Here is a 52,265-nt window from a genome sequence, read left to right as displayed (position 1 = left end):
GAGGCCGGCAGCGTCGATCCTGGCCTCGACCAGCTGCGTCAGCGAGTCCTCGTGGACCCTGATCGTCACAACGCCGAGGATTGCCCCGAGCCCGCCGTCGTCAGCGAGGAAGTCCATGCCTTTGGCGGTGATCACCGCGGCCAGTGGAGGATTGCCGCGCCCCTTCGCACCGTAGTACGTGGCGGCGATGAGCCCGTGCTCCTCCAGATAGGCCACGTTCGCAATGACGTGGTGAGGATTGTCCTGGTCGCTGTAGAGGAAGTCGGCGTTCACTTCCTGCGGGTAGTCCTCCGCGAGGCGGTCGAGCACGCGGCGCTGCACGTCCCTGTCGATCTTCATGCCTGATTCCCTCGGGTGGTAGTTAGCCCATCCTAACGCCGTGGGCGGACTGATCGGCCGCAGATAGTCGGGAATCCGCTTGGGCCGGCTCAGCACACTGACGCAACACCCAGTGAAGGAGCCACCCCATGCCCGCACCCGATCTCAAGCCACAGGTCCCCGGCGAGCCGCTGACCGATGCCGCGGCCGATCCCCAGGCCGCCAAGCGCGCCGAGCTGGAGGCAATTGCCGCCCTCAACGCCCCCGAGGTCATCGACGGCCTGGCCACCATGACCGGCGAAGAGCTGGCCCTCCTGCGCGAGATCGAAGCCGGCGGCAAGGGCCGCGTCACCGTGCTGGGCGCGATCGATGCGGCCCTCGCACCGCCCAAGGCCGCTGCCGGCCGCGATCAAGCCCACGCCGATGTGTCGCCCGAGCTGTCGGTGGTCGTGGCCGGCGCGCTGTTCGACTTCCTCGGCTTCCTGACCTCCCGCGACCAGGTGATCACCGCCGGCGCCAGCGAGGACCCTTCGGCAGTGAAAGAAGCAGTCGAGGAATGGGCGGCGGCCCGTGGGCTGCAACTGGACGAGCCGGCCGTGGCGGACTGGCAGGAGCGCGGCACGGAGCTGACCAGCCTGCAGGTGGGCGACCAGGCTGCAGGTGCTGCAGGTGCTGCAGGTGTGCGCAGCGGCGCAGGCGACCCGCAGCCGCGTCGCGCCGTGCTGACCGACCAGGGCTGGGTTGTGCCGGCGCCGGAGGCGAAGGGCTGACATGTGCTCGAACCGCCAAAGCGGCGTGGGCCGCGTGATGGCCGGGGCTGCCGGCGCGAAGCGTGCGCTCGATGCCGGGGAGAGCCGTGAGTCTGTGCTCACCGCCTTCCGCACTCCGGGCGTAGCCAAGGGCGCGACCGTCGCCCCGAACCCCGGCAAGCGCCTCCTGGCATCGGGTGGGCGCCGGCCACTGCTCAGCACTGGAGGCTGAACATGTGCAGCACCCGCCAAGTCCTTTCCCCGTCTGGCTCGCTGTTCAACAAGAACCGCAAGTACGTCGACCCGCTGGGCATCACCAAGACCGCCGTTGGCGACCCGACCGGCCGTATCCGCAAGGAGACGGCAAAGGTCGAGGCCGAGAAGGCCGCCGAGGCGAAGGCCAAGGCCGACGTAGCGAACCAGTACCCCAACGCCCTGGCCGCTGCTGCTGACGCGGCGAACGAAACCACCGCCTCCTCCCTCAACGCCCGCCTGAAGCGCCGCAGCGCGTTTGCGGTGAGCCTGTTGGGGCAGGGCGGCACGCAGTCGCTGCTTGCCAGCGGCGGAAGGAGCTGAGCATGTGCGGATCGAAGAAGGCCCCCAAGGTGGTCGAGCGCGACCTGGTGGCAGAGCAGCGGGTGGCCGAGGCCAATGCCGCATCGGAAGCGAACATGGCGCTGGCATCCCGCCGCCGCCGCCGGCGCGAGAGCAGTCTGCTGACCCTGGGAGCTGATGGCCTGATCGGCGGGGGCTCGACGCCCAGCCTGCTGGCCCAGGCCCAGGGCCGCGCCACCCTCGGGGGTGCTTGATGGCGACCGGTGCCGACGTATGCAAGCGCATGACCGAGCTGAAGGCCCAGCGGCAGCCGCACGAGAACGTGTGGCGCGACTGCTACGACTACACCTTCCCACTGCGGTCCGATGGTTTCGACGGCAACACCGTTGACGCGCAGCAGGCCCAAGCGCGGAAGGCGCGCATCTTCGACGGCACCGGGACGGACGGCTCGCGCACGCTGGCCTCGGCGATCATGTCCGGCCTCACCCCGGCCAACTCCCGGTGGTTCGAGCTGGACATCGAGGACGAGACCCCGGAGGAGAAGCGGTTCTTCGACGAAGCGGCCGAGACCCTGTGGATGAACATCCACCAGTCCAATTTCGACGCCGAGGCCTACGAGGGCTGCATTGACGCCGTGGCTGCGGGCTGGTTCGTCCTCTACATCGACGAGGACCGCGAGCGTGGAGGCTTCACGTTCGAGCAGTGGGCGATCTCTGGCTGCTACCTGACCAGCACCCGGCGCGACGGGCTGATCGACACCTGCTATCGCGAGCACACCATGTCGGCGTCGGCCGCGGTGGCCACGTTCGGCCACGACAACCTGAGCGAGCAGACCCGCAAGCTCGCCAAGGACAAGCCGGACGAGCGTGTGGCCTTCATCCACGCCATCGAGCCCCGGCAGACGTACGCCGTCGGCGCGCGCATGGCCAAGAACCTGCCGTTCGCATCGGTTGTGGTGGAGGCCAAGACCAAGCACTTGGTCCGCGAGTCGGGCTATCACGAGTTCCCGGTTGTCGCGCCGCGCTGGATGCGGATCCAGAACAGCTGCTACGGCGTGGGCCCGGTGTTCGATGCTCTCCCCGACATCCGCACCCTCAACGAGCTGAAGGGCATGCAGCTGGCCGCCGCTGACCTGGCCGTGGCCGGCATGTGGATCGCCGAGGACGACGGCGTGCTCAACCCGCGCACGGTGAAGATCGGCCCGCGCAAGATCATCGTGGCCAACTCGGTCGAATCCATGAAGCCGCTGTCCACCGGCAGCGACTTCAACATGGCCGAGTACTTGGTCAGCAACCTGCAATCGGCAATCCGCAAGATCCTGATGGCCGACCAGCTGCAGCCGCAGGACGGCCCGGCCATGACGGCCACCGAGGTCCACGTGCGGGTGGAGCTGATCCGCCAGCTGCTGGGGCCGATCTACGGCCGCCTGCAGGCCGAATACCTGCGGCCGCTGGTCGAGCGCTGCTTCGGCATCGCCTACCGAGCAGGAGTGCTGGGCGCGGCACCGGAATCCCTGTCGAACCGCGACTACTCGGTGAAGTACGTCTCTCCGATGGCGCGCGCGCAGCGCCTGGAAGAGGTGACGGCGATCGAGCGCCTGTACGCGTCTGCCGCCGGCATCGCGAAGGCCCGCGGCGACAACACCCCGCTCGACCGGCTGAACGATGCCGTGGCGATGGAGATCACCGCCGAGGGGCTGGGCGTGCCGAGCCGGGTGCTGCTCACGCCCGAGGAGTTCGAGGCAAAGCAGCAGGCGCAGGCCCAAGCCGCCCAGGCCGCGAAAGAGCAGCAGATGAGCGAGCAGGTCATGTCGACTGCCGCTGACGCGCAGATCCAGCGAGCGACCGCCGCATGACCGCCGCGAACAAGCCGACCCCCGAGATGTACGCCCGCGTCTTCGAGAACCACGCCGAGGGCGCCTTGATCCTGGAAGACCTGGCGCGCCGGTTCCACCGGCCTGCCGTGCTGGACGGCGAGAACGCCGCCCTCAAGACATACCACCGCGAGGGCGCCCGCTCCGTGGTGGATTTCATCGTCACCCAATGCAACCGAGCCAATGGAGTAATTGCTGATGAGCCAGACGAACACAAATGAAGGGGACCAGGGCGCCGCTGCCGGTGCAAGTGCTGATGCCGCCGCGGCCGCAGCTGCTGCCGGTGCGCAGGGCCAAGGTGCCGCGTCGCTACTGCAGGGGGCAGCAGGAGCGAATGCCAACGACTGGATCCCGGAAAAGTTCCGCACCGTCAAAGAAGGCGGCACCGAGCTCGACGTCGAAGCGTCGGCCCGCAAGCTCGCCAGCAGCTACGCCGAGCTCGAGAAGATCCGCCCGGTCGGCACGCTGCCCAAGACAGCCGGCGAGTACGTGATCGAGGGCCTGCCGGACGGCGTGAGCGTCGACGAGGTGAAGGGCGACCCGTTGTTCAAGGGGATCATCGACCGCGCCCACTCCAAGGGCATCCCCCAGGAGCACGTGAATTTCTTCCTCGGCGAGTACTTCGGCTTTGCGCCGGAGCTGCTGGCCGGCAATGCCCGCATGTCGCAGGAAGAAGCCCGCGGCGAGCTGGCCAAGGTGTGGACCGACGACCAGGCCATGCAGAAGAACCTCGGCCAGGCCGCGCGCGCCGCCAAAGCCTTCGCCGCCGAGGGCGATGCCGCCGGCAGCTACAGCCGCCTGATGGACAAGTTCGGCGACGACCCCGACTTCCTGCGCTTCGCGGCCGCGGTGGGCGCCGAGCTGCAGGAGGACCAGCCGATCAATGGCAATGCCGTCGCCGAGCAGGACTGGGATGGCCGCATCGCCGCCATCAAGGCCGATCCGGCCTACATGGATGGCAAGCACCCGCAGCACAACCAGAAGGTGCAGGAGCTGTCTGCCCTGTACCAGAAGCGCTACGGCACGCAGCAGCAGCGCCTCGGCGCTGGCGCCACTCGATAACAGGAGCCGGTCATGGCCTACCCCGACGTCCACCCGGAAATCATCAGTGAAGAGCGGCTAGCGAGCGGCCTTTGGGTGGAGAGGTCGCGCTCTGGCAGGGTGCTGAGCGGCTACCGCGTCTACCACCGGATCAACCTGGCTTATGGGCACTTTGACGGTGCTTCAAAGATCGTCACAGAGGACACCCCGAAGGAGCGGTGGCTTGCGCAACGGTCGGCAAGACGCCAAGCCTTCCGCAAGGCCGCCCCACTCCTGCGGCCGTCCGCGTAGCACACCCGTCTAAACCTAGAAGCCCCGCCCACCGCGGGGCTTTTTCTTTGCGCGAAATAGTCGGGAAACCGACCTCACACAGCGCCAACACTCGCAGGCATCTGGCCCGAGGTGGCACTCGGATAACCAGCCCAGCCCGCGCACCGATGCCACGCGAACCGCACGGCCCCGCCAGGGACAACCGAGCAGGCACGAACACCCCTTCACCCCTTCGGAGTTTCTATGAGCCAGTACATCACCGAAGCGTTCGTGCAGCAGTTCGCCGACAACTTCAAGCACGTCGCCCAGCAGACCGAATCCCGCTTCCAGAGCGCCGTGACCCTCGAGCCCGGCATCGTGGGCATGTCCAAGTCGGTCAACCGCCTCGGCCAGCGCAAGGCCCAGCGCCGCCTGGTTCGCCACGGCGATACCCCGATCAACGACCAGCCGCATTCCACCCGCTTCATCGACCTGTTCGACTGGGAAGACGGCGACATGATCGACGACCTGGATAAGGTCCGCATGCTCGTGGACCCGACCAGCGATTACGTCAAGGCGATGGTCAACGTCATGAACCGCACCAAGGACGAGGTGGTCATCGGCGCCCTGGGCGGCAACTCGCGCAGCGCCACCGGCAACGTCGCTCTGCCGGCATCGCAGAAAATCGCGGTTGGCGGCACCGGCCTGACCAAGGCCAAGATCATCCAGGCCAAGACGATGTTCCGCCAGAAGGAGGCGGATGCCATCGGCGGCGAAGAGCTGTACATGGCCTACAGCGCGCAGGCGGCCGGCGAGATTCTGTCGGACGCGACGCTGACCTCGGCCGACTTCATGGCGAGCAAGTTCCTGGAATCGGGCGACGTGGTGGGCAAGTGGCTGGGCTTCACCTGGATCCCGTCCGAGATGCTGCCCAAGGTCGGGAACACCCGCTTCCTGTACGCCTGGGCGAAGTCCGGCGTGGCGCTGGGCATCGGCAAGGACACCACCACCCGCGTGGGCGAAGACCCGGGCAAGGGCTTCAACGTCCGCGTGTACGCCAAGCAGGCCATCGGTGCCACCCGCATCGAGGAAGAGAAGGTCGTCGAAATCGCGGTCCAGGAAGCCTGACCGCTCGGGGCGGTGATCTCGGTCGCCGCCCTTCACCCCATTCCAGTACGAGGAACACACCATGGCCGTAGTCAACAAGGGGAGCGCGGCGATCACCGCTCGCGACTCCGCAGCCGCCCCCGGCGTCTCCCAGCTCGCCTCCACGAAGGTGGCCACCGGGCGCGTCAAGGAATCCATCGGCGTCATCGCGGTGGCCAACGGCGACAGCATCGCCAGCGTCCTGCGCTTCTTCACCATCAACTCGGGCTGGCGCGTCAGCTCGGTGGTCCTGGCCTGCACCGCGATCACCGGCGGCGCAGCTGACATCGGGCTGTATGACCTGCCGACCCGCAACGCCGGCGCGGTGGTCGATGCCGACTTCTTCGGCTCCGCGGTCGACTTGGCCGCCGCGCAGGAGATCACCAACGTCCTGCGGGAGTCGGGCCTGATCACCGTCGAGAAGCTGGAGTGGCCGGTGTGGCGCCTGCTGGGCCTGGCCACCGATCCGGGCGTGCAGTACGACGTCTGCGCCACGCTCACCGCCGGCGCCACCGCTGCCGGGTTCGTCGCGCTGAAGGGCCACTTCGTCGACGGGAACTGATCCCAACCGGATCGGATGCAGTACACGCCGGGGGCCACGCGCCCCCGGTGCTACATGAGGACCAGCGCGATGATTGAGACCGCAAACGAAGTCAGTATCTGCTCCAACGCGCTGCTGTCTCTCGGGGCCAAACCGATCGCCAGCTTCGACGAGGCCAGCTACGAGCCCAACTTGGACCGAGCAAAGCTTTGCGCCGGGATCTACCCCGGCCTGAAGAAGTCGATTCTCCGCGGCCATCCATGGAACTGCGCAATCAAGCGCGTCCAGCTCTCCCCCGACGCCTCCGCGCCGCCATTCGGATTCCGCAGCCGCTTCCTCCTGCCGGGCGACTGGCTGCGCACGCTGGCGGTCGGTGACGAGCGCAACGGGCAGCGGGTGACCTACCGGTCCGAAGGCCGCTACCTGCTGAGCGACGAGGTGGTGTTCCCTCTGGTCTACATCGCAGACGTGCCCGAGAGCGAGTGGGATTCGCTGCTGGTGGACGTCATGACCGCGGCGATGGCCGTGCGCCTGGCGTACCCCATCACGACCTCGGGCAGCATGGTCGAACTGAAGACGGCCGAGCTGCGCAACCTCATGGACAAGGCCCGGGCAGTAGACGGGCAGGATGATCCGCCGGAGACCCTGGGCGACTTCCCGCTGCTGACGGCGCGCGCGGGCGGCTACAGGGGGAACTGGTAATGCGCGCAGCGATCATGAAGACGAACTTCACCGCTGGAGAGCTGAGCCCGAGGCTCTACGGCCGCTCGGACATCGACCGGTACAACAACGGCGCCAAGGTGCTGCTCAACGTGTTCGTGCTGGTCCAGGGCGGCGTCATCGGGCGCTATGGGCTGCGCTTCACCCAGCCGGCGAAGCACGGCGACAAGCACGCCGTGCTGATCCCCTACGTGTTCAACCGCGATCAGGCGTACATGCTGGAGGTGGGCGACGCCTACATCCGTGTCTACCTGCAGAACGGCGCCCAGGTGCAGACCGAGGCGACCCCGGGGGTGTTCGCTCCCTACGAGATCCAGAGCGACTACGCCGAGGCGGACCTGGACGCGATCGACTACGTGCAGAGCGGGGACACGATGTTCCTGTTCCACGTCAACTACCCCACGCGCCGCCTGCGCCGGTTCGGCAACGCCGCCTGGGTGTTGGAGGATGTGCCGTGGGTGAACCTGCCATACGCCGAGGTTGGCACCAGGCCGGCCGCCTCGCTCACGCTGGACAGCCTTGCGCTTGGGCCGGGCAGGACGTTGACGGCTAGCGCCGCTGCGTTCATGGCGTCGGACGTGGGCCGCGAGATCGAGACCGAGGGCGGCTTGGCGCTCATCACCGCATTCACCAGCGCCACGGTCGTCACAGCCGACGTGCTCACTCCGTTCCCCGGCCTGGTCATCGCTGACGGCGACTGGCTGATCACTGGCAGCCCCTACGCGACCCTGACGCCGACCTGGCCCGCCGGCAGCGGCACCGACCTGCCGGCCGTGGGCGCAGCCATCACGCTGACGCTGGGGGCTGCTGGCTGGCGCGATGAGGACGTGGGCAAGTGGGTCGATATCAACGCCGGCCTGATCCAGATCACTGCGGTGTCGTCGGCGACCGTGGCCACCGGCGAACTGCGACGCGTCATGTCCGCGCTGGTCGCTTCGCCTGCACTGGCTTGGACCTTGATGGGTAGCGCCTGGGGCGGCCGGAACGGCTATCCCCGGACCGGCACGTTCTTCGAGCAGCGCCTCTGGTGCGCCGGCTCGCGCATGTTCCCGCAGACCGTGTGGGGCTCACGGATCGGCGAGTACCTCGACTTCGAGCTGGGCGCCGAATCTGACGACGCTATGTCGCTCTCGGCCGCCAGTGAGCAGCAGCACACGATCACGCACCTGACCGGCTTGGGCGCGCTGGTCACGCTGAGCAACGGGGGCGAGACCACGATCCGTGGCACCGATGATTCTGCGATCGCGCCCAACTCCAAGAACAAGATCAAGCCGCAATCGAACTTCGGCTGCAGCCTCGTGTCGCCCGAGCGCATCGGCGGCGAGCTGCTGTTCGTGCAGCGCGGCGGGCGGAAGATTCGCGCGCTCTCCGCCGACAAGATCGACTCCGACCAGTTCGGCGCGCCGGACATGACGGTGCTTGCCGAGCACATTACCCGCGCCGGCGTGGCCGGGCTGGCCTACCAGGCAGAGCCGGACCCGCTCCTGTTCACGCTGATGGCAGACGGTGAGCTGGCGGTGCTCACCTTCGACCGGGACCAAGACGTGATCGGCTGGACGCGGCAGTCCACGCAGGGCCGCTTCGACGCCCTGGCCACGCTGCCCACTGAAGACGGCGACCAGGTGTGGGCCATCGTGATTCGTGAAGTGAACGGGCAGCAGGTCCGCTACGTCGAACGCTTCGATCCTTCGCTTCACACCGACAGCGCCATTACCGGAGTCGACCCGGCCGGCACCGCCGTGTGGGGCGGCCTGGCCCACCTGGAAGGCATGGCGGTGAAGGTGAAGGCGGACGGCGTCGAGCTGGGGGATCGCATCGTCAGCGGCGGCGAGATCACGCTGGAGCGCCCGGCCAAGACGGTCGAGATCGGCCTCCAGTACGTGTCTCGGGTCGAGATGCTGCGCCCGGAGGTGCAAACCCAGGAGGGCACATCTCAGGGCGGCAGCGTCCGAATCTCGGAGGTCAAGTGCCGGTTCCTGGAGACGATCGGGGCGACGGTCAACGGGCAACTCATCTTCGGCCGGCCCCTGGGCCTTGGCGTGCTGGACAAGCCGCCTCAGCCCTTCACCGGCGACGTGCCGGTCGAGACGTTGGGCTGGGGGCGTGGCGACTTCCACGTCGTCGTCGAGCAGAAGCAGCCATATCCATTCCACCTGCAGGCCGTAATTTCAACCACCACGGTGAACGCCAAATGATCCGCTCCGCCACGCACGCCGACATCGGCGATCTTCTGGTCCTCTCCGAAGCGATGCACGCCGAGTCGCGCTATGTCGCTTACCCGTTTTCCCCGTCGAAGATGGCCGGCCTGTTCCGCGCGCTCATTGATGGCCAGGGGTGTGTGTTCGTCGCGGAGGCAGACGGCCAGCTGGTCGGAATGGCCGCCGGCTACTGCGAGGAATTCTGGTTCGCCGACGCCAAGGTGGCCGGCGAGTACGGCATCTACGTGACCAAGCAGCACCGCGGATCGCGCTTGGGCGTTCAGCTCCTGCGCGAGTACGTCAGCTGGTGCAAGGCCGTGGGTGCAGACCTGATCCAGGCGGGCATCACCACCGGCGTGACGCATGAGCGCACGTCGCAGGTCTACCAGGGCATCGGGTTCACCCCGACCGGCACTGTCTTCGAATACACGGGAGAGTAAGCATGGGCGCAGCCGCCATCCCAATCATCCAATGGGGCACCGCGCTACTGGCCGCCGGCGCCGCCGTGCAGCAGGGCAAGGAGGCCCAGGACTACAACGAGTACCTGGCCAAGCAGAGCGAGGCCGACGCCCGCACCGCAAAGAGTGCGGCGGAAGTCGAAGCGATGCGGATCCGCAAGCAGCGCGACAAGGTGCGCGCCGATGCGATCGCCACCATCGCGCAGTCCGGTGTGGACGTGAACAGCGATACCGCCCTGCGGATCGATGAACAGATCACGCGCGACTCGGAGGAGGACGCTTTCCTGGCTCTGGCGGGCGGCACCGACCGGGTGAACCGGCTGGGCGCGGAGGCAGACGGCTACCGGATCTCGGGCAAGCAGGCGCGCACGGCGGGCTACGTGAAGGCCGGCACCTCGCTTCTTGGAGCCGCATCCAACAACGGCCGGGGCTGGAAGCGCACCGGCACCGCAGGAGGCGCCTGATATGGCCAAGATCCCGCAGGGCAACTTTGGCCAGGGCGCAGGCCAGGCGCCGGTGGTGCAGACGCGCGTCAGCGGCGCCGGCCGCGATGCGGTGGCGCAGGCCGTCGGCGAGTTCGCTGACACCGGATCGCGCATCGCGAACCACGCCCAGGTGTTGCAGGAGCAGGAGGCCCGCCGGCAGAAGATCGAGGATGAGGCGCTCGCCCGCGCCAAAGCGGCCAACGCTCAGCTCGACTACGAGATCGAGGTGCAGGACCGCACGCTCGCCACGCAGGATGCTGTGGTCACCGGAGGGCTCAACTATGAGCAGGCCCGGGAGCAGTACGCGACCGAAATTGGCAAGATCAAGGCGCCCGAGGTGCAGGGCCTGGCACCAGACATGCAGCTCGCCTACGAGCGGGGCATCCAGCGCACCCAGCGATCGGGCGAACTCAAGATCAACTCGGCGGTGCAGAAGGCGCAGCGCGCCGACCTGCAGACCCAGTACACCGCGGCGATGGACAAGCTCGGGAAAATCGTGGGCATGCCAGGCGCCGACATCGACGGGGTGATTCAGCGGGCTGAATCCTTGGCCCCGCTCGCCAAGTCTGCAGGGCTCACCGACGTGCAGATCAGCAAGGCAGCGCAGGACTTTCGAGATCGGAGCTGGACCTCGCAGGCGACCCAGCGCGCTATCCAGTCGCGCGAGGACCCGGATGGCCTGGCCAAGCTCGAGCACGACCTCGCCGACCCGGCAGGCTTCTACGCCGACAAGCTGGATCCAGAGAAGCGCAACGCGCTGTGGGCTCAGGTATCCAACCGCCAGCAGACCCTGCTCGACAAGGCTGAGCGCGCACAGGACCGCCTCGACGCGAAGGGCAACCGCGTGCTCGACCAGATCGACAAGCAGATCGCCAGCGGCGTGCCGGCGAAGCCAGACCAGTGGACGTCGTGGTCGGATGCGGTGAAGGGCACCTCGGCGGAGGCAGAGTTCAGCGAGCGCGTCGCGCAGGAGCAGGTGGTGCAGAAGGTGCTGCGCATGTCGCCAGACCAGCAGCAGACCTACATTCAGGCCGCAGAGGCGTCGCTATTGTCCGACGGCGGCAGCGTGACGCAGAAGGCGAACCTCGATCGGCTGAAGACGGCCGTCACCAGCAACCTGAAGCAGATGCAGGACGCGCCGCTTCTGTTCAACGCCGCGCGCGAGGGCGGCGAGGTGGAGCCGCTGAAGCTGGAGGCACTGGCTTCGCCGGCTGATGCGTGGGAGCTGGGTGCGCAGCTGAGCGACCGGCAAGCCACGATCGATGGCATGCGCAAGCGCTACGGCACGCAGGTGTCCCAGCGGCTACTTCTGCCGCAGGAAGCCCAGGTGTTGACCGACACCCTGAAGAACTCAACCTCGACGCAACAGGTGTCGATGCTGGGCCAGCTGCGCACGGCGGTCATGGACGACAAGGTCTTCAACCGCGTGATGCAGCAGATCGCGCCCGATGAGCCGGTGGTGGCATACGCCGGCATGCTGGCCACCAAGGAGCGCGCCCGCATCACCCTCGCGAAGAACACGTTCAGCGCCAACGTCACCGCTGGCGCGAGGGAGGTCTCAGCGACCATGCTCGAGGGCAACCGCTTGCTGCAGGGGAAGGGAGACAGCAAGTTCCCGCTGCCGCCCGAGAAGAACTTCCGGGAGCAGTTCACCGCGGAAATCGGCGGCGCGGCCAGTGCGTTGTTTGCCGGCCGGCCCGGTGCTGCTGAAGTCGCCATGCAGGCGGTCCGCGCCTACTACACGGGCAAGTCTGCAGCCGATGGCGATCAGTCTGGAGAGGTCGATTCCGCACGCATGAAGCAGGCCATTCGCGCCACCTTGGGCGAAATCTCCGACGTCAACGGGCGCGGCGAGGTGCTGGCGCCGTGGGGAATGTCGGAGGACGAATTCGAGGACCGCGCTGAGGCCGCCTTCGTCACCGCCGCGCGCGCGGCCAAGCTGCCGGATTCCACGGTGAACAACTTCCGCGCGTTCGGCCTGCGTCAAGCGGGGGAGAACACGTTCTACGTCGTCAGCGGGATGAGCTACCTCTACGGCGAGAACGGACAGCCGGTGATCCTCAATATCTATCCCGGGAGCGCGCCGTGAGCATTTTCGATATCGACGAGCAGGGGCGGAAGTCGCTCGACGAGCAGGTCGCGCTGAATCCGCTGGACCTGTCCAAGGTCTCCACGGGCATGTTCTCCGGGTTCGGCGCCGCGTTGGGCACGGGAATAATGCAGGGCGGCTCGCGCACCGCCACCACCGTGGCTCTGGCCGGCTCACCTGTCCCCGGCGCGCGCGACGACTACCTCAACTCCTTCCGCACCCCGGAGACGCAGCAGCTGGTTAAGTCCCTAGGCATCAAGCCGGATACCAGCGCGCCATCGACGGCAGGGCAGGACTGGTACTTCCAGAACGTCGTGGAGGACTTGGGCCAAGCTGCAACCGACTATTGGGCCCCGGACCCGGCGCAGATCGGATCGGCGGGCAGAATCGCCAATGGGCTGGCCCAGATCGTTCTCCCGTTGGCGGCCGCCGGCGGAAATCCGGCACTGCTGGCCGGCAACGAGGGGCTGGAAACTCCCGCCGCGCTGGTGAAGCAGGGCGTAGACGCACGCACGGCAACCGGGTTCGGCGTCGTTTCGGCGGGCGCAACGATGCTGGGCTTCAAGGTGCCGGCCAGTTTCGGCACCACACTGCTGCAGCGCTTGGGCACCGGTGCTGCTGCGAACCTCGCCGTCGGAGTGGCCACCAGCGCTGCGCAGTCAGGCGCCCTCAAGGCAGGCGGCTACGACAAGCAGGCGGAAGCCTACAGCCCGATGAACGCCGAGGCGCGAGCCGTGGACGCGCTGACCGGCCTGGTGTTCGGCGGCATTGCTCACGCGCAGGCGCCCAAGGTGACCGCTGCGCAGCGCGATGCCGTCCTGACCGCGGCGAACGCCAAGCACGTCCAGGTGGACACCGCCCCGGGCCTGCCGGTCGATGAGGCTTCCAACGGCGCGCACCAGGCTGCGCTGGCGTCGGCCATCGGCTCCATTCTGCGCGGCGAGCCGGTGAGCATCGCCGAGTCCATCAACGCGGCCGAGTTCCTGCCGGTACAGCGCCAGGGCATGTCTACCGACCCGCTGGCCACCTACACGCTGCCGCCGGTCGAGTACGGGGCCTATCGCCGCGCGTTGGAGTCCGGCGGCGACCCGAACGCGACCAACGGTCGCAGCACGGCGACCGGTATTGACCAGTTCACTGCCGGCACCTGGCGGCGCATCGTGGCGCAGACCCGCCCAGCCTGGGCAGAGGGATTGAACGACAACCAGATCCTGGCCGCCCGACGCGATCCCACGAAGTCGGGGCAGATGGCGGAGGCGCTGGACGACCAGAACACAGCTGCGCTGGAATCGGCCGGCTTGGAGCCCACGGCCCACAACCTGTATGCCGCCCACCATTTCGGGAGCGAGGGCGGCGTCAAGTTCGCCCGGGCCGCCGATGACACGCCGATGTCGCGCATTCTGTCGCGCGGCCAGTTGGAAGCGAACCCGTACCTCAAGGGCAAGACCAAGGGCGAGGCGATCGCCAACTGGGACGCGCGGGCCAAGCGCGCCGGCGTCGGCATTCCTGAGCCTGTCCGTGCTGATGTGCCGGCCGAGACTGCCGCCGTGGCCCAGGTGCCGGTCCAGATCCCAGCTGCGATGACCGGGACCGACGCTGCCCAGGTCATCGAGCAGCGCCTGTCCACGCTGGACGAGCTGGCCACCACCGGCCGCCTGCAGCCCGAGGAGGTGACCGCGCTGCGCGCAGAGGACCAGAGCTTGGTCGAGCTGATCCGCCGGCAGGAGCAGCTTGCCCGCGACAACATCCTGCCGGCCGATCCCCGCGAGCGGCTGGCCCCCTCCGACCTGGAGCAGCTGAGCGCTCGTCGCGTGGAGATCCGGCAGGCCATTGAGCAGTCCAATGCCGCAACCGGTTACGCGACCGTCGCGCGCCAACTGCGCACCAGGCTGGAGAAAATCGACCAGGACTCAGACCTGATCGGGTTGGCGGAGCGCATTACTGGCCGCACGCCGCGCGCGGAGGCCCCCACGCGCCCCGTACTCCCTGACGCCCGCCCGACCCCCGACGTGGGTATTGCAGCGGTCCCTCGTGGCCGCCCGGGCCCGTCTGCGCGTGCAGCAGCGGCTCTCGACGAGGCGCAGCCGCGGGCGACCCCTGATGTCGCTATGGAGCAGGGCGAGTCCGCCCCTGCGCCGCTTGGGGGCGTAGAGCCCCGGCCGACGCAATCCATGGCTGCGGGTGGCGACATTCCCGATGTCACCCAGCAGGCCGCCCTTGAGGCCGTGGCCGCATCGCCTGACATGCAAATCACGATGGACGACGGCACGGTCATGACCGCAGCTGAAGCCCTGGCCGCCGTTGATGCCGACATCTCACAGGCTCAATCGGACTCCCGCGGCTTTGCTGCCGCTGTTGCTTGCTCGCTGAGGTTTGCCTGATGCGCCCCGAATGCATTACCGCCGTCACCAAAGCTATCGGCCGCGCCTTGAACGCCGCCGAGATCAAGGGTATCGAGGATCGAATCAGCCGCCACATGCGGCAGAACGCGATAAAGGACCCCAACGGGGCCCTGAGCATGTCGCCGGAGCAGCGATTGAACGAAGCCGCCACCAGCGCCGCAAAGGAGCTGGTGTACGAGGCGCAGAAGAAGAAGCAGCGGGTTGCGCAGACGATCCTCGCCCATGACCGAATCCAGCGTCACCTGGAGCAGTTCCCCGATATGTTCGACGGCCTGGACCGGATGATTGCGTTCCATGCCGACGGGAAGGCGAACACCCTCTCGGTAGAGTCGCGCGCACGGGCGATCGAGCGCGACGCCCTGCGCCAGATGCTCGATACGCTGGAGGCCACCAATCCCAAGTTCTTCGGGCTGCTGGAGAATCCGGAGGGCGTGCAGATGTTGGTCAAGGAGCTGCACGGCCAGAAGACGGGGGACGTGGATGCCGCCCAGGGCGCGAAGGTGTTCCACGAAATCGCGGCCAGGCTGCGGGAACGGTTCAACCGCTCCGGCGGCGATGTCGGCCAGCTCGACGACTGGGGCATGCCCCACCACCATTCCCAAGCGCAGGTGGCCAAGGCCGGCCGGCAGCAGTGGGCGACCGACGTGCTGCCGCTGCTGGACCGCAAGCGGTACGTCAACGAGGACGGCACCCGCATGACTGACGCCGAGGTGGGCGACTTCCTCGGGCACGCATGGGCATCGATCGCCACCGGCGGGGTGAACAAGCTGGAGCCGGGGCGGGGCGGTATGGGTAGCGGGATGCGGGCCAACCGCGGCAACGAATCGCGGCAGGTGCATTTCAAGGACGGCGAGGCATACATCCAGTACCAGCAGAAGTACGGCGAGCGCTCGCTCTACGAGGTGCTGACCGGGCACATCGCCGGGGTGTCCAAGGACATCGCGCTCGTCGAGACCTTCGGGCCGAACCCTGACCTCGCGTACTCGCTATTCCGCGACAGGGCAGTCAAGGAGCAGACGCTCGCCGACCCCACGAAGGTTGGCCGGCTGCAGAAGCGCGCGATCAGCTCGGAGAACCTCTACAACTACGTCGCCGGGCGAACCCAGCCGGTGGCATCGGCGCGCCTGGCTGAGACCTTCGACACGCTGCGAAGTTGGATGACGGCATCTCGTCTCGGCTCTGCTGTTATCACCTCGTTCTCCGACGACGCCACGATGTATCTGTCGGCACACGTCAACAAGCTGCCAGCGATGCGCTTGTTCGCCAACGAGCTGGCCGCGCTCAACCCAGCGAACCGCATGGAGAAGCGCATGGCGATGCGGGCAGGGCTGGCGATGAACACTCTGCTGTCGTCGCTCAATCGGTTCGGCGCCGATACGTTCACCTCCGACGCGCCGGGCTTCCTGTCTGCCCTGTCCAACACCAGCACCAAGCTGGCAGGAGCGACCCTGCGCGCCAGTGGGCTCAACGCGCTGACCGAGGCGAGGAAGCGCGCCTACGGCGTCACCTTCATGCATGCCCTGGGCGCGGTGACCAAGGAACACAAGGCGCTGTCGGCGTTGGATGCAGCAGACCACCGCATCCTGCTCTCCAAGGGGATCACCGAGACTGACTTCACGGTGTGGAAGCGGGCGAGCCTGGAGGACTGGGGCGGCGGCAACGATGCAATGCTGACCCCGGATGCCATCTATCGCATCCCGGATGCCAAGCTGGCCGACCTGGGCAACCCGCAGAAGCTGCGCGAGGACGCCGCTACGCGTTTGCTGGGCGTGGTGCTGGAGGAAACCGACGTGGCGGTGATCGAGCCAGGCGCGAAGGAGCGGGCGATGATGATGTCCGGCCTGCAGCGTGGCACTTGGAAAGGCGAACTGACGCGCTCGTTCTTCCTGTTCAAGTCGTTCCCGATCGCCATGATGACGCGGCACATCCAGCGCGGCTGGTCCATGCCCACCGGGACTGGTCGCGCGGCGTACATCGCCAGCCTGATTGCGTCGACGACGGTCATGGGCGCGGTGTCGCTGCAGATCAATGAGATGCTCAGCGGCCGAGATCCTCGAGACATCACTGATCCCCGCTTCGGCGTGGCAGCCATGCTGAAGGGTGGCTCGCTCGGCCTTTACGGTGACTTCCTGTTCTCCGAGTCGTCACGGTATGGGCAGTCGCCTTTCGCCGCGGCCTTGGGCCCAGTGGCCGGCCTGGCCGAGGACGTCCTGAAGCTGACGCAGGGCAACCTGATGGAAGCGGCCGAGGGCAAGGACACTCACGCTGGCGCCGAAGCCGTGCGGTTCGTCAAGAGCAACACTCCTGGCGCGAACCTCTGGTACTCCAAGGCAGCGCTCGACCACCTGCTTTTCCACCAACTGCAGGAGTATTTCTCGCCTGGCTACCTGCGCAAGATGCGCCGACGCAGCGAGAAGGAGTTCGGCCAGAAATACTGGTGGGAGCCGGGCGAGGTCGTCCCCGATCGCGCCCCTGACATGGCCGCGATGGCCGGGGAGACTGCATGAGGCCCGATCAGAAAAAGCGCCTGGCCGAGGTGAGCGAGAAGTTGGCCGAGGTCGCGATCAACGATGCCGACCCGGCCAATTGGACCGGCGACGGAAAGCTGCTATCCCAGATGACGAAGGAGGAGCGCGGCGACGCCGCGTGGTGTCGGAAGACGGCCGTGCAGTCCGTGGCGCTGCTTGGCCGCCTGCAGCAGCTCCTGCGGGACGACACTGCCGGGAAGGGTGGCAATGACCCCGATCCAGAGGACGACATCCGCCGGGCGGAACAGGAAGCGGCGAAGATGCTCAAGCGGGTGGGGGCCAAGTCGCATGGCGCTGCCTGATCGCCTGCGGGTCCCGCCAAAGATCAGCTTCCTGGCGTTCTTCCACATGTGGGCCGAGTGCAGGCGCTGGGAGGTCCCAGACCTCCACATCCGCGCGTGTGTTTTCCTGCAAGAAGCCTGGATCAGCGATTCGACGCTGCTGCTGCTGATGCTCCCGCGAGGTCACGCGAAGTCGACCATCCTGGAAGTGTTCAATGCATGGATCTACTACTGCTGGGGCCTGACCCGGATCCTGCACCAGTCCGAGTCCGACGGCACCGCCCTGAAGACCAGTCGCGGCACCCAGAACGTGTTGAGGAACCACCCGCTCACCACGAAGCTGCTGCCGGCAAGTGTCGGCACCATCGAGCAGTGGTGGATCGCTGGTGCAGCCCTCAACGACGCGCGTAACGCCAGCATGTACGCCCGGGGCATCTTGTCCAACACCACCAGCTCGCGCGCCGATTTCATCCAGAACGACGACATCGAGGTGCCCGGCAACATCGGCACTCCCGAGGCGCGGGAGAAGCTGCGCTTCCGTCTGGGGGAGCAGATCCACATTGCTGTCCCGGGCGCTCCGAAACTCTACATCGGCACCCCGCACACCCACGACTCGATCTATGAGGACGTGAAGCGGCAGGGAGCAATGGCAATGGTGGTCCGCATGTTCGCCCAAGAGCACCGAATCGAAAAGGCCGAGCGCGGTCGTTACCCCATCGGGTTTGTTCCCGAGTACGTGTTCATGGGGATCGGCGAAACGGCGCGCCTGCTGCGCGAGGGGCTGGACTACCAGCTCGAGGGCACGGTGCTGCTGCTCGACAATCCGGCAGGGGCGCTGATCGACTGCTACGCCGGCGCAGCCTGGCCCGAGCGGTTCGACGCCGAGGAAATGCAGATGCGCCGCCAGCAGACGCGGACCATCGGCGAGTGGGATTCGCAGTATCAGCTGCACGCCAAGCCCGTCACACAGGTCCGCCTGGACCCGGCACGCATCGTCCCCTATGACGTGATGCCTACGGTCCGAAAAGCCAACGGCGCGGCGGCGATGTTCCTGGGCCCGGTCCAGATCGCCGGTGCGGCCGTGCGCTGGGACCCAGCCGGGGGCAAGCTGCGCTCGGACGTGTCGGCGGTGGCCGTCGTGCTGCAGGACCTGGTGGGCCGGCGTTACCTCCACCGGATCGCCGCACTCACCGGCGACGTTGCCGATTTCTCCCCGGACGGGAAAACCATCGTGGGCGGCCAGGTGTTTCAGCTGTGCGACCTGGTAGAGGAGCTGAACCTGCCGCGCATCGTCATCGAGACCAACGGCATCGGCACCTTCGCGCCTGCAGTGCTCAAGGCCGCGCTCAAGCAGCGGCGGCTGCAGTGCGGCGTCGCTGAGGAGATGGCCGTCCAGAACAAGAACCGTCGCATCCTAGAGGCGTGGGAGCCGCTGTTGATGGCCAACGGCCAGCTGTGGGCGCACGTGGACGTGCTGAAGGGGCCGCTGTGGGATCAGATGCGCGATTGGAAGCCGGCCGTCCAGAACCAGGCCGACGACCTCCTGGACGCTGGAGCGGGCGCCCTGACCGACACGCCTGAACGGATCACAAAAATAGTCGGGAACCCGCACATCACGGCCCGCGACGATTGGCGCACCAGCGCAGGGGACATTGAAGCCACCTTCGAGCGCTGAACGCCCCCGTTCGGAGTTTCGATGAAAGAGCAGATCACCAAGGACCTGGCCGAGTCGGCCGCCAAGATCGCGCCGGCGGCAGGCGTCACGGTGGGGACGTACACGCCGGGCTACACGCTCAGCGACGTGGCCGTCATCTGCACCATCCTCTTCACCCTCATCCAGACCTTCACGGTGGTGGTGAAGAACTGGGGCGACTGGAGCGCCTGGTGGGCTGCACGCTGGGTGACGGCGCTCCGCTTTGTCGCGTGGGTGCGCCGACGTGGCTGAGGACACTTCGAAGGGCAAGAAGGTGGGCTTCGCGGCCGCGCCGATCGCGCTGGTGCTGGCGTTGGTGGCCGCACTCGGCCAGAACGACTCCGCGCATGAGGGGCGGAAGTTCGTCCCTTACCGCGACTCGGCAGGCATTTGGACTGTCTGCGCCGGTATCACGGGGCCCGCCGTCGTGCCCGGCAGGACCTACAGCCCCGCCCAGTGCGAGCATTTGGAAACCACCTACGTGCGAACCATGCTGGGGCACATGGGCCGGTGCGTTCGCGGGGAGTACCAGTTCCACGAGATCAAGGCCTGGGGCCACTTCGCCTACAACGTGGGCAACAACGCGTTTTGCGGCAGCACGGCGGCACGGCGGCTCAACGCTGGCGAGCGCGTGACCGCGTGCGATGAGATGTGGAAGTGGCGCTTCGTGACCATCGATGGCGTCAAGCGCGATTGCGCGCTGCCCCAGTGGCGCTCGAAGTGCGGCGGCATCATTGCCCGCCGGCAGTGGGAAATGGCCACCTGCAGAGGAACCCTCCAATGATCGTGCTGACCCCGAGACAGTCCCTCCAGCTCGCCCTCGTGGTGGTCCTGGTGTCGATCGGGGGCTGCTACTACCTGAAGGGCCGCGGCGACAACGCGACCGCCACCCAGAACGCCACCCTCCGCGCCGACGCCCGGGCTACCGCAGCCAGCGTCCAGATCAGCAGCGAGACCGCTGCCGCGATCGACGTGGAGTCCCACGACACCCGTACACGCACCGCTGCCGCGGTGGAGGCCATCAATGCGACACCTGCTCACTCTGACCCTGCTGCTACTGATGACGTCCTGCGCTTGGCTCGGGAAGCGCACGACCGCGCCATACGTTCCGCCTGCAGGGTGCAGCGAACGGGCGATTGCCCAGCGGCCGCCGGGGCCGCCGACGGTCGCTGACTGGAGGAAGTGGGCTGCAGCCTACGTCGGTGCGCTGGGCGCCTATGAAGACAGCGAGAACAAGCGCGCGGCGACTGCCGATTGCCTGGACCAGCATCGCGGCAAATAGTCGGGAACCCGCCCCCCTCCTGGCAGGAGCATTGGCGGCAGTCTCCAGCAGGTTGCGCGCATGACCGTCCCCGTTTACACCGGTCCCAACACGTCGATCGCCAACGGCGTCACCACGACGTTTCCTTACGGCTTCAAGATCCTTGCTGCGACGGACCTGCTTGTCGCGGTGAACGGTCTCCCGCGAACCCTGGGGACCCACTACACCCTGACCGGCGTAGGCAACGAGTCGGGCGGCAACGTGGTGTTCACGACGCCGCCTGCCTCCGGCTCTACCGTGACCCGGCAGCGGAACATGCCGTTCACCCGGGACACCGAGTACCAGAACCTCGGCGACCTCTTGGCGGCAACGCTGAACGCCGATCAAGACGCCCCAATCATGATGATCCAGCAGCTTGCGGCCGGATCGATGCAGCTTGTTCCGGACGAGGAGTCGGGGCTATTTGCGTGGGACGCCAAAGGCTACCGCATCGTCCGCGTAGGTGACGCGCTGCTGGCCACCGATGCGGCCAACATGGGGATGGTGTGGGCGTACGTCGAGCAGGTGCTGGGCGGTGGCAGTTCGGTGGGGGTCTCGCCTCGGGCCTGGTCCTGGGTGGGCAACGGCACTGACACCGACTTCCCGATGCCTGGCGCCGACGTCTCAGACCCGCTGTTCTACGACACGTCTGCCGAGACCAGCCCGAACAGTGGCGAGTATCTGGTGCTGCGCCCGGGCACGGACTTCACGGTGCTGACGGAACTGGATCCCGAGCTTTCCATGATCCGCTTCACGGTGCCGCCACCGGCCGGGGAGAGGGGCTTTACCGTCCTGCGCGGCTACGCGCGCCCGTATAACGGGCCGGCCCCGGTCACCTCCCTTGCCATGAACGTGGTCACCGGGATCAACTCCAACACCACGCTGGACCGTTCGTACCAGAACGCGCTGATCGTGATCACCTCCGCCACCGACATCACGCTCACCATTCGGGCCAACACCGGCGGTGGAGCCCCCTGGAAGGCCGGAGAGTTCTTCTCGGTCATGCAGTTGGGCACCGGCAAGGTTCGCCTGGCGATCGAACCCGGTGGCACCCTCGACGTTCCGGCCGACTTCCAAGCCGAGACCCGCGGGCAGCGCTGCGTGATCAGCGCCACCTGTCGTGGCGCGGACTCCGACTCTTGGGTGGCCGCCGGCGACCTGCTGCGCAACGTGGCTGGCCCGGACCTGCAATACGTGGCGATCGAGGACCGCAGCGTCCTGATCGGGACCAACATCACCGCCGGCACTACCAAGGCGACGTTCGTCATGCCTTATGGCCTCAAGCTCCGCACAGTTGCCAACGCCGGCTGCTATGCAGGCCTGGCCGTGGCGCAGGCGGCCGGCACGGTGTTGACCGTGGACGTGAACCGAAACGGGGTCTCGATCCTCTCCACGCGACTGACCTTCGACAACGCCGAGAAGACCACCTTGACCGCGGCCATTCCGCCGGTCTACGTGGACGGTGGCGACATGCTGTACGCAGGGGATGAGATCAGCATCGACGTGGATCAGATCGGCACCGCGCTGGCCAAGGGCCTGACGGTCTACCTGGTGGGCGAGAGGATCTCCTGATGGGTGCGCGTTCCTTTGATCGCCCCGACCTGGACCAGCGACGCAAGCTGCTTGCGCTTTACGTCACCGGGCCGCTGCTGTCGGCCAAGCCCTCGCTGGCCTACCGCGGCACGTTGCAGATCCACAATCAGATTGGGGCGTGCGCCGTCGAACAGATCGACGGCGACCAGCTCCCGCCAGGATCCAGCCTGTCTGTCGAAGGCGACAAGGTCGTGATCACCTGGCCGGCCTACCAGGCCACCGGCGTTGTGCCCATCTTCAACGGGAACCTCGAACAAGGGGACGTTGGCTGGGAGAAGGGCGCGGGTTGGGCCATCGAGAATGTCGGCAGCGGAAACGATGGACGCGGCAGCAAGGTTGCGGTTTACCGCGGCCAGGGCGAGTCGGTCATGGAGGGGGTGAATTATTACCCCTGCACCGTGGGCCAACCGTTCAATGCCCAGCTCGACGTCCAGCAGGGCGCCAGCAGCGCCAACAATGTCGGGGCCTGCGTCGGGGTCCGGTTCTACAACCAGCAAAAGCAGCTGCTGGTGGAGCAGCGCGGGAACATGGTTTGGTCCGGCGAAAACGGGCAGTGGCACTTTTCCAACCTCGCGGCCGAGCCGCCGCCGGGCACCGCCTTCGCCCGCCCCGTCTACATCGCCAACCGGCGCCGGGAGAACAAGCGCTTGTGGGTGGACGACGGCACATGGACCCTGCAGGCGGTGGTCGGGATCAACTTCGAGCGGGACTTCGCACTGACCCTCCGCGTGCGCGATTCCGGCGGGCGCAGCTTCACCTGGGCGGGTACGCTGCGGGTCAAGCAGTACGTCAGCCCGGTGCGCTTCGACCTCAGCACCGCTCCCGCCGATGGCCTGATGACTCTGCAGCTGGACGGCACAGCACCCAGGGTCGTCTCTGGTAGCGCGTTTGTGATTCGCGCGGTGCGAAGCTCCGCATTGATCCCCAACGGTGATTGGTATTTCGAGTCGGACACCCGCGGGATCAACTCCGGCGGCGCCTACCTCTGGGGGCAAATCGGCGTGGTTCGGGCCTCGACGTTCAACAACGCCGTGCAAATCGGCACGGGCGCCGGCACGGCCAACGCTGGCGGGCCCTCCTTGTCGGCCGGTGAGACGTGGACCTGGTATCCGCACGTGTATGCCAGCTCCTTTGTGGGCTCGGCGTTCGTCTGGGATCCGGGCGCAATGAGGTTGATGCGCCTGCGCCACCGGATCACGGTTTCAGGCGGCGTCGCCTCCTATCAGATTGCGGTTCAGGACGGCCCTTGGATTCCCGTATTCTCTGGCCTGGCCGGCCCGTTCGCAGCCGCCGCCTCCGTGCGAGGACTCACGGACGTGCCGTCAGACCCGGCCAACCTCTACGCTCAGGCGCGCCTGATCAGCCTGCCCACCGAATTCGCCTACGGCATGCCCTCGGGCTGCGAGCCGCTGGCCGGAATCGTGGCGTCGTGACCGGGGGAGCGCTGCTCTCCCCGCGGTCTTCAGGCGACGGGCTGCTGCCCGATTGCGTGGCGTCGGCCAGCCTGCAGCAGGGACCAGATCCAGCCTGATCCCATGACAAGGCCGGCCCAGGTCGACAGGTCATCCGCGTGGGGGGTGAAAGCCCCCACTTCGTCCGTCCATCCCCAGTTCCCCGGCATCCAGGACAGCAGCATGCCCACGCCGGCCATGGTGATTGCCACGGCAGCGGCCCATGCCAGCACCTGCAGGATGATCCCGACGGTGCGCCAGCGGCCTCCCGGCACATACAGGGCGCGGACCCAGCTCGGCACCAGCCAAGCCGATACCTGCAGGTGCAGGAAGGCCAGCAGGCACAGCGTGCCCAAGCCGTAGACCACCGCCATGACGTTCTCGTGCACCACCGCCGCTCCCTCCGTGTCAGCCGGGCGAAGTGTACCCCGGCCATGTGGGCAGTTCACCCTTGCTAACGAGCCGATCAGGGCGCACGAAAGGCACACGGCACCCCGGCAAGCCTTGTGCCGCAACGGGTTCCGTTTCCGATAAGCGGCACCAAATACGAAGAAGGGCAGCCTCGGCTGCCCTTCTTTCTTTGTGCCTCGCGACAGTCTCAGATACCTAGGCCAGCCTGCCGCCTGTATGCACTCAAATCCACAGACTCTCCAGCGACGATGCGGTCGTAAAGCTGCTTCATCGCATCGGGGGACGTGCCCTTATCAAGGAACCGGAAGGCGGACGCACCCACATACTCATGCAAGGCCTCGAAGGTCATCCATCGACGCCCCTCCGCCTCAGCCACCTGGCCGGTGGTATTCGATCCGCCGAAGATGTCCACGACGAGGTCGTCGGGGTCGGTCAGCATTCGGATGAAGAACTCTGGCAGCTTCGCGGGGAAACGCGCGGGGTGCCCTTTGAGGCCGGCCACCTTGCAGCCAGACAGGTACTGGCCGTTGGACTCGGAGTTCGGAATCTGTAAAAGGTTGGGAGGGATTGCTCCACCGTTGTCCTTCGCAAAGCCTTTGCCGATGTCGTGCCCCGACGGGCGGACTTTGGGGGTGTAGAACTTGTCCGGGTCCTCGATCAACTTCTTCATGCGGTCGCTATACGGCGCGAGGACTTTGGTGATGTCCGACTTCGGCCACTCGGTCTTGCTGAACCACCAGACCGTGTTGATGGAGTCCTTCACACGCAGCTTGCGCTTGTTCACCCACTCGATCGGGCTGGGCAGCTTCGACGGATTGAACCAGTAGAAGTCTTCTGCGAGGAAAAAGCCCAGCTCATCGACCATCCGAATCATCACTCGGAAGTTGTAGAGGCTGCGAGCAGGAACGCCCTTCATGTACGCACCCCCGAAGTCCACGACGAAACTACCGTCGGCCTTCAGCTTCTGGTGCACCAGCTTGGCGAAATCAAGGAACCAGTCGATGTACTCGTGCTGGTCAAGGTTGCCGTATTCCTTCTGCCGCTGCAGCGCGAACGGCGGGCTCGTCATTACAAGGTTGATGCTGTTGTCGGGCAGAGCGGCTAACAGTTCCCTAGAGTCGCCGACGTAGGTGGCGCCCTTGGAAGTGGTGTAGGCGGGGGAGAAGTTATCGATCATGCTGGGCGCTACTCATAGTCTGTAGATTCATTGTCATCATGCCCTGATTATCCCGCGCATGAAGAAGAAGTTAAAGCCCTCTGAGACGAGGCGGCGTTTTGCCTCAAATCTGAGGAATTCGCGGGAGAAGCTTGGACTGTCGCAGGAGGCACTGGCCGACGCGGCGGGCTTGCACCGGACTTATGTGGGTTCGGTGGAAAGGGGTGAGCGGAACATCTCTATCGACAACATCGAGCGGCTGGCATTGGCGCTGGACGTTTCTCCCGCATCACTGTTGGAGGAACGTAAGTAATGACACTGAAGCCGCACGACGACTACAAGCGCTTGCAGGCCGCTTGGCCATCCGTTGAGGAATACCAGCGGCTCGCGACCGAGCACGGCATTGATGACATCTTCCAGGACAACGGTGGCAAGCTGCTGCAGGTTCTCCTCCTTCTGGGGCTTCGCATCATCCCCGGACGTGAGGGCAACGACGCAGTCGATGCAGATGGTCGCGAGTACGAGCTGAAATCGGTCAACATCGAGCTGACCAAGGGCTTCTCGACCCACCACCACATGAACCCCGTCATCATCGCCAAGTACCGGCAGGTCCCCTGGGCGTTTGCCATGTATCGACATATCGCGCTCCAGGCCGTCTACCTGTTGGAGCCCGCAGACCTTGAGTTCTACTTCCAGAAGTGGGAGCAGAAGTGGCATGCGGACGGGGGCAAGGACATCAACAACCCGAAGATTCCCGCTAAGTACGTCATGGAGCATGGGCGTCTTGTCTATGGCCAAGCGCCTGACCTCTCGACTCGGCGTCGCGTGCAGGCCACTCCAGACGATGCCGCGGGCTTCGAGCCTGACGAGGTCTAATAGAGCAGTCCACGGTCTCACCAGGTGAGCCGTGTCGAGTCCAAGGCCGCGCGGCCTGATACCGAGCAGCCCGGACCGAACCGGGCGACTCGGGCTCACCGGGGAGCCCGGGCAAAGTGTTGGTATCAGCGCGAGAACAGCTCGTGCACTATTAGGTCTGTCGGCGCCACCAGGCGCGCGCCGCGTTCGCCGAAATCGTGGGAGCGAGCCAGAAGCAGCTCTGGGGCTGAGGGAGAACAGCATCAAGGCCGTGCGACGCACCCCCTGCGCACGGCTTCTTTTTTGCTCGTTTCGCTTTGCGGATCATGCGCTTAGGAATCGACGAACAGCCTGAACGCGTTTTTCGGCTCCGAAATCGTTTTAGGATTTTCGGCGCCACCCTGACCCCGCCGACATGCTGCTCTGTTGCGGGGGAGACGTTCGATTCGTTGTCGGTGAGAAATAAGCTGTGCAAGTTGCTCAAATTGTTCATAGATCAATAGAGCTAAGTAAAACAAAGAAAAAGCAGCGAACAGCTTTGCGCACGGCTTCGGAGTTGCCCTCGAGAATGTCGTGCTGCATGCCGAGTGCCCGCCGCAGCGAGATGACCTGCATCGACCCGGTGCCGCGCCTGGACGCGGACGAGTGGGAGCGCACGTCGCAGGAGTACGAGGGGCGGCGCGAGCATGGCAGCGTCAACCGAGGGAGCTGAAAGCCCTGCGGCCTTCAGTTCCCCGCCTCAGTCGACTACTGGTCTCTCTTAATCTGAGAGATTCGCCCAGCAGACAGACCATACTTTGCCGCTACATCCTTGTTGGGAGTGCCAAGGCGCAACTCCGCAGCGATGGCCGCATTCCGCAGTTCCATCACATTCCGTTCCAGCGTATCGATCTGCAGTGACTGAACTGCAAGTATCTTCTCGTGACGATTCACGTCAGAGCGGATCTGCTCTTGAGCCTGCGCGAGCTTGGCAACTGCTTCCGCAATCAGGCTCTCAGTGGACTTCTTCTTTCCCATATCTCTAATTTCCTGTGTGAACTGCTGCCGGGATGGCAAATTTAGTGTAATTAAATTAAATAACTGAAGTCAACCGCCCGACGTTCCATCGGTGGGTGGCGCGATGCCAAGCCCATGATTCGCAAGCCGCAGCGACCGCGGCAGATCCGAGGGAAACACGTCCGGGAAACGATGGCGTTCGCGCCCAACGCCCCGCGACACATTGCAGGCATCCGGTCAGTGCATTGGCGCGCAGACCACCCCACGGCTGGGGATGCGCTCGTGACAGGCGACCGGAGGACTACAACCTCACAGGAGCCAACGAGCATGAAGATCACCCTCAGCGACACCCCCCTCCTCAGCACCCAGCAGATCGGCGAGCTTGCCTCGACCCTGGACCTGCTGCACAAGCGCACCCTCGCCGCGATCGAGCGGCTCAACAAGGACATCGCGACCCGCAAGCAGCAGATCGCCGCGCGTTGGAAGAGCGCCCCCGGCATCGGCATGGCCGACGTGGCGCGCTTCGCCCAGCACGAGACGCTCGCCAGCGTCCGCGAGATCAAGGACAACTCCAAGGCCGAGCTGGACAAGATCCTCAAGGAAGCCGGCGCACCGCACGCGCAGCTCGTCGGCCAGCGAGAGTTTTACGACTCCCCGGCGAAGGTCTTGGCCCGCGCCGCACTGGGCGACCCGAAGCGCACCGAGTACCTCCAGCAGCTCCAGCACGCAGGCCCCGCCGAGCTCGGCCACATGGCCCAGGTCGCAGCCGGCACGCGCAACGTAGCCTTGGCCTCGGCCGTGCTGTCCCTGATCGACCGCATGCCCAGCAAGGACCGCCCGGTCGGCCCGGTCGAGCTGGCGGCGGCGATGAAGTATGACGACTTCCTGAAGGTGCAGGAGTACATCAAGCTGGGCGACACGCGCCTCCAGGGCATCCTGGTCGCCATCCGCACCTGGAACGCCGGCAAGTCCAACCCGCTCGGCTCGGCGCAGCTCGCCATGCGCGAGCGGGACATCGACCACGGCCTGATCGGGGGGGCGACGGCGATGACTGACCGACGCGCCCACTACCCACCGTGCCACCCGGCGATGCTGGCACTCGCTGCCCTGGTCGCGGCGATCCAGCACAGGTGCGACCCGTTCCCCGAGCTCGAGGCCGCCGCCGCCCGCAACGGCGTGGCCGTCGGCTCCGAGGAGTTCGACGAGGCCGCGGCCCTGGCCGGGCAGCCCTACTGCCGCGCGCTGGACCTGTACGTGGACCGAGACACCAAGCGCAGGGTGGACGCCTTGGGGGCGGGGATGGCGCACCTGGCCTTCCTCCCGGCCTGACCCGAGCAAATCCGGCCGGGTTGGTTAGGTGCGCAGAGGGCAACGGATGGCCCGGCCGTGTTTCGGAGGGGATGTCGTCATGGCATCCCCTTCATTTTCATGATCCTTTTGGAGGATCACTCACTACTTGGGCATCGGAAGGTAGCGTTTCATCTACTTCAGTGGCCGGAGGTGCGGGGTCGTCAGCCGACTTACGAAAGGCGTTGCCCTTGTGCGCTCTCGCGACTGACATCTCGACGATCCTCTCGATTACGCGCTCTGGCGTGTTCCATTTCATCACAAGTCGACCAGGATCCATTCCATACTCGGCAACGATGTCTCGAAGTTGATCCAGGGATAGCTTTTCGAGTGCGCTACGTAGGCCCGATTCGCTGTCGCGTGCGACCTGAACAGGATCGAGCACGGCAGGAGCGCGCCGATTCTTCCCGCGCTTTGCCTCGTTAGCATCCACTTGTCTTGGGCTCTCTGCTCTTGTTGACTTGCGCCTACTTGATGCCGAGTCCAAGGTGTCGGTAAGTGCAGCCTCGAAGTCAGGGTTCCGCTCCGCCTCCTCGATCACCACACGGATCAAGCGATTGAGTGTGTTTCTAAGACTCACGACTCTCCCTCCAGATCGCTCCAAATCTCCTGAGCCAACTCGATGAAGGTCGAGGTCAGACCATTTGGATCGGAGCCGTACTTCTGCCTAAGCGTTCTTTTGTGCGCGGTGTACTCCGCTGCCGCCGACGCTGTGTTGGTTTGCTTGATCTTCGTCGCGTACACATCGGGGAAGTTTGCATCAGTCTGGAGTTGCCTCAGTACGGTGTTGTGCACCGTCGAGTTGGCTTGGTACTTGGTGATGACGATACCCAATGGGTCAATCTCCTCACCAATTGCCTTTGCGAATTCACCAACGCGGGTCACGATCTGAGGGATACCGTAGGTCGAGAGGTGGTCAGGAATAGTCGGAATGATGTAGGCGTCCGACAGGCGTAGACCATTCAGGGTGACGATGCCCAAGTTCGGCGGGCAATCGACAATGACGATGTCGTAGTCATCAAGTCTTGATTTGACTGCCCGCCAAAGAAGTTCGACAGGGTTCACGGCGTAGAACTTCCCTGATGGCGCGGACGCGAGTTGATCCTGCACATCGATCAAATCCAAGCTCGACGGCAGTAGGTCGATGGTCCTGGCCTCATGGACATCGCCTACCCGCTTCTGAAGCGTGGCGTCCAGGTCGAACTTCTTTACATCAGGATTCATTGCGTCCTTAAACAACTGAGCGAGCGTGTGCCCTCGGTCGTTCAGCTCAAGCCACTTGTCTTCCCCAAGCAACATGATGGTTGCATTGGTTTGCGGGTCGAGGTCGATGACCAAGACCTTCTTCCGCATCTCTGCTGAGAAGACTTCTGCCAAGGCTACGGACGTAGTCGTCTTCGCCACACCACCTTTCAAGTTGATCGTAGAAATCACATGCGCCATCGGAGTATTCCTCTTGTTTCGCCTTAGCCAAGTTCGAATTTGCGATCGCCGGAAGATCGGCCCAGAACCTAGCTCCGTAACCGGAGTAGGGAAGTCGGCCGCCCGCACCCGCCAATTGGCGACTGCTTGACGCGACACCCCGGCTATCTCGGCGATCTCCCCTATCCCCACCAACTCATCGGTCTGTTCAGTCACGCCCATGCCCTGTGAACATCATTCACAGAATCAGTGTACAACGTACACACTGATGGTCAAGGGGGGCTCCCGGATCGGGGGAGCTACGACCTAATGCCTACGTGCCCACCAACATGTAGGAGAACGCCATGAAGCTGGAAGAACTGCCGACAAAGGAACTGCTGGTCCTGCACAACCGTATCGCCGATAAGCCTGCGGGTCCCAAGACCTTCGCGACGCGGACCAAGCTCGTCACCCGGATCGAGCAGGTCGCAGCCGAAAAGAGCATCGATCTCGCCTCGTTCGGGCAGCCAAAGAAGCCTAAGGCGACCGCGCCGCGCCCAGAGCCGACGGCAGAGGCCACCGAAGCGCCAGATGCGACCGAGAAGAAGCCCCACGGCAAGGGTATCGGCGCGCGCGCACGCGCGATTCTGATGGACCCTGCGGGCTACCCGCACGCGCTGGTCGCCGATATGGTTAACGCGAAGATCGATGGCGCGGCGGCAACTGAGAAGTCGGTGCGCTGGTATGCCAACGACATGCGCAAAAAGGGTGTCGAAGTTCCGCCCCGTCAGAAGCACCACCCTGCAGACATGGACGAAGAGCAGTCCGCAGAGGCACTGTCCACCGTTTGGGTGGTCGAGCCCGCGCCATCCGACGACTGACGCCGCTCTCCCGCCGTGTACTAAAAGAGCCACCGTGACGGTGGCCCTTTCGTTTCATGCGCTTGTGCGCGATTGCGTCCTGACGGTGGATTAGGTGGCCAGTCTAGGCGGCCACGTCCCGGCCTCGTGAACGAGTCCCAGCATGTCGAGGATGTAGCGCGACGCCTTCTCCTGATGCGCGCGAAGGTGGTCGATCGAAGGGTGGAGCTAGCCCATTGTGACGCCGCCGCTTGACGCGCTGTGGTTCAGCAGGAAACGCAGCTCCAGCAGTGGCACGCCGGACTGCAACGCGAGCGATGCGTATGCGTGCCGCAGCGCGTGGCCGGTGAGGTCGCCGAGTTCGTGCTGCTGGACCTCGGCCACCCGGCCCGACGCCGAATCGGCTGGGAACAGGTAGGGCGTCTTGCGTCTCACGCCGTCGGCGTTCGTCTCGCGGTGCGCCAGTAGGTCGGCGAGCGCCGACGACAGCGGCAGGTCGAACTTCTTGGCGCTGCCGCCCTTAGGGTTCGGGATTTGAAGAGAATCCTCGCCGAGGTCCGCGCGCTTCGCCTCGCATGAGGCCGTCCGGCGCATGCCCGACAGTAGCATGAAAAGTTGCAGGTCACGGCGTACAGGGTTGCCCAGCGACAGCACCGCCTTGCCCCAAGTTCTGAGCTTCTCGGGACTGGCGTCTACCTCGCGTCGGCGTATCCCGTTCATGTCCACGTTGCCTACGGGGTTGGGTGGCAGGTCCGGGAACTCCCGCAGGGCACGGTTGTAGACCGAGCGCAGCACCCGCATGACGTTGTCGCCTGAGGTTGCGCCGCTCCTCTCGGTGATCCGACGGTGACGCTCGCGCACGCCCTGACGATCAGCACCGATCTCGGCCAGTGGCTTGTCGAGCCAGTCTTTGAGGTAGTAGGTGACGTGGTACTCGTAACCGCTGCGGGTCTTGTCGGCCAGCCGCCGAGAGTTCAGATGCAGATCTAACCCCTCACGCAGGGTGATGCCTCGCTCCCGGGCCTTACGTCGCTCCTGGTTCGGGTTGGTGCCGCCCCGCATGCCTACCAGCGTCTGCCGGGCGGCATCGCGGGCCTGCTTGGCGTCCATCGCTGGATGGTCGCCAAGCTTCGTCCTGACTTGACGCCCGTTGACGAGGGACTGGACGTAGAAGCTGCGCTTGGTGGGGGTGATGATGAGGTAAAACCCCCTCATCTCGGTGTCGGCGTACAGGACCGACTTGCCCGGCTCGGGCCGGGGTGCCCTCTCGACGAGGGACTGGGTGATCTTCGGCTTCATGTTGGCTCCAGGTAACGGGGCCACGGCTCGGACACGATTTCGCACCACAAGGTGCCGTGTTCAGACATGCCGTTTGTGCCCCTGAAGCCTCATTAAGTCGCGGTTTTTCCTCGGTGTAAGCGGCCTCAGACCATCCGATTTCAAATCATGGCATGCTATCGCGTGCCGACTTGTAAACAGTAGGTCATCCTTTCGATTCGGATAAGCGGCACCAAGGCCCCCATTCTGGCGCTTCCTGCACCGCCCCGTTCTGCCACGATTCGGAACGAAATCAGCGACTTGCCATCTTCGCATTGCTCTTAGCCGCCCCGTAGTTCCCCGTACCGAAAGGCACACGGGCACACGAATTGGCACACAATGCGCCCATGGCATCCATTCGACCCCTCGGCAACCGCTACCGCGCGTTCGTCAAAGTAGACGGCCGGCGCGCCACGAAAGTGTTCGACACCAAGCGCGCGGCACACGCTTGGGCACAGGAGCAGGAGGCGCTGCTGACTGGCACCCAGCTGCCGGACAAGACCCTGGAGGAAGCGTTCACCAGGTACTCCGAAGAGGTCACGCCCAGCAAGCGTGGCGGGCGATGGGATCGTGTGCGAATCGCCCGGTTCAATCGCGAGGACAAGATCGCCAGGCGCCGGCTTCTGGCCCTGTCATCTGCCGACCTGGCCGAATGGCGCGATGCTCGCCTGAAGCAGGTGAAGCCCGGCACGGTCGCCAGAGAGATGAACCTGATAGCCGCGGTGTTGGAAGTCGCGAGGCGCGAGTGGGGCTGGCTGAAGGAAAGCCCGATGCGCGATGTTCGCCAGCCGAAGAAGCCCAAGGGCCGCGCGCGCCGGATCTCACCTGAGGAAGTCGAGGCGCTGGCCAAGGCGTTCGATGTGTGGGATTCGCTGAAGGTGGAGACCCAGCGCAATCGCATCGGCCTAGCGTTTCTGTTCGCGCTGGAGACCGCGATGCGGTCAGGCGAGATATGCGAGCTGCGGTGGACCGACGTGCACCTAGCCGAGCGCTACATCACGATCCGTACCAGCAAGAATGGTGATACCCGGGACGTGCCGCTCACCGCGCGCGCTGTGCAGATCCTGCGCGCGCTGCCGCTGGGATTCGCCCCGGTGTTCGGGCTGTCGGCGTCGAAGCGTGACGGCCTGTTCCGCAAGGTCCGAGACGGCGTTCCCACCATCAAGGACCTGCATTTCCACGACGCGCGCGCGGAGGCCATCTGGCGCTTGTCTAAGAAGCTGGACGTGTTGGAGCTGGCCCGAGTTATCGGGCACCGGAACCTGTCCAGCTTGCTGATCTACTACAGGGCCACAGCCTCCGAGCTGGCTAAGAAGCTCGGCTGATCCGGGCCTCGTCGTCTGCCCAGGCCACCACTGCCTCGCGGTTCCACAATTTTTTCGACCCGATGGCCATCGGTCTGGGGAAACTGCTGCGCACCGCGACCCGCTCCAGGAAAGCGCGACGGTTGATCTTCCCTCCGCGCGTGGTCAGGCCCAGGATGAAGGCGCAGGCATCGGCACTGAGCCACTCGGCATCACGGGCCATGGCGGCAATCGTGTTGACGTCGATTTCGTCAGCCATTGGCCTCATCCTCGGAGTCATGCATGCGCGCAGTGGCCAAGCCGGCGCGAAACGACTCGGCCATCTGTGCTGGCGTGTAGGCGGTGGTCAGCGCATCGGCGGCGCGGCCGATCAGCTCCGCGGCCAGCTTGTGGGTGCGGGTATTCCCGATGCCTTCGACGCTCAGGGTCTTTGCTGCCGATCGAAGCTCGGCGATCAGCTTCTCGCTATCTGAGCTGCTCATGCTGCGTTCCTCACGGCGTTGGTGATGCGCGCACGGTCGCGCGCGCTGAGCGTGTCCCACAACTGGTCGGTGGCGTCATCGAGCGCCGGCACAGCCACGTCCATCCAATCGCCCCAGACGTGCCCGCTGTCTAGCTCGGCGCGAGAAAACGGCGTGGATTCAAACACAACCCGGACGTAGGGGCTCCGATTCCGGGTGGTGTTCGGTTTGAGGACGCTGCGGATCTTCACCGGCCTGGCTTCATTGCCCGCGCGCCGCCAGAAGATGAAGCGGATGCTGGCCGGGGTAACCACGTTCCGGGGGCCGGCTGGTAGCGCCTGGATGGCGACAGCCTCAGCCGCGGGGCAGGCCTCCTTGCGGCCGCTGTCGCCGATGGCCATAACCTGGATCCCTTTCGCGCCGCGCGCTTGGTAATCAACCCCGCCCATTGCGACGCTCCTCAAAAAGGCGCTGCAGGCTCGCCACCATCCGCATGGTGCGGACGCGGGCATCTCTCATGGTGTCGTGGCGTCCTGCCTCGATCGAATGCTCGAAAGCCCATGCCGCCATTTCTTCCATCTTTCGGCCCGACTCACCCTCTGGCCACCCTTCGGGGTAGCCGGTTCGCTGGCGGCGGTGCTCGGCAAGGTCGACAACCCCTGAAGAGAGAGGCATTGGGAGCGGGAGCGACATGCGCCTCTGGCGCTGGCGGAACTGAATCACGTTGGAGGTCGCCATTAGCTCCGGCCTCCCGCCTGCGCGGTCGCGATCCCGTATTCGTTGTCACGGATCGACCTGAGATTTTCCCTTGCCTGCATGAGCAGCTCGTCCATGCCGATAAACAGGGAGTCCGCCTCGTCATACGTCAAGGTGGGGTAGACGGTAGCGACCTCGTCCTCTTCGCTCATGTTGTCGACATCGAGCTTTGACATGGCGTCGCGGTGGAGAATGGTCTGGATCGTGTGCGACGCGAGAATGCAGCGATCGACGGTCAGCAGGCGGTTTGTGATCGCCTGGTCCAGGGGGCTATCGTCGCGCCAGCCGCTGGTGATGTAGTGGTCGGTGATGGCCAGATGGGCGGGCCTCTTGTTGTCCAGTTCCTGGCTGACGGCTTCAGCAACGGCACGCGGGTCCAGCTTGGGGGTTACACTGCGCTTCGCCATGTTGGCTTCCTTGATCTTTGTCGTGATGGGGTGCGGCTTGGCAGACGGCTCGGGCGTTGGCGCGCTCGGGCCGTCACTGTTTTGGAGCGTCGACCTGCAGGTGACGCGGTGCGCGGATGACGAGGCGGATATGCCCGTCGCGCGCCTTGAGAACTACGGCTTCTATGCTGTCGCCGATGCGGATCACTCCGCCTTCCTTCTGATTTACGACCTTCGCGCCAGCCGGGGAGGCCGATTTGGCGCGCGTCAGGGATTCCTTACACATGAATCAGGTTTCCTTTATTCGCATTTGTGAAGTACGCTGTAAGGGTGCAGAGATTGCGCCCGATGCTTTTTCGGCCTGAAAAATAAGGGCCTGGTGATGCCGGACGATCTCGGCCACCCGCAGCGGCACAACTGCCGCTGCGAGGATCACCAGTGCCGCCCAGGCGATGGCAGGAACCCGCACGGGGGCGCTGTCTCTCTTCATGGTCAGTCCTCAATCCGCTGGTAGTAGGCAGAGCCATGCCGTGTGGCGATGAAGATGCAGCCATGCGCAGCCGAGACAGAAGTGAGCGAAAAACGCTCCCAGCGACCCCATGCATGGCGGCTTCGGATATGGCGAGAGAGGTTCTTGGCACGCATGGCTCAGTCCTCGCCGCTGATCGCGGCCTCCTTGCTGGAGTGAGAGGTCAATCCGTTGTGGGGGACGAAGCGGTAGAACTTGGTCGCGCCCTTGTTGGTCAGCACGTACGCATCCGGGAGGAAATCACCGGGCGTCGGAACCTTTGCTACCACGATCAAGGTGAGGAAGCCGACCTTCACGGCCTCACCGACTTCCCACACCTGCTTACTCCGGTTGATCACTTTCTACTCCCCATCTGCCGGCGTCGTGCCGCGATGGGTCTAGATTAGGAGAAGTGAATCGACTGCACAATAGGAAATGTAAATTTAGGCAGCGTAATTTTATGAACGCTGCCTAATTTTGTTCAGGTTACGCAATCTTCTTGGCGCTGTACTGCACGACAGCCTTGCCGGCGATGAACAGATCGTCCGGCGCCAAATAGGGAGGGAACAGGGCATTGGCGCTGACGATATAGACGCCGTCGGCCCGCCGCTGCAGGCCCTTGATCTGCGTCTCGCCTCCGATGTTGATCACGTAGATGGCGTCGCCGTCGTAGTAATTCACGCCCGTGTCCACCATCACCACATCGCCGTTGTCGATGATCGGTGCCATGGACGGTCCGCGTCCGGTGATCAGCTTGAGCCGGCCTGGCTGGGGGAGGAACCCGAGCTTCTGCCGGATGTCCCATTCCGCGTAATCCATGCTTCGGATCACCTCTGGATACTCTTCATTTACGATCCCCTGTCCCATGCCGGCTCCTCCTTCTAGTAGCTCGAGGCGAAGGTAGCCGGGCGGAGTCTCACTGGCCGAGAGGGGGGCCGGATCAGGGCCGTCGTCGATCGTACCCTCCCCACTGGCAAGCCATTCGGGGCTCACGCCCAGGGTGCGCGCCACCTTGAGCAGGGTCTCACCGCGGATGCTCTGCGACCGGCCGCTCAGCCATCCGTGGACGCTGGGGGCGGAAACCCCGACGGCACGGGACAGATCGAGCTGAGTGATGCCGAGCCGGGCCATTGCCGACTTGAGGCGCGATGCGAGATCCATAGGAATTAGGCGTGGTTAAGAGAATTCGCGAATCCTACACCGGATTGTGTTGCGCGGTAAATTAGGTGCTGTTAATCTGTCGATGGACCACCACCACCCACCTAATGACCATGACCCAGGAAGAAGAAGCGCAGGCGTCCGCTCTGATCGACGCTCTCGGAGGCACCGGGGACGTCGCCGCCCTCTGCAAGATCAGCGCCCCATCCATTAGCGGCTGGCGGAAGCGGGGAATCCCGCATCCGTGGCTGATGTTCTTCCGCGAGCGTTTCCCTCAGCACTTCGATGCCGAGGGGAACATCGCGATCGCAGCAGATCCGGGCCAGAGCCAGTAATCGGCCGGCCGGAGCCGAAGGAACGGCTCAGGCGCAGTGAAGGAGAGCGTGCATCCCGGGCGAGGTAGTGGCCGTTCGGGTGTCTGGCGCGAGAACCCATCGTCCAGATACGACGAAGCCCCCGCTGTCGGCCAGACATGTGCGGAGGCTTCGTGAGACCGAGGCCACTATGCCACACGATCACACCCCGGGTAACCCCGCCGGCGCACCGCGCCATATCAGCGACTGCATGCAGGAAGCCGTCGCACGCCTCACAGAACGCCGCGCGCGCCCGCTGGTCACCTTGGCCGAGCGCTTGCCCGACGGCCGCATCGCCGTCCTGGTGTTCGACCGCACGCGGCAGCACGACGAGCCCATGTACGACTTCTACTGCAGCGGGCCGGAGTCGGCGCTGACCTGGATCGCGCAGATGGCCGGCAAGTCGTGGATCACCACGGAACACCTGGGCGCTTTCGCGGCGCTGATTGCCGAGGCGTTCCCGCAAGGCACAGGGGCTGACCGTGGCTAATGCGACTGACGCCCGTATTTCGGTCGCACTGCCTGGCCACCCCAAGACGAAGAAGCTTGCGCGCCGGCTCGGCGCTGCCGGCCCGCTGTACTGCATCTACCTGTTCCTTTGGGCTACGGCCAACCGCAGTGACGGCGACCTGGCGGGCATGACCGACGAGGATATCGAACTGGCTATCGACTGGACGGGCGAGGAGTTCGCGTTCGTCCGTGGCATGGCCGAGGCCGGCTTCCTCGATGGCGAAGAGGGCAATCGCCGCATCCACGACTGGGACGAGCACAACCCTTGGGCAGCTGGAGCGGCGAGCCGCAGTCAGAAGGCGAAGTGGGCCAACCTGTGCAAGTACCAGGGGAAGGAGGAGGCCGAGCGCAAGATGCCGGCCTACGCAAAGCGCCTCCGTGATGCGAGCAAAGATGCCTCCGAAGGATCGAGCAAGGACGGCAAAGGTTCGAATGACGGTCCTATTGGGAGTCCTACAGGCGATCCTATTAGGAGTGGAAATTCCGATGTTGGGACTCCCCCATATCCATCTCCAATACCATCTCCATCTCCACTACCAAATCCATCTCCAGAAGATGAACCCACTGTCGTGGGTTTGTCCGCAGCAGGCGGCGGTGCCGCTGCTGATGACCGCGGCACCGATGGTGGCAACGATAGCCAGGACCTGCTCGGCAAGGTGCCGAGGAAGAATGGCCAGCCACCGTGTCCGCACCTGAAGATCATCGACCTGTACCACGAGATCCTGCCGGAACTTACCGAGGTCCGTGTATGGGAGGGGGACCGCGAGCGCAAGCTGGCCGCGCGGTGGAAGAGCGACGCGGAGCGGCAGAGCCTCGACTGGTGGAGAGCGTTCTTTGGCTCCGTCCGCGAGATGCCGTTCCTGATGGGCGAGCGCACTGGCCGTGATGGCCGGGCCTTTACCTGCACCCTGGAATGGCTGGTCAGCCCGAAGAACTTCGCCAAGGTGATCGAAGGCAACTACCTGGACGTGCGTCGATGATCCGCCACGACGAGAACGCGCAGACGTTCAACCTCGATGCCGAGACGGCGGTGCTGGCCGGCCTGCTGCTGGACAACGACGAGCTGGCCAACGTGCAGGACTGGCTGGCGCCGGAGGACTTCTACAACCCCGATCACTCCCGGATTTACGAGTGCCTTCTGGAGCTGTGCGGCGAGAACAAGCTCGCCGATGCGATCACGGCCGGTGAGTGGCTGCAGGACAAGGCGGGCGAAGATGGCCGGCGGCTGGCACTCCTCGCGAGCGGTATTGCAGGCACCGCGTACACCCGGGCCAACGTCGTTCCCTACGCCGAGGTGGTCGTCGAACATTCGCGCATGCGTCGGTTCATCGATACCTGCCAGCGGGCTCTGCAGGCGGCGACTGGACGCCGTGGTCACTCAGCGGAGCAGCTGGCATCGCATCTTTCGACCCAATTGGCCGACATTGCACCGGCTCGTGCGGTGGGCCCGACGCCTTACCGCGAGGTGGTGAAGAAGTTCGCCGCTCAGCTGCGCGATCGCCATTTGAACGGGACACCCATCGGCCTGCCAACGCCCTGGGCTGACGTGAACAAGGCCATCGGTGGGCTCCGCCCCGGCCAGGTGATCGTGATCGCCGCGCGCTCCAACATGGGCAAGTCGCTGATGGGCTTCCAGCTGGCTCGGTTCACCGGGCTGCGCGGACAACAGGTCATCGAGTTCTCAATGGAAATGGTCGACACCGACGTGGTTGCACGCGACGTCGCCGCGATGGCGGAGATCCCGCTGCAGTGGCTGGTCGGAAACGGCGAACACGCGTCTGCCGAGGATTCCGATAGCTATTGGGCCAAGGCCGCGCCGGCGATAGATGGGCTGATGACGGCGTCGGTGCTGATCGACGATGACCCCCAGCTCAGCGCACCGCAGATCGTGGCGCGCTCCAAGCGCGTGCACCGGCGCAAACCTGTCCAGCTGGTGGTGGTGGATCACCTCCACGAGATGACCTTGCCCGGCAAGCAGGACGAGGCACTGGAGCGGGGGCAGGCGCTCCGTGACCTGAAGGGCCTGGCCAAGTACCTCGACTGTCCCGTGGTGGTGCTGGCCCAGCTCAGTCGTGCCGGGGCGAAAGGGGAGCGACCGAAGGTGACGGACATTCGGGGCTCTGGCGGCATTGAGGAGGTCGCTGACGTGATCCTGTTCGTGCACCGCCCGGACGTCTACAACCCCACTGACCGCCCCGGCCTGGTCGAGGTGATCGTGGGCAAGGGGCGAAACATCCAGACGGGCGCCGTCGTGTCGTTGCGCAATGAGTTCCAATTCCAGCGCGCAGTGGACTGGGATGGACCGGCCTACGAGTTCGACGATCAGCCGCGGCAGCAGAAGCCAGCTACAAAGCCGCTCGGGCGAAAGCTGGGCAGCCGCGCCAACCGGGGTGGCAACGATGACTGACCTCATGCCGACAGGGCAGCAGGCGCTGCGCAACCTCGCCGACACCTACGAGCAGCAAGCCCGTCTATACGACCACCGCCTGTGGCGCGATCGTGGTCAGCGCTCCACTGTCGCAGAGACGTTCCGGCACGCAGCGTCTATCGCCAGGCAGCAAGCCTCGAAGCTGGAGCGCCTGGCCAAGCAGCTGGGGGAGGGCGGCAGTGGCAGCTGACCGCATCGAGCTGCGATTCCGCGCTGACCGCTGGCTCAAGGACCGGCGGCTGCGATCCTGCAGCCCAGCTGCGCGCGGCGTGTGGGTGGACGTGCTGTTCCACCTGCTCGCCCAGGAGCGCCCCGGCGTGGTGATGGCATCGGTGGCCAGGATCGCGAAGGACACGGGCGCCGATGTGGCAACGGTCAGGGAGCTGGCCACGGCCGGCGTGCTGCGTGGGTCGGATCAGCAGGGTGCGGAGTTCACCTGGGCACCGTCGCACGCAGGCAGGAAGGGCGAGCCGATCGTGCTGCTGTCGGTGGAGCAGGGTGCATGCTGGTACTGCCCCGAGCTGGTGAGGGAGGCGCATGTGCGCGAGCGGCGTACCGCCAGCATTCGTGGGGTGGTGCCCAATCGGCCACCAATGGCGAGCAATGGTGAGAGGAACCCAGCGCCGGTACTGGCCCCAGCCGATCCTGCTGCTGGTGCGCGAGCGTGTCTCGCCATGCGCAAGGCAGGGATCACCAGCACAGCACCGGGGCACCCATCGCTACTGGCAGCAATCGCAGAGGGTGCGACCGTGGAGATGTTCGCTGCAGCAGCCCGTCGCGGGGCAGTTTCTGGAAAGGCATTCGCCTGGGTTGTGGCAACGGTCAGGGGCGAATTGATGGGCGCAAATCGGTCCGCCTCGCGCGCGCGCGCGTTTGTCGGGGGCGGTGGGTGAGCAGACGGGGGGATGGCATGAGCAGACACGTCGTGAAGGACAGCCGCATCGACTGGTTCCAGATCCTGGCCGACCTCAACCGGCTGGGCGTCCCGGTGTCGTCGGTGTCACAGCAGACGCAGATCCCCAAGTCGACCATCCTTGGGTGGAAGCAGGGGGCGGAGCCCAAACACGCCGATGGCGAGCTGCTGATGGACCTGTGGATCGGGCTGACCGGCAACAACCGGCACCAGGCGCCAAGGACCTGAGGTGGGGGTAGGATGGGGCCCCGACCTTTCGCGAGCCTTCCCCGTGCCCAAGACGCCCGAACTCCGCCCGTTGGAAGACCAGAAGCACCTGCTCCCCGAGAAGCTGCAGCCCTGGTGGGCTGATTTGCTGCTCGCAAAGCGCGCAACGCGTATTGCCGGCGATGCTGAAGAAATGTCGACGCGGCTCAGGGAACGCGGCTTGGGGTTCATCGCCGCCCTGTACCTGTCGGAGCAAATCACGATTTCGGTCAGGGATGACCTGCGCGAGGCGCTGTTCGTGGCGTAGCTCCAGCCGCGTGGCCAAGTCAAAGGCTGTGCGAGAATTTCGGCTCTACCCAAGGAATAGGGATGGCGATGGCAGGTTTCCGCACGATCATGATGTTCATCACCTGGGCCATCGCGTTCGCGTGGGGTTTCGGGTGGCTGTCCTGGCCGTGGCTGGCCGTGTGCTTCCTGCTCGGCTGGGCGCGGGGCGTGCTGTTCGCCGGCGAGCGCGTCCCCGGTGGCGATTTCCAGCAGCTCTCCGATGACCAGTTCCGCGTGTCATCACGAGTGGTGTGGGTGAGCACCGCCCTCACGGTGCTGCCTATCGGGATATGGGGCGGCATCGGCAAGCTGGCAGCGTGGTTGATTCACTAGCCCTGCCGGGGCCCGTATCATCGTCAGCTCACGATGCTCTGCAGCAGCGACCATGCCTTGGGCCAGTTATCGAGCCCGGCATCCACGAGCTTGAGCACCAGGTGCTCGGTGGTCTTCCCTGGCAGCTTCTGCAGCTGGTCGAGGAAGGCCTTCTTTTCCTGTGGCGGGAGGCCGGCAGCGTCGATCCTGGCCTCGACCAGCTGCGTCAGCGAGTCCTCGTGGACCCTGATCGTCACAACGCCGAGGATTGCCCCGAGCCCGCCGTCGTCAGCGAGGAAGTCCATGCCTTTGGCGGTGATCACCGCGGCCAGTGGAGGATTGCCGCGCCCCTTCGCACCGTAGTACGTGGCGGCGATGAGCCCGTGCTCCTCCAGATAGGCCACGTTCGCAATGACGTGGTGAGGATTGTCCTGGTCGCTGTAGAGGAAGTCGGCGTTCACTTCCTGCGGGTAGTCCTCCGCGAGGCGGTCGAGCACGCGGCGCTGCACGTCCCTGTCGATCTTCATGCCTGATTCCCTCGGGTGGTAGTTAGCCCATCCTAACGCCGTGGGCGGACTGATCGGCCGCAGATAGTCGGGAATCCGCTTGGGCCGGCTCAGCACACTGACGCAACACCCAGTGAAGGAGCCACCCCATGCCCGCACCCGATCTCAAGCCACAGGTCCCCGGCGAGCCGCTGACCGATGCCGCGGCCGATCCCCAGGCCGCCAAGCGCGCCGAGCTGGAGGCAATTGCCGCCCTCAACGCCCCCGAGGTCATCGACGGCCTGGCCACCATGACCGGCGAAGAGCTGGCCCTCCTGCGCGAGATCGAAGCCGGCGGCAAGGGCCGCGTCACCGTGCTGGGCGCGATCGATGCGGCCCTCGCACCGCCCAAGGCCGCTGCCGGCCGCGATCAAGCCCACGCCGATGTGTCGCCCGAGCTGTCGGTGGTCGTGGCCGGCGCGCTGTTCGACTTCCTCGGCTTCCTGACCTCCCGCGACCAGGTGATCACCGCCGGCGCCAGCGAGGACCCTTCGGCAGTGAAAGAAGCAGTCGAGGAATGGGCGGCGGCCCGTGGGCTGCAACTGGACGAGCCGGCCGTGGCGGACTGGCAGGAGCGCGGCACGGAGCTGACCAGCCTGCAGGTGGGCGACCAGGCTGCAGGTGCTGCAGGTGCTGCAGGTGTGCGCAGCGGCGCAGGCGACCCGCAGCCGCGTCGCGCCGTGCTGACCGACCAGGGCTGGGTTGTGCCGGCGCCGGAGGCGAAGGGCTGACATGTGCTCGAACCGCCAAAGCGGCGTGGGCCGCGTGATGGCCGGGGCTGCCGGCGCGAAGCGTGCGCTCGATGCCGGGGAGAGCCGTGAGTCTGTGCTCACCGCCTTCCGCACTCCGGGCGTAGCCAAGGGCGCGACCGTCGCCCCGAACCCCGGCAAGCGCCTCCTGGCATCGGGTGGGCGCCGGCCACTGCTCAGCACTGGAGGCTGAACATGTGCAGCACCCGCCAAGTCCTTTCCCCGTCTGGCTCGCTGTTCAACAAGAACCGCAAGTACGTCGACCCGCTGGGCATCACCAAGACCGCCGTTGGCGACCCGACCGGCCGTATCCGCAAGGAGACGGCAAAGGTCGAGGCCGAGAAGGCCGCCGAGGCGAAGGCCAAGGCCGACGTAGCGAACCAGTACCCCAACGCCCTGGCCGCTGCTGCTGACGCGGCGAACGAAACCACCGCCTCCTCCCTCAACGCCCGCCTGAAGCGCCGCAGCGCGTTTGCGGTGAGCCTGTTGGGGCAGGGCGGCACGCAGTCGCTGCTTGCCAGCGGCGGAAGGAGCTGAGCATGTGCGGATCGAAGAAGGCCCCCAAGGTGGTCGAGCGCGACCTGGTGGCAGAGCAGCGGGTGGCCGAGGCCAATGCCGCATCGGAAGCGAACATGGCGCTGGCATCCCGCCGCCGCCGCCGGCGCGAGAGCAGTCTGCTGACCCTGGGAGCTGATGGCCTGATCGGCGGGGGCTCGACGCCCAGCCTGCTGGCCCAGGCCCAGGGCCGCGCCACCCTCGGGGGTGCTTGATGGCGACCGGTGCCGACGTATGCAAGCGCATGACCGAGCTGAAGGCCCAGCGGCAGCCGCACGAGAACGTGTGGCGCGACTGCTACGACTACACCTTCCCACTGCGGTCCGATGGTTTCGACGGCAACACCGTTGACGCGCAGCAGGCCCAAGCGCGGAAGGCGCGCATCTTCGACGGCACCGGGACGGACGGCTCGCGCACGCTGGCCTCGGCGATCATGTCCGGCCTCACCCCGGCCAACTCCCGGTGGTTCGAGCTGGACATCGAGGACGAGACCCCGGAGGAGAAGCGGTTCTTCGACGAAGCGGCCGAGACCCTGTGGATGAACATCCACCAGTCCAATTTCGACGCCGAGGCCTACGAGGGCTGCATTGACGCCGTGGCTGCGGGCTGGTTCGTCCTCTACATCGACGAGGACCGCGAGCGTGGAGGCTTCACGTTCGAGCAGTGGGCGATCTCTGGCTGCTACCTGACCAGCACCCGGCGCGACGGGCTGATCGACACCTGCTATCGCGAGCACACCATGTCGGCGTCGGCCGCGGTGGCCACGTTCGGCCACGACAACCTGAGCGAGCAGACCCGCAAGCTCGCCAAGGACAAGCCGGACGAGCGTGTGGCCTTCATCCACGCCATCGAGCCCCGGCAGACGTACGCCGTCGGCGCGCGCATGGCCAAGAACCTGCCGTTCGCATCGGTTGTGGTGGAGGCCAAGACCAAGCACTTGGTCCGCGAGTCGGGCTATCACGAGTTCCCGGTTGTCGCGCCGCGCTGGATGCGGATCCAGAACAGCTGCTACGGCGTGGGCCCGGTGTTCGATGCTCTCCCCGACATCCGCACCCTCAACGAGCTGAAGGGCATGCAGCTGGCCGCCGCTGACCTGGCCGTGGCCGGCATGTGGATCGCCGAGGACGACGGCGTGCTCAACCCGCGCACGGTGAAGATCGGCCCGCGCAAGATCATCGTGGCCAACTCGGTCGAATCCATGAAGCCGCTGTCCACCGGCAGCGACTTCAACATGGCCGAGTACTTGGTCAGCAACCTGCAATCGGCAATCCGCAAGATCCTGATGGCCGACCAGCTGCAGCCGCAGGACGGCCCGGCCATGACGGCCACCGAGGTCCACGTGCGGGTGGAGCTGATCCGCCAGCTGCTGGGGCCGATCTACGGCCGCCTGCAGGCCGAATACCTGCGGCCGCTGGTCGAGCGCTGCTTCGGCATCGCCTACCGAGCAGGAGTGCTGGGCGCGGCACCGGAATCCCTGTCGAACCGCGACTACTCGGTGAAGTACGTCTCTCCGATGGCGCGCGCGCAGCGCCTGGAAGAGGTGACGGCGATCGAGCGCCTGTACGCGTCTGCCGCCGGCATCGCGAAGGCCCGCGGCGACAACACCCCGCTCGACCGGCTGAACGATGCCGTGGCGATGGAGATCACCGCCGAGGGGCTGGGCGTGCCGAGCCGGGTGCTGCTCACGCCCGAGGAGTTCGAGGCAAAGCAGCAGGCGCAGGCCCAAGCCGCCCAGGCCGCGAAAGAGCAGCAGATGAGCGAGCAGGTCATGTCGACTGCCGCTGACGCGCAGATCCAGCGAGCGACCGCCGCATGACCGCCGCGAACAAGCCGACCCCCGAGATGTACGCCCGCGTCTTCGAGAACCACGCCGAGGGCGCCTTGATCCTGGAAGACCTGGCGCGCCGGTTCCACCGGCCTGCCGTGCTGGACGGCGAGAACGCCGCCCTCAAGACATACCACCGCGAGGGCGCCCGCTCCGTGGTGGATTTCATCGTCACCCAATGCAACCGAGCCAATGGAGTAATTGCTGATGAGCCAGACGAACACAAATGAAGGGGACCAGGGCGCCGCTGCCGGTGCAAGTGCTGATGCCGCCGCGGCCGCAGCTGCTGCCGGTGCGCAGGGCCAAGGTGCCGCGTCGCTACTGCAGGGGGCAGCAGGAGCGAATGCCAACGACTGGATCCCGGAAAAGTTCCGCACCGTCAAAGAAGGCGGCACCGAGCTCGACGTCGAAGCGTCGGCCCGCAAGCTCGCCAGCAGCTACGCCGAGCTCGAGAAGATCCGCCCGGTCGGCACGCTGCCCAAGACAGCCGGCGAGTACGTGATCGAGGGCCTGCCGGACGGCGTGAGCGTCGACGAGGTGAAGGGCGACCCGTTGTTCAAGGGGATCATCGACCGCGCCCACTCCAAGGGCATCCCCCAGGAGCACGTGAATTTCTTCCTCGGCGAGTACTTCGGCTTTGCGCCGGAGCTGCTGGCCGGCAATGCCCGCATGTCGCAGGAAGAAGCCCGCGGCGAGCTGGCCAAGGTGTGGACCGACGACCAGGCCATGCAGAAGAACCTCGGCCAGGCCGCGCGCGCCGCCAAAGCCTTCGCCGCCGAGGGCGATGCCGCCGGCAGCTACAGCCGCCTGATGGACAAGTTCGGCGACGACCCCGACTTCCTGCGCTTCGCGGCCGCGGTGGGCGCCGAGCTGCAGGAGGACCAGCCGATCAATGGCAATGCCGTCGCCGAGCAGGACTGGGATGGCCGCATCGCCGCCATCAAGGCCGATCCGGCCTACATGGATGGCAAGCACCCGCAGCACAACCAGAAGGTGCAGGAGCTGTCTGCCCTGTACCAGAAGCGCTACGGCACGCAGCAGCAGCGCCTCGGCGCTGGCGCCACTCGATAACAGGAGCCGGTCATGGCCTACCCCGACGTCCACCCGGAAATCATCAGTGAAGAGCGGCTAGCGAGCGGCCTTTGGGTGGAGAGGTCGCGCTCTGGCAGGGTGCTGAGCGGCTACCGCGTCTACCACCGGATCAACCTGGCTTATGGGCACTTTGACGGTGCTTCAAAGATCGTCACAGAGGACACCCCGAAGGAGCGGTGGCTTGCGCAACGGTCGGCAAGACGCCAAGCCTTCCGCAAGGCCGCCCCACTCCTGCGGCCGTCCGCGTAGCACACCCGTCTAAACCTAGAAGCCCCGCCCACCGCGGGGCTTTTTCTTTGCGCGAAATAGTCGGGAAACCGACCTCACACAGCGCCAACACTCGCAGGCATCTGGCCCGAGGTGGCACTCGGATAACCAGCCCAGCCCGCGCACCGATGCCACGCGAACCGCACGGCCCCGCCAGGGACAACCGAGCAGGCACGAACACCCCTTCACCCCTTCGGAGTTTCTATGAGCCAGTACATCACCGAAGCGTTCGTGCAGCAGTTCGCCGACAACTTCAAGCACGTCGCCCAGCAGACCGAATCCCGCTTCCAGAGCGCCGTGACCCTCGAGCCCGGCATCGTGGGCATGTCCAAGTCGGTCAACCGCCTCGGCCAGCGCAAGGCCCAGCGCCGCCTGGTTCGCCACGGCGATACCCCGATCAACGACCAGCCGCATTCCACCCGCTTCATCGACCTGTTCGACTGGGAAGACGGCGACATGATCGACGACCTGGATAAGGTCCGCATGCTCGTGGACCCGACCAGCGATTACGTCAAGGCGATGGTCAACGTCATGAACCGCACCAAGGACGAGGTGGTCATCGGCGCCCTGGGCGGCAACTCGCGCAGCGCCACCGGCAACGTCGCTCTGCCGGCATCGCAGAAAATCGCGGTTGGCGGCACCGGCCTGACCAAGGCCAAGATCATCCAGGCCAAGACGATGTTCCGCCAGAAGGAGGCGGATGCCATCGGCGGCGAAGAGCTGTACATGGCCTACAGCGCGCAGGCGGCCGGCGAGATTCTGTCGGACGCGACGCTGACCTCGGCCGACTTCATGGCGAGCAAGTTCCTGGAATCGGGCGACGTGGTGGGCAAGTGGCTGGGCTTCACCTGGATCCCGTCCGAGATGCTGCCCAAGGTCGGGAACACCCGCTTCCTGTACGCCTGGGCGAAGTCCGGCGTGGCGCTGGGCATCGGCAAGGACACCACCACCCGCGTGGGCGAAGACCCGGGCAAGGGCTTCAACGTCCGCGTGTACGCCAAGCAGGCCATCGGTGCCACCCGCATCGAGGAAGAGAAGGTCGTCGAAATCGCGGTCCAGGAAGCCTGACCGCTCGGGGCGGTGATCTCGGTCGCCGCCCTTCACCCCATTCCAGTACGAGGAACACACCATGGCCGTAGTCAACAAGGGGAGCGCGGCGATCACCGCTCGCGACTCCGCAGCCGCCCCCGGCGTCTCCCAGCTCGCCTCCACGAAGGTGGCCACCGGGCGCGTCAAGGAATCCATCGGCGTCATCGCGGTGGCCAACGGCGACAGCATCGCCAGCGTCCTGCGCTTCTTCACCATCAACTCGGGCTGGCGCGTCAGCTCGGTGGTCCTGGCCTGCACCGCGATCACCGGCGGCGCAGCTGACATCGGGCTGTATGACCTGCCGACCCGCAACGCCGGCGCGGTGGTCGATGCCGACTTCTTCGGCTCCGCGGTCGACTTGGCCGCCGCGCAGGAGATCACCAACGTCCTGCGGGAGTCGGGCCTGATCACCGTCGAGAAGCTGGAGTGGCCGGTGTGGCGCCTGCTGGGCCTGGCCACCGATCCGGGCGTGCAGTACGACGTCTGCGCCACGCTCACCGCCGGCGCCACCGCTGCCGGGTTCGTCGCGCTGAAGGGCCACTTCGTCGACGGGAACTGATCCCAACCGGATCGGATGCAGTACACGCCGGGGGCCACGCGCCCCCGGTGCTACATGAGGACCAGCGCGATGATTGAGACCGCAAACGAAGTCAGTATCTGCTCCAACGCGCTGCTGTCTCTCGGGGCCAAACCGATCGCCAGCTTCGACGAGGCCAGCTACGAGCCCAACTTGGACCGAGCAAAGCTTTGCGCCGGGATCTACCCCGGCCTGAAGAAGTCGATTCTCCGCGGCCATCCATGGAACTGCGCAATCAAGCGCGTCCAGCTCTCCCCCGACGCCTCCGCGCCGCCATTCGGATTCCGCAGCCGCTTCCTCCTGCCGGGCGACTGGCTGCGCACGCTGGCGGTCGGTGACGAGCGCAACGGGCAGCGGGTGACCTACCGGTCCGAAGGCCGCTACCTGCTGAGCGACGAGGTGGTGTTCCCTCTGGTCTACATCGCAGACGTGCCCGAGAGCGAGTGGGATTCGCTGCTGGTGGACGTCATGACCGCGGCGATGGCCGTGCGCCTGGCGTACCCCATCACGACCTCGGGCAGCATGGTCGAACTGAAGACGGCCGAGCTGCGCAACCTCATGGACAAGGCCCGGGCAGTAGACGGGCAGGATGATCCGCCGGAGACCCTGGGCGACTTCCCGCTGCTGACGGCGCGCGCGGGCGGCTACAGGGGGAACTGGTAATGCGCGCAGCGATCATGAAGACGAACTTCACCGCTGGAGAGCTGAGCCCGAGGCTCTACGGCCGCTCGGACATCGACCGGTACAACAACGGCGCCAAGGTGCTGCTCAACGTGTTCGTGCTGGTCCAGGGCGGCGTCATCGGGCGCTATGGGCTGCGCTTCACCCAGCCGGCGAAGCACGGCGACAAGCACGCCGTGCTGATCCCCTACGTGTTCAACCGCGATCAGGCGTACATGCTGGAGGTGGGCGACGCCTACATCCGTGTCTACCTGCAGAACGGCGCCCAGGTGCAGACCGAGGCGACCCCGGGGGTGTTCGCTCCCTACGAGATCCAGAGCGACTACGCCGAGGCGGACCTGGACGCGATCGACTACGTGCAGAGCGGGGACACGATGTTCCTGTTCCACGTCAACTACCCCACGCGCCGCCTGCGCCGGTTCGGCAACGCCGCCTGGGTGTTGGAGGATGTGCCGTGGGTGAACCTGCCATACGCCGAGGTTGGCACCAGGCCGGCCGCCTCGCTCACGCTGGACAGCCTTGCGCTTGGGCCGGGCAGGACGTTGACGGCTAGCGCCGCTGCGTTCATGGCGTCGGACGTGGGCCGCGAGATCGAGACCGAGGGCGGCTTGGCGCTCATCACCGCATTCACCAGCGCCACGGTCGTCACAGCCGACGTGCTCACTCCGTTCCCCGGCCTGGTCATCGCTGACGGCGACTGGCTGATCACTGGCAGCCCCTACGCGACCCTGACGCCGACCTGGCCCGCCGGCAGCGGCACCGACCTGCCGGCCGTGGGCGCAGCCATCACGCTGACGCTGGGGGCTGCTGGCTGGCGCGATGAGGACGTGGGCAAGTGGGTCGATATCAACGCCGGCCTGATCCAGATCACTGCGGTGTCGTCGGCGACCGTGGCCACCGGCGAACTGCGACGCGTCATGTCCGCGCTGGTCGCTTCGCCTGCACTGGCTTGGACCTTGATGGGTAGCGCCTGGGGCGGCCGGAACGGCTATCCCCGGACCGGCACGTTCTTCGAGCAGCGCCTCTGGTGCGCCGGCTCGCGCATGTTCCCGCAGACCGTGTGGGGCTCACGGATCGGCGAGTACCTCGACTTCGAGCTGGGCGCCGAATCTGACGACGCTATGTCGCTCTCGGCCGCCAGTGAGCAGCAGCACACGATCACGCACCTGACCGGCTTGGGCGCGCTGGTCACGCTGAGCAACGGGGGCGAGACCACGATCCGTGGCACCGATGATTCTGCGATCGCGCCCAACTCCAAGAACAAGATCAAGCCGCAATCGAACTTCGGCTGCAGCCTCGTGTCGCCCGAGCGCATCGGCGGCGAGCTGCTGTTCGTGCAGCGCGGCGGGCGGAAGATTCGCGCGCTCTCCGCCGACAAGATCGACTCCGACCAGTTCGGCGCGCCGGACATGACGGTGCTTGCCGAGCACATTACCCGCGCCGGCGTGGCCGGGCTGGCCTACCAGGCAGAGCCGGACCCGCTCCTGTTCACGCTGATGGCAGACGGTGAGCTGGCGGTGCTCACCTTCGACCGGGACCAAGACGTGATCGGCTGGACGCGGCAGTCCACGCAGGGCCGCTTCGACGCCCTGGCCACGCTGCCCACTGAAGACGGCGACCAGGTGTGGGCCATCGTGATTCGTGAAGTGAACGGGCAGCAGGTCCGCTACGTCGAACGCTTCGATCCTTCGCTTCACACCGACAGCGCCATTACCGGAGTCGACCCGGCCGGCACCGCCGTGTGGGGCGGCCTGGCCCACCTGGAAGGCATGGCGGTGAAGGTGAAGGCGGACGGCGTCGAGCTGGGGGATCGCATCGTCAGCGGCGGCGAGATCACGCTGGAGCGCCCGGCCAAGACGGTCGAGATCGGCCTCCAGTACGTGTCTCGGGTCGAGATGCTGCGCCCGGAGGTGCAAACCCAGGAGGGCACATCTCAGGGCGGCAGCGTCCGAATCTCGGAGGTCAAGTGCCGGTTCCTGGAGACGATCGGGGCGACGGTCAACGGGCAACTCATCTTCGGCCGGCCCCTGGGCCTTGGCGTGCTGGACAAGCCGCCTCAGCCCTTCACCGGCGACGTGCCGGTCGAGACGTTGGGCTGGGGGCGTGGCGACTTCCACGTCGTCGTCGAGCAGAAGCAGCCATATCCATTCCACCTGCAGGCCGTAATTTCAACCACCACGGTGAACGCCAAATGATCCGCTCCGCCACGCACGCCGACATCGGCGATCTTCTGGTCCTCTCCGAAGCGATGCACGCCGAGTCGCGCTATGTCGCTTACCCGTTTTCCCCGTCGAAGATGGCCGGCCTGTTCCGCGCGCTCATTGATGGCCAGGGGTGTGTGTTCGTCGCGGAGGCAGACGGCCAGCTGGTCGGAATGGCCGCCGGCTACTGCGAGGAATTCTGGTTCGCCGACGCCAAGGTGGCCGGCGAGTACGGCATCTACGTGACCAAGCAGCACCGCGGATCGCGCTTGGGCGTTCAGCTCCTGCGCGAGTACGTCAGCTGGTGCAAGGCCGTGGGTGCAGACCTGATCCAGGCGGGCATCACCACCGGCGTGACGCATGAGCGCACGTCGCAGGTCTACCAGGGCATCGGGTTCACCCCGACCGGCACTGTCTTCGAATACACGGGAGAGTAAGCATGGGCGCAGCCGCCATCCCAATCATCCAATGGGGCACCGCGCTACTGGCCGCCGGCGCCGCCGTGCAGCAGGGCAAGGAGGCCCAGGACTACAACGAGTACCTGGCCAAGCAGAGCGAGGCCGACGCCCGCACCGCAAAGAGTGCGGCGGAAGTCGAAGCGATGCGGATCCGCAAGCAGCGCGACAAGGTGCGCGCCGATGCGATCGCCACCATCGCGCAGTCCGGTGTGGACGTGAACAGCGATACCGCCCTGCGGATCGATGAACAGATCACGCGCGACTCGGAGGAGGACGCTTTCCTGGCTCTGGCGGGCGGCACCGACCGGGTGAACCGGCTGGGCGCGGAGGCAGACGGCTACCGGATCTCGGGCAAGCAGGCGCGCACGGCGGGCTACGTGAAGGCCGGCACCTCGCTTCTTGGAGCCGCATCCAACAACGGCCGGGGCTGGAAGCGCACCGGCACCGCAGGAGGCGCCTGATATGGCCAAGATCCCGCAGGGCAACTTTGGCCAGGGCGCAGGCCAGGCGCCGGTGGTGCAGACGCGCGTCAGCGGCGCCGGCCGCGATGCGGTGGCGCAGGCCGTCGGCGAGTTCGCTGACACCGGATC

67 protein-coding genes and 1 pseudogene (2 of these 68 only partly in view) are annotated in these 52,265 nt (G+C 65.8%); 52 read left to right on the top strand and 16 right to left on the bottom strand.

Features of this window, described 5'->3' with window-relative positions:
• Nucleotides 1–339 carry the 5' portion of a hypothetical protein gene (locus M2421_RS11245; RefSeq protein ID WP_259206685.1) on the bottom strand. The gene continues 144 nt to the left of window position 1, outside the view, so 339 of the gene's 483 nt are visible here — the first part of the coding sequence; its start codon is at nucleotides 337–339; the stop codon falls past the left edge of the window.
• A 128-nt stretch (nucleotides 340–467) separates the two neighbouring features.
• Between M2421_RS11245 and M2421_RS11240 the strand changes: the two genes are divergently transcribed.
• The 23 genes from M2421_RS11240 (at nucleotide 468) to M2421_RS11130 (ending at nucleotide 23,652) form a co-directional block, all read left to right on the top strand.
• Complete coding sequence (locus tag M2421_RS11240; RefSeq protein ID WP_259206683.1) at nucleotides 468–1,088, top strand: hypothetical protein; 621 nt, start codon at nucleotides 468–470, stop codon at nucleotides 1,086–1,088.
• A gap of 213 nt (nucleotides 1,089–1,301) precedes the next feature.
• Nucleotides 1,302–1,643: a hypothetical protein gene (locus M2421_RS11235; protein ID WP_259206681.1), complete on the top strand. Its 342-nt coding sequence runs from the start codon at nucleotides 1,302–1,304 to the stop codon at nucleotides 1,641–1,643.
• Nucleotides 1,644–1,645: 2 nt separating this feature from the next.
• On the top strand, nucleotides 1,646–1,876 hold the full coding sequence (locus M2421_RS11230) for a hypothetical protein (protein ID WP_259206679.1): 231 nt from the start codon (nucleotides 1,646–1,648) through the stop codon (nucleotides 1,874–1,876).
• 29 nt (nucleotides 1,877–1,905) lie between these two features.
• A complete protein-coding gene (locus M2421_RS11225) occupies nucleotides 1,906–3,477 on the top strand; it encodes a portal protein (protein WP_259206677.1) in 1,572 nt (523 codons plus the stop codon).
• Nucleotides 3,474–3,716, top strand: coding sequence for a hypothetical protein (locus M2421_RS11220; RefSeq protein ID WP_259206675.1), 243 nt, complete (start codon nucleotides 3,474–3,476; stop codon nucleotides 3,714–3,716). The genes M2421_RS11225 and M2421_RS11220 overlap by 4 nt, the downstream gene beginning before the upstream one ends.
• Nucleotides 3,694–4,557 (top strand): hypothetical protein, encoded by an 864-nt coding sequence (locus M2421_RS11215; protein WP_259206674.1) that lies wholly within the window; start codon nucleotides 3,694–3,696, stop codon nucleotides 4,555–4,557. The genes M2421_RS11220 and M2421_RS11215 overlap by 23 nt, the downstream gene beginning before the upstream one ends.
• 12 nt (nucleotides 4,558–4,569) lie before the next feature.
• Nucleotides 4,570–4,827 (top strand): hypothetical protein, encoded by a 258-nt coding sequence (locus tag M2421_RS11210; protein WP_259206672.1) that lies wholly within the window; start codon nucleotides 4,570–4,572, stop codon nucleotides 4,825–4,827.
• A gap of 222 nt (nucleotides 4,828–5,049) precedes the next feature.
• Nucleotides 5,050–5,913 (top strand): phage capsid protein, encoded by an 864-nt coding sequence (locus M2421_RS11205; RefSeq protein WP_259206670.1) that lies wholly within the window; start codon nucleotides 5,050–5,052, stop codon nucleotides 5,911–5,913.
• 61 nt (nucleotides 5,914–5,974) lie between these two features.
• Nucleotides 5,975–6,493, top strand: coding sequence for a hypothetical protein (locus tag M2421_RS11200; protein ID WP_259206669.1), 519 nt, complete (start codon nucleotides 5,975–5,977; stop codon nucleotides 6,491–6,493).
• Nucleotides 6,494–6,562: 69 nt separating this feature from the next.
• Nucleotides 6,563–7,174 (top strand): hypothetical protein, encoded by a 612-nt coding sequence (locus tag M2421_RS11195; RefSeq protein WP_259206668.1) that lies wholly within the window; start codon nucleotides 6,563–6,565, stop codon nucleotides 7,172–7,174.
• On the top strand, nucleotides 7,174–9,387 hold the full coding sequence (locus M2421_RS11190; protein WP_259206667.1) for a hypothetical protein: 2,214 nt from the start codon (nucleotides 7,174–7,176) through the stop codon (nucleotides 9,385–9,387). The genes M2421_RS11195 and M2421_RS11190 overlap by 1 nt, the downstream gene beginning before the upstream one ends.
• Nucleotides 9,384–9,830 (top strand): GNAT family N-acetyltransferase, encoded by a 447-nt coding sequence (locus M2421_RS11185; protein WP_259206666.1) that lies wholly within the window; start codon nucleotides 9,384–9,386, stop codon nucleotides 9,828–9,830. Before M2421_RS11190 ends, M2421_RS11185 begins: the two co-directional genes overlap by 4 nt.
• 2 nt (nucleotides 9,831–9,832) lie before the next feature.
• Nucleotides 9,833–10,312: a hypothetical protein gene (locus M2421_RS11180; RefSeq protein WP_259206665.1), complete on the top strand. Its 480-nt coding sequence runs from the start codon at nucleotides 9,833–9,835 to the stop codon at nucleotides 10,310–10,312.
• 1 nt (nucleotide 10,313) lies between these two features.
• On the top strand, nucleotides 10,314–12,422 hold the full coding sequence (locus M2421_RS11175; protein ID WP_259206664.1) for a hypothetical protein: 2,109 nt from the start codon (nucleotides 10,314–10,316) through the stop codon (nucleotides 12,420–12,422).
• Nucleotides 12,419–14,803, top strand: a complete 2,385-nt coding sequence (locus tag M2421_RS11170) for a hypothetical protein (RefSeq protein ID WP_259206663.1) — start codon at nucleotides 12,419–12,421, stop codon at nucleotides 14,801–14,803. The genes M2421_RS11175 and M2421_RS11170 overlap by 4 nt, the downstream gene beginning before the upstream one ends.
• Nucleotides 14,803–17,331 carry a hypothetical protein gene (locus M2421_RS11165; protein ID WP_259206662.1) on the top strand — a complete coding sequence of 843 codons (2,529 nt, stop codon included), beginning with the start codon at nucleotides 14,803–14,805 and terminating at the stop codon, nucleotides 17,329–17,331. Before M2421_RS11170 ends, M2421_RS11165 begins: the two co-directional genes overlap by 1 nt.
• The gene (locus tag M2421_RS11160; RefSeq protein WP_259206661.1) at nucleotides 17,328–17,654 is read left to right on the top strand and encodes a hypothetical protein; all 327 of its coding nucleotides are present in this window, start codon (nucleotides 17,328–17,330) and stop codon (nucleotides 17,652–17,654) included. The genes M2421_RS11165 and M2421_RS11160 overlap by 4 nt, the downstream gene beginning before the upstream one ends.
• Nucleotides 17,641–19,308 carry a phage terminase large subunit gene (gene terL / locus M2421_RS11155; RefSeq protein WP_259206660.1) on the top strand — a complete coding sequence of 556 codons (1,668 nt, stop codon included), beginning with the start codon at nucleotides 17,641–17,643 and terminating at the stop codon, nucleotides 19,306–19,308. The genes M2421_RS11160 and terL overlap by 14 nt, the downstream gene beginning before the upstream one ends.
• A gap of 21 nt (nucleotides 19,309–19,329) precedes the next feature.
• Nucleotides 19,330–19,578 (top strand): hypothetical protein, encoded by a 249-nt coding sequence (locus M2421_RS11150; RefSeq protein WP_259206659.1) that lies wholly within the window; start codon nucleotides 19,330–19,332, stop codon nucleotides 19,576–19,578.
• Entirely contained in the window at nucleotides 19,571–20,110 is a 540-nt protein-coding gene (locus M2421_RS11145; protein WP_259206658.1) for a lysozyme, read from the top strand. Before M2421_RS11150 ends, M2421_RS11145 begins: the two co-directional genes overlap by 8 nt.
• Entirely contained in the window at nucleotides 20,107–20,499 is a 393-nt protein-coding gene (locus M2421_RS11140) for a hypothetical protein (RefSeq protein ID WP_259206657.1), read from the top strand. The genes M2421_RS11145 and M2421_RS11140 overlap by 4 nt, the downstream gene beginning before the upstream one ends.
• A 169-nt stretch (nucleotides 20,500–20,668) precedes the next feature.
• Nucleotides 20,669–22,198, top strand: a complete 1,530-nt coding sequence (locus tag M2421_RS11135; RefSeq protein WP_259206656.1) for a hypothetical protein — start codon at nucleotides 20,669–20,671, stop codon at nucleotides 22,196–22,198.
• A complete protein-coding gene (locus tag M2421_RS11130; protein ID WP_259206654.1) occupies nucleotides 22,198–23,652 on the top strand; it encodes a hypothetical protein in 1,455 nt (484 codons plus the stop codon). Before M2421_RS11135 ends, M2421_RS11130 begins: the two co-directional genes overlap by 1 nt.
• 29 nt (nucleotides 23,653–23,681) lie before the next feature.
• Here M2421_RS11130 and M2421_RS11125 read toward each other — a convergent pair whose 3' ends face one another.
• Nucleotides 23,682–24,059 carry a hypothetical protein gene (locus tag M2421_RS11125; RefSeq protein WP_259206652.1) on the bottom strand — a complete coding sequence of 126 codons (378 nt, stop codon included), beginning with the start codon at nucleotides 24,057–24,059 and terminating at the stop codon, nucleotides 23,682–23,684.
• A 209-nt stretch (nucleotides 24,060–24,268) separates the two neighbouring features.
• Nucleotides 24,269–25,258: a site-specific DNA-methyltransferase gene (locus M2421_RS11120; protein ID WP_259206716.1), complete on the bottom strand. Its 990-nt coding sequence runs from the start codon at nucleotides 25,256–25,258 to the stop codon at nucleotides 24,269–24,271.
• A 58-nt stretch (nucleotides 25,259–25,316) separates the two neighbouring features.
• Here M2421_RS11120 and M2421_RS11115 point away from each other — a divergent pair, with 58 nt between their 5' ends.
• The 3 genes from M2421_RS11115 (at nucleotide 25,317) to M2421_RS11105 (ending at nucleotide 26,804) form a co-directional block, all read left to right on the top strand.
• Complete coding sequence (locus M2421_RS11115) at nucleotides 25,317–25,550, top strand: helix-turn-helix transcriptional regulator (protein WP_259206715.1); 234 nt, start codon at nucleotides 25,317–25,319, stop codon at nucleotides 25,548–25,550.
• Complete coding sequence (locus tag M2421_RS11110; protein ID WP_259206713.1) at nucleotides 25,550–26,113, top strand: hypothetical protein; 564 nt, start codon at nucleotides 25,550–25,552, stop codon at nucleotides 26,111–26,113. The genes M2421_RS11115 and M2421_RS11110 overlap by 1 nt, the downstream gene beginning before the upstream one ends.
• Nucleotides 26,114–26,672: 559 nt before the next feature.
• A complete protein-coding gene (locus M2421_RS11105; protein WP_259206711.1) occupies nucleotides 26,673–26,804 on the top strand; it encodes a hypothetical protein in 132 nt (43 codons plus the stop codon).
• 35 nt (nucleotides 26,805–26,839) lie between these two features.
• Here M2421_RS11105 and M2421_RS11100 read toward each other — a convergent pair whose 3' ends face one another.
• Entirely contained in the window at nucleotides 26,840–27,109 is a 270-nt protein-coding gene (locus tag M2421_RS11100) for a hypothetical protein (RefSeq protein WP_104562876.1), read from the bottom strand.
• A 306-nt stretch (nucleotides 27,110–27,415) separates the two neighbouring features.
• Here M2421_RS11100 and M2421_RS11095 point away from each other — a divergent pair, with 306 nt between their 5' ends.
• On the top strand, nucleotides 27,416–28,417 hold the full coding sequence (locus tag M2421_RS11095) for a hypothetical protein (RefSeq protein WP_259206710.1): 1,002 nt from the start codon (nucleotides 27,416–27,418) through the stop codon (nucleotides 28,415–28,417).
• A gap of 594 nt (nucleotides 28,418–29,011) precedes the next feature.
• On the opposite strand, the gene M2421_RS11090 is transcribed toward M2421_RS11095, so the two are convergent.
• Nucleotides 29,012–30,073 carry an AAA family ATPase gene (locus M2421_RS11090; RefSeq protein WP_259206709.1) on the bottom strand — a complete coding sequence of 354 codons (1,062 nt, stop codon included), beginning with the start codon at nucleotides 30,071–30,073 and terminating at the stop codon, nucleotides 29,012–29,014.
• A 128-nt stretch (nucleotides 30,074–30,201) separates the two neighbouring features.
• Here M2421_RS11090 and M2421_RS11085 point away from each other — a divergent pair, with 128 nt between their 5' ends.
• Nucleotides 30,202–30,717 (top strand): hypothetical protein, encoded by a 516-nt coding sequence (locus M2421_RS11085; protein WP_259206708.1) that lies wholly within the window; start codon nucleotides 30,202–30,204, stop codon nucleotides 30,715–30,717.
• 90 nt (nucleotides 30,718–30,807) lie between these two features.
• Here the strand turns inward: M2421_RS11085 and M2421_RS11080 are convergent.
• Nucleotides 30,808–31,995, bottom strand: a pseudogene (locus M2421_RS11080) (integrase arm-type DNA-binding domain-containing protein).
• Between the two features lie 365 nt (nucleotides 31,996–32,360).
• On the opposite strand from M2421_RS11080, the gene M2421_RS11075 reads away from it, so the two are divergent.
• Complete coding sequence (locus M2421_RS11075; protein ID WP_259206707.1) at nucleotides 32,361–33,338, top strand: site-specific integrase; 978 nt, start codon at nucleotides 32,361–32,363, stop codon at nucleotides 33,336–33,338.
• Here M2421_RS11075 and M2421_RS11070 read toward each other — a convergent pair.
• The 9 genes from M2421_RS11070 to M2421_RS11030 form a co-directional block, all read right to left on the bottom strand.
• Nucleotides 33,322–33,576, bottom strand: a complete 255-nt coding sequence (locus M2421_RS11070; RefSeq protein ID WP_259206706.1) for a hypothetical protein — start codon at nucleotides 33,574–33,576, stop codon at nucleotides 33,322–33,324. The two genes, M2421_RS11075 and M2421_RS11070, sit on opposite strands and share 17 nt — an antisense overlap.
• Nucleotides 33,569–33,799 (bottom strand): hypothetical protein, encoded by a 231-nt coding sequence (locus M2421_RS11065; RefSeq protein WP_259206705.1) that lies wholly within the window; start codon nucleotides 33,797–33,799, stop codon nucleotides 33,569–33,571. The genes M2421_RS11070 and M2421_RS11065 overlap by 8 nt, the downstream gene beginning before the upstream one ends.
• On the bottom strand, nucleotides 33,796–34,227 hold the full coding sequence (locus M2421_RS11060) for a hypothetical protein (RefSeq protein ID WP_259206703.1): 432 nt from the start codon (nucleotides 34,225–34,227) through the stop codon (nucleotides 33,796–33,798). The genes M2421_RS11065 and M2421_RS11060 overlap by 4 nt, the downstream gene beginning before the upstream one ends.
• Nucleotides 34,214–34,516: a hypothetical protein gene (locus tag M2421_RS11055; RefSeq protein WP_259206702.1), complete on the bottom strand. Its 303-nt coding sequence runs from the start codon at nucleotides 34,514–34,516 to the stop codon at nucleotides 34,214–34,216. The genes M2421_RS11060 and M2421_RS11055 overlap by 14 nt, the downstream gene beginning before the upstream one ends.
• Nucleotides 34,516–34,941: a hypothetical protein gene (locus tag M2421_RS11050; protein WP_259206701.1), complete on the bottom strand. Its 426-nt coding sequence runs from the start codon at nucleotides 34,939–34,941 to the stop codon at nucleotides 34,516–34,518. The genes M2421_RS11055 and M2421_RS11050 overlap by 1 nt, the downstream gene beginning before the upstream one ends.
• A gap of 73 nt (nucleotides 34,942–35,014) precedes the next feature.
• Nucleotides 35,015–35,206 carry a carbon storage regulator gene (locus tag M2421_RS11045; RefSeq protein ID WP_259206700.1) on the bottom strand — a complete coding sequence of 64 codons (192 nt, stop codon included), beginning with the start codon at nucleotides 35,204–35,206 and terminating at the stop codon, nucleotides 35,015–35,017.
• Nucleotides 35,207–35,209: 3 nt separating this feature from the next.
• Nucleotides 35,210–35,410 carry a hypothetical protein gene (locus M2421_RS11040; RefSeq protein ID WP_259206699.1) on the bottom strand — a complete coding sequence of 67 codons (201 nt, stop codon included), beginning with the start codon at nucleotides 35,408–35,410 and terminating at the stop codon, nucleotides 35,210–35,212.
• A gap of 158 nt (nucleotides 35,411–35,568) precedes the next feature.
• Nucleotides 35,569–35,787 carry a hypothetical protein gene (locus tag M2421_RS11035; RefSeq protein ID WP_259206698.1) on the bottom strand — a complete coding sequence of 73 codons (219 nt, stop codon included), beginning with the start codon at nucleotides 35,785–35,787 and terminating at the stop codon, nucleotides 35,569–35,571.
• A 127-nt stretch (nucleotides 35,788–35,914) separates the two neighbouring features.
• Nucleotides 35,915–36,589, bottom strand: a complete 675-nt coding sequence (locus M2421_RS11030) for a helix-turn-helix transcriptional regulator (RefSeq protein WP_259206697.1) — start codon at nucleotides 36,587–36,589, stop codon at nucleotides 35,915–35,917.
• A 110-nt stretch (nucleotides 36,590–36,699) separates the two neighbouring features.
• Between M2421_RS11030 and M2421_RS11025 the strand changes: the two genes are divergently transcribed.
• The 9 genes from M2421_RS11025 (at nucleotide 36,700) to M2421_RS10985 (ending at nucleotide 41,657) form a co-directional block, all read left to right on the top strand.
• Nucleotides 36,700–36,921 carry a hypothetical protein gene (locus tag M2421_RS11025; protein WP_259206695.1) on the top strand — a complete coding sequence of 74 codons (222 nt, stop codon included), beginning with the start codon at nucleotides 36,700–36,702 and terminating at the stop codon, nucleotides 36,919–36,921.
• 229 nt (nucleotides 36,922–37,150) lie between these two features.
• Nucleotides 37,151–37,429: a hypothetical protein gene (locus M2421_RS11020; protein WP_259206694.1), complete on the top strand. Its 279-nt coding sequence runs from the start codon at nucleotides 37,151–37,153 to the stop codon at nucleotides 37,427–37,429.
• Nucleotides 37,422–38,429, top strand: a complete 1,008-nt coding sequence (locus tag M2421_RS11015; RefSeq protein ID WP_259206693.1) for a hypothetical protein — start codon at nucleotides 37,422–37,424, stop codon at nucleotides 38,427–38,429. The genes M2421_RS11020 and M2421_RS11015 overlap by 8 nt, the downstream gene beginning before the upstream one ends.
• Nucleotides 38,426–39,856 (top strand): replicative DNA helicase, encoded by a 1,431-nt coding sequence (locus M2421_RS11010; RefSeq protein WP_259206692.1) that lies wholly within the window; start codon nucleotides 38,426–38,428, stop codon nucleotides 39,854–39,856. The genes M2421_RS11015 and M2421_RS11010 overlap by 4 nt, the downstream gene beginning before the upstream one ends.
• Complete coding sequence (locus M2421_RS11005) at nucleotides 39,849–40,067, top strand: hypothetical protein (protein ID WP_259206691.1); 219 nt, start codon at nucleotides 39,849–39,851, stop codon at nucleotides 40,065–40,067. The genes M2421_RS11010 and M2421_RS11005 overlap by 8 nt, the downstream gene beginning before the upstream one ends.
• Nucleotides 40,057–40,770 (top strand): hypothetical protein, encoded by a 714-nt coding sequence (locus M2421_RS11000; protein WP_259206690.1) that lies wholly within the window; start codon nucleotides 40,057–40,059, stop codon nucleotides 40,768–40,770. The genes M2421_RS11005 and M2421_RS11000 overlap by 11 nt, the downstream gene beginning before the upstream one ends.
• 17 nt (nucleotides 40,771–40,787) lie before the next feature.
• Nucleotides 40,788–41,018, top strand: coding sequence for a hypothetical protein (locus M2421_RS10995; RefSeq protein WP_259206689.1), 231 nt, complete (start codon nucleotides 40,788–40,790; stop codon nucleotides 41,016–41,018).
• A 43-nt stretch (nucleotides 41,019–41,061) separates the two neighbouring features.
• A complete protein-coding gene (locus tag M2421_RS10990) occupies nucleotides 41,062–41,304 on the top strand; it encodes a hypothetical protein (RefSeq protein ID WP_259206688.1) in 243 nt (80 codons plus the stop codon).
• Between the two features lie 62 nt (nucleotides 41,305–41,366).
• Nucleotides 41,367–41,657: a hypothetical protein gene (locus M2421_RS10985; RefSeq protein WP_259206687.1), complete on the top strand. Its 291-nt coding sequence runs from the start codon at nucleotides 41,367–41,369 to the stop codon at nucleotides 41,655–41,657.
• Nucleotides 41,658–41,680: 23 nt separating this feature from the next.
• Here M2421_RS10985 and M2421_RS10980 read toward each other — a convergent pair whose 3' ends face one another.
• Nucleotides 41,681–42,163, bottom strand: a complete 483-nt coding sequence (locus M2421_RS10980) for a hypothetical protein (protein WP_259206685.1) — start codon at nucleotides 42,161–42,163, stop codon at nucleotides 41,681–41,683.
• A 128-nt stretch (nucleotides 42,164–42,291) separates the two neighbouring features.
• Between M2421_RS10980 and M2421_RS10975 the strand changes: the two genes are divergently transcribed.
• From M2421_RS10975 to M2421_RS10910, 14 genes are all read left to right on the top strand, one after another.
• A complete protein-coding gene (locus M2421_RS10975) occupies nucleotides 42,292–42,912 on the top strand; it encodes a hypothetical protein (protein ID WP_259206683.1) in 621 nt (206 codons plus the stop codon).
• A 213-nt stretch (nucleotides 42,913–43,125) separates the two neighbouring features.
• A complete protein-coding gene (locus M2421_RS10970; protein WP_259206681.1) occupies nucleotides 43,126–43,467 on the top strand; it encodes a hypothetical protein in 342 nt (113 codons plus the stop codon).
• Nucleotides 43,468–43,469: 2 nt separating this feature from the next.
• Entirely contained in the window at nucleotides 43,470–43,700 is a 231-nt protein-coding gene (locus M2421_RS10965; RefSeq protein WP_259206679.1) for a hypothetical protein, read from the top strand.
• Between the two features lie 29 nt (nucleotides 43,701–43,729).
• Nucleotides 43,730–45,301 (top strand): portal protein, encoded by a 1,572-nt coding sequence (locus tag M2421_RS10960; protein ID WP_259206677.1) that lies wholly within the window; start codon nucleotides 43,730–43,732, stop codon nucleotides 45,299–45,301.
• Nucleotides 45,298–45,540: a hypothetical protein gene (locus M2421_RS10955; protein ID WP_259206675.1), complete on the top strand. Its 243-nt coding sequence runs from the start codon at nucleotides 45,298–45,300 to the stop codon at nucleotides 45,538–45,540. Before M2421_RS10960 ends, M2421_RS10955 begins: the two co-directional genes overlap by 4 nt.
• A complete protein-coding gene (locus M2421_RS10950; RefSeq protein ID WP_259206674.1) occupies nucleotides 45,518–46,381 on the top strand; it encodes a hypothetical protein in 864 nt (287 codons plus the stop codon). Before M2421_RS10955 ends, M2421_RS10950 begins: the two co-directional genes overlap by 23 nt.
• A gap of 12 nt (nucleotides 46,382–46,393) precedes the next feature.
• Nucleotides 46,394–46,651: a hypothetical protein gene (locus M2421_RS10945; RefSeq protein ID WP_259206672.1), complete on the top strand. Its 258-nt coding sequence runs from the start codon at nucleotides 46,394–46,396 to the stop codon at nucleotides 46,649–46,651.
• Nucleotides 46,652–46,873: 222 nt separating this feature from the next.
• Nucleotides 46,874–47,737 carry a phage capsid protein gene (locus M2421_RS10940; protein WP_259206670.1) on the top strand — a complete coding sequence of 288 codons (864 nt, stop codon included), beginning with the start codon at nucleotides 46,874–46,876 and terminating at the stop codon, nucleotides 47,735–47,737.
• Nucleotides 47,738–47,798: 61 nt separating this feature from the next.
• Nucleotides 47,799–48,317, top strand: coding sequence for a hypothetical protein (locus M2421_RS10935; protein WP_259206669.1), 519 nt, complete (start codon nucleotides 47,799–47,801; stop codon nucleotides 48,315–48,317).
• A gap of 69 nt (nucleotides 48,318–48,386) precedes the next feature.
• Nucleotides 48,387–48,998 (top strand): hypothetical protein, encoded by a 612-nt coding sequence (locus M2421_RS10930; protein WP_259206668.1) that lies wholly within the window; start codon nucleotides 48,387–48,389, stop codon nucleotides 48,996–48,998.
• Entirely contained in the window at nucleotides 48,998–51,211 is a 2,214-nt protein-coding gene (locus M2421_RS10925) for a hypothetical protein (RefSeq protein ID WP_259206667.1), read from the top strand. Before M2421_RS10930 ends, M2421_RS10925 begins: the two co-directional genes overlap by 1 nt.
• Nucleotides 51,208–51,654: a GNAT family N-acetyltransferase gene (locus tag M2421_RS10920; RefSeq protein WP_259206666.1), complete on the top strand. Its 447-nt coding sequence runs from the start codon at nucleotides 51,208–51,210 to the stop codon at nucleotides 51,652–51,654. The genes M2421_RS10925 and M2421_RS10920 overlap by 4 nt, the downstream gene beginning before the upstream one ends.
• 2 nt (nucleotides 51,655–51,656) lie before the next feature.
• Entirely contained in the window at nucleotides 51,657–52,136 is a 480-nt protein-coding gene (locus M2421_RS10915) for a hypothetical protein (RefSeq protein WP_259206665.1), read from the top strand.
• 1 nt (nucleotide 52,137) lies between these two features.
• A protein-coding gene (locus tag M2421_RS10910; protein WP_259206664.1) for a hypothetical protein crosses the window boundary here: on the top strand, nucleotides 52,138–52,265 show its 5' portion. It continues 1,981 nt past the right edge of the window; only the first 128 of its 2,109 coding nucleotides appear in the window; its start codon is at nucleotides 52,138–52,140; the stop codon falls past the right edge of the window.

It is taken from the genome of Stenotrophomonas sp. BIGb0135 (assembly GCF_024810105.1).
Lineage (GTDB): Bacteria > Pseudomonadota > Gammaproteobacteria > Xanthomonadales > Xanthomonadaceae > Stenotrophomonas > Stenotrophomonas maltophilia_AB.
Note: the sequence above shows the minus strand (reverse complement) of the source record. Positions and strands in the feature narration are given on the sequence as shown.

Bases quoted from the DNA above. Each gene is read 5' to 3' on its own strand.
- M2421_RS11240 (WP_259206683.1), top strand. From the start codon at position 468: ATGCCCGCACCCGATCTCAAGCCACAGGTCCCCGGCGAGCCGCTGACC.
- M2421_RS11235 (WP_259206681.1), top strand. From the start codon at position 1,302: ATGTGCAGCACCCGCCAAGTCCTTTCCCCGTCTGGCTCGCTGTTCAAC.
- M2421_RS11230 (WP_259206679.1), top strand. From the start codon at position 1,646: ATGTGCGGATCGAAGAAGGCCCCCAAGGTGGTCGAGCGCGACCTGGTG.
- M2421_RS11225 (WP_259206677.1), top strand. From the start codon at position 1,906: ATGACCGAGCTGAAGGCCCAGCGGCAGCCGCACGAGAACGTGTGGCGC.
- M2421_RS11220 (WP_259206675.1), top strand. From the start codon at position 3,474: ATGACCGCCGCGAACAAGCCGACCCCCGAGATGTACGCCCGCGTCTTC.
- M2421_RS11215 (WP_259206674.1), top strand. From the start codon at position 3,694: ATGAGCCAGACGAACACAAATGAAGGGGACCAGGGCGCCGCTGCCGGT.
- M2421_RS11210 (WP_259206672.1), top strand. From the start codon at position 4,570: ATGGCCTACCCCGACGTCCACCCGGAAATCATCAGTGAAGAGCGGCTA.
- M2421_RS11205 (WP_259206670.1), top strand. From the start codon at position 5,050: ATGAGCCAGTACATCACCGAAGCGTTCGTGCAGCAGTTCGCCGACAAC.
- M2421_RS11200 (WP_259206669.1), top strand. From the start codon at position 5,975: ATGGCCGTAGTCAACAAGGGGAGCGCGGCGATCACCGCTCGCGACTCC.
- M2421_RS11195 (WP_259206668.1), top strand. From the start codon at position 6,563: ATGATTGAGACCGCAAACGAAGTCAGTATCTGCTCCAACGCGCTGCTG.
- M2421_RS11190 (WP_259206667.1), top strand. From the start codon at position 7,174: ATGCGCGCAGCGATCATGAAGACGAACTTCACCGCTGGAGAGCTGAGC.
- M2421_RS11185 (WP_259206666.1), top strand. From the start codon at position 9,384: ATGATCCGCTCCGCCACGCACGCCGACATCGGCGATCTTCTGGTCCTC.
- M2421_RS11180 (WP_259206665.1), top strand. From the start codon at position 9,833: ATGGGCGCAGCCGCCATCCCAATCATCCAATGGGGCACCGCGCTACTG.
- M2421_RS11175 (WP_259206664.1), top strand. From the start codon at position 10,314: ATGGCCAAGATCCCGCAGGGCAACTTTGGCCAGGGCGCAGGCCAGGCG.
- M2421_RS11165 (WP_259206662.1), top strand. From the start codon at position 14,803: ATGCGCCCCGAATGCATTACCGCCGTCACCAAAGCTATCGGCCGCGCC.
- M2421_RS11160 (WP_259206661.1), top strand. From the start codon at position 17,328: ATGAGGCCCGATCAGAAAAAGCGCCTGGCCGAGGTGAGCGAGAAGTTG.
- terL (WP_259206660.1), top strand. From the start codon at position 17,641: ATGGCGCTGCCTGATCGCCTGCGGGTCCCGCCAAAGATCAGCTTCCTG.
- M2421_RS11150 (WP_259206659.1), top strand. From the start codon at position 19,330: ATGAAAGAGCAGATCACCAAGGACCTGGCCGAGTCGGCCGCCAAGATC.
- M2421_RS11140 (WP_259206657.1), top strand. From the start codon at position 20,107: ATGATCGTGCTGACCCCGAGACAGTCCCTCCAGCTCGCCCTCGTGGTG.
- M2421_RS11135 (WP_259206656.1), top strand. From the start codon at position 20,669: ATGACCGTCCCCGTTTACACCGGTCCCAACACGTCGATCGCCAACGGC.
- M2421_RS11130 (WP_259206654.1), top strand. From the start codon at position 22,198: ATGGGTGCGCGTTCCTTTGATCGCCCCGACCTGGACCAGCGACGCAAG.
- M2421_RS11120 (WP_259206716.1), bottom strand. From the start codon at position 25,258: ATGATCGATAACTTCTCCCCCGCCTACACCACTTCCAAGGGCGCCACC.
- M2421_RS11115 (WP_259206715.1), top strand. From the start codon at position 25,317: ATGAAGAAGAAGTTAAAGCCCTCTGAGACGAGGCGGCGTTTTGCCTCA.
- M2421_RS11110 (WP_259206713.1), top strand. From the start codon at position 25,550: ATGACACTGAAGCCGCACGACGACTACAAGCGCTTGCAGGCCGCTTGG.
- M2421_RS11105 (WP_259206711.1), top strand. From the start codon at position 26,673: ATGCCGAGTGCCCGCCGCAGCGAGATGACCTGCATCGACCCGGTGCCG.
- M2421_RS11100 (WP_104562876.1), bottom strand. From the start codon at position 27,109: ATGGGAAAGAAGAAGTCCACTGAGAGCCTGATTGCGGAAGCAGTTGCC.
- M2421_RS11095 (WP_259206710.1), top strand. From the start codon at position 27,416: ATGAAGATCACCCTCAGCGACACCCCCCTCCTCAGCACCCAGCAGATC.
- M2421_RS11085 (WP_259206708.1), top strand. From the start codon at position 30,202: ATGAAGCTGGAAGAACTGCCGACAAAGGAACTGCTGGTCCTGCACAAC.
- M2421_RS11075 (WP_259206707.1), top strand. From the start codon at position 32,361: ATGGCATCCATTCGACCCCTCGGCAACCGCTACCGCGCGTTCGTCAAA.
- M2421_RS11070 (WP_259206706.1), bottom strand. From the start codon at position 33,576: ATGGCTGACGAAATCGACGTCAACACGATTGCCGCCATGGCCCGTGAT.
- M2421_RS11065 (WP_259206705.1), bottom strand. From the start codon at position 33,799: ATGAGCAGCTCAGATAGCGAGAAGCTGATCGCCGAGCTTCGATCGGCA.
- M2421_RS11060 (WP_259206703.1), bottom strand. From the start codon at position 34,227: ATGGGCGGGGTTGATTACCAAGCGCGCGGCGCGAAAGGGATCCAGGTT.
- M2421_RS11055 (WP_259206702.1), bottom strand. From the start codon at position 34,516: ATGGCGACCTCCAACGTGATTCAGTTCCGCCAGCGCCAGAGGCGCATG.
- M2421_RS11050 (WP_259206701.1), bottom strand. From the start codon at position 34,941: ATGGCGAAGCGCAGTGTAACCCCCAAGCTGGACCCGCGTGCCGTTGCT.
- M2421_RS11045 (WP_259206700.1), bottom strand. From the start codon at position 35,206: ATGTGTAAGGAATCCCTGACGCGCGCCAAATCGGCCTCCCCGGCTGGC.
- M2421_RS11040 (WP_259206699.1), bottom strand. From the start codon at position 35,410: ATGAAGAGAGACAGCGCCCCCGTGCGGGTTCCTGCCATCGCCTGGGCG.
- M2421_RS11030 (WP_259206697.1), bottom strand. From the start codon at position 36,589: ATGGATCTCGCATCGCGCCTCAAGTCGGCAATGGCCCGGCTCGGCATC.
- M2421_RS11025 (WP_259206695.1), top strand. From the start codon at position 36,700: ATGACCCAGGAAGAAGAAGCGCAGGCGTCCGCTCTGATCGACGCTCTC.
- M2421_RS11020 (WP_259206694.1), top strand. From the start codon at position 37,151: ATGCAGGAAGCCGTCGCACGCCTCACAGAACGCCGCGCGCGCCCGCTG.
- M2421_RS11010 (WP_259206692.1), top strand. From the start codon at position 38,426: ATGATCCGCCACGACGAGAACGCGCAGACGTTCAACCTCGATGCCGAG.
- M2421_RS11005 (WP_259206691.1), top strand. From the start codon at position 39,849: ATGACTGACCTCATGCCGACAGGGCAGCAGGCGCTGCGCAACCTCGCC.
- M2421_RS10995 (WP_259206689.1), top strand. From the start codon at position 40,788: ATGAGCAGACACGTCGTGAAGGACAGCCGCATCGACTGGTTCCAGATC.
- M2421_RS10985 (WP_259206687.1), top strand. From the start codon at position 41,367: ATGGCGATGGCAGGTTTCCGCACGATCATGATGTTCATCACCTGGGCC.
- M2421_RS10980 (WP_259206685.1), bottom strand. From the start codon at position 42,163: ATGAAGATCGACAGGGACGTGCAGCGCCGCGTGCTCGACCGCCTCGCG.
- M2421_RS10975 (WP_259206683.1), top strand. From the start codon at position 42,292: ATGCCCGCACCCGATCTCAAGCCACAGGTCCCCGGCGAGCCGCTGACC.
- M2421_RS10970 (WP_259206681.1), top strand. From the start codon at position 43,126: ATGTGCAGCACCCGCCAAGTCCTTTCCCCGTCTGGCTCGCTGTTCAAC.
- M2421_RS10965 (WP_259206679.1), top strand. From the start codon at position 43,470: ATGTGCGGATCGAAGAAGGCCCCCAAGGTGGTCGAGCGCGACCTGGTG.
- M2421_RS10960 (WP_259206677.1), top strand. From the start codon at position 43,730: ATGACCGAGCTGAAGGCCCAGCGGCAGCCGCACGAGAACGTGTGGCGC.
- M2421_RS10955 (WP_259206675.1), top strand. From the start codon at position 45,298: ATGACCGCCGCGAACAAGCCGACCCCCGAGATGTACGCCCGCGTCTTC.
- M2421_RS10950 (WP_259206674.1), top strand. From the start codon at position 45,518: ATGAGCCAGACGAACACAAATGAAGGGGACCAGGGCGCCGCTGCCGGT.
- M2421_RS10945 (WP_259206672.1), top strand. From the start codon at position 46,394: ATGGCCTACCCCGACGTCCACCCGGAAATCATCAGTGAAGAGCGGCTA.
- M2421_RS10940 (WP_259206670.1), top strand. From the start codon at position 46,874: ATGAGCCAGTACATCACCGAAGCGTTCGTGCAGCAGTTCGCCGACAAC.
- M2421_RS10935 (WP_259206669.1), top strand. From the start codon at position 47,799: ATGGCCGTAGTCAACAAGGGGAGCGCGGCGATCACCGCTCGCGACTCC.
- M2421_RS10930 (WP_259206668.1), top strand. From the start codon at position 48,387: ATGATTGAGACCGCAAACGAAGTCAGTATCTGCTCCAACGCGCTGCTG.
- M2421_RS10925 (WP_259206667.1), top strand. From the start codon at position 48,998: ATGCGCGCAGCGATCATGAAGACGAACTTCACCGCTGGAGAGCTGAGC.
- M2421_RS10920 (WP_259206666.1), top strand. From the start codon at position 51,208: ATGATCCGCTCCGCCACGCACGCCGACATCGGCGATCTTCTGGTCCTC.
- M2421_RS10915 (WP_259206665.1), top strand. From the start codon at position 51,657: ATGGGCGCAGCCGCCATCCCAATCATCCAATGGGGCACCGCGCTACTG.